Source organism: Streptomyces fradiae (assembly GCF_041270065.1).
Taxonomy (GTDB): domain Bacteria; phylum Actinomycetota; class Actinomycetes; order Streptomycetales; family Streptomycetaceae; genus Streptomyces.
Genome location: NZ_CP065958.1, coordinates 7,779,019 through 7,833,879, shown reverse-complemented (window position 1 = coordinate 7,833,879; position 54,861 = coordinate 7,779,019). Strand labels below are relative to the sequence as shown.

The window sequence follows — 54,861 nt, the reverse complement described above, 5'->3', positions numbered from 1 at the left end:
GACGCCCCAGGCCTCGTCCGCGCCGGCGTGCTTGACGCGGGTGAGGAGGTCGCTGCTCGCGGGGGCCGAGCCGGTCCACACGCGGCCGGTGAACCGCCCGCCGCCGGCGAGGAGCCGCCGGATCTGCGGCGGCGTCAGATACGTGGCCTGCGGGGCGAGTCGGCTCAGCTGGCGGCGGAGGACGGGTACGGAGCGGGCGGGCAGCGCGACCGGTGCGCCGCTCGCGAGGGACGGCAGCAGGACGAAGAAGGTGCCGCCGAGGACGGGCCGCCCGGCTCGGGGCCGTACCAGCCCGGCGACCGTCGTCATGCCGGCGGCGAGCGAGGAGCGGGTGTGGACGACGGCGCGGGGCCGTGCGGTGGTGCCGGAGGTGAAGACGATGACGGCGTCGCCGTCCTCGTCCACCGGGGGCGGCAGCGGTCCGGTTCGCGGGCCGGTCTCCAGGGCGGGGGCGCAGCCGGGCAGCCGGGGACCGAGGGTGGCGACCGGCCCGAGCTCCGCGAGGTCCGGCAGGGCCAGGCGGGCGCGGCGGGCGAGCGGGCGGGCCCAGCCGGCGACGGCCTGGGCGGTGGCGTCGGCGAGGACGAGATCGGGGCGGGCCAGGGCGAGCCGGGCGCGCAGCACGTCGGGTCCGGCGCCGGGGTCGAGCACGGCGGCCCGGGCGCCGAGCCGGTGCACGGCGAGCATCACGGCGAGGGCGCGGGGCCCGGGCCGTACGGCGACGCCGACGGTGCTGCCGCGTCCGATGCCCCGCCCGTGCAGAGCGGCGGTGCAGTGGTCGGCGAGGTCGGCCAGATCGCCGAAGGTGGCTTTGGTGCGTACGGCGCCGGTGCGGGTGGTGCCGAGGACGCCGGGCCGCTCGGGGTGGCGGCGCAGGGTGTGGGCGAGGGTGTCGAGCATCAGCGCGGGTCCTCTCCGTGGTGGCCGGGGCCCTTGTCGAGGTACCAGCGGGCGGTGCCCACGAGGCCGTAGGCGCGCAGTCGGCGGGTGGAGTTCTCCACGACCATGTCGGGGGCGTGGACGATGGCGGTGGTGTGGCGGCGTACCCGGTTGAGGAAGAGCCGGTCGGTGGGGGAAGGGCGGCGCGGCATGCCGCCGACGGCTTCGTACAGGGTGGCCGTGACGGCCATGTTGTTGCCGGCGTGCATCCGGTACGGGGCGAGGTAGCCGTGGCGGCGGTGGTGGGCGGGGCGTATGCGGCCGAAGAACGCGGCGACGCGGACCAGGGCGCGGAAGGCGGCCCGGCCGAGCGGCCCGTGCTCGTCGCGGCGGGCGTCGATGCGGCCGCAGACGAGTCCGGCGCCGTGCCGCAGGGCGGCGCGGGCACCGGCGGTCCAGCCGGGGTGTGGCAGGCAGTCGGCGTCGGTGCGGGCGAGGTGGGTCGCGCCGTGCTCGATCGCGTAGCGGAAGCCGGTGTCGACGGCGCAGCCGACGCCCTTCTCCGGTTCGCGCAGGACGTGGACGGGGAAGGGCGCGCGGCGGGCGAACGCGTGGGCGACGTCGGCGGTGTTGTCGCTGGAGGCGTTGTCCACGACGACGAGGGTGAAGTCACGGTCGTGCTGGTCCGCGAGCGCGTCGAGCGTGGCGCCGATCCGCGCGGCTTCCTGGTGCGCGGGCACCACCACCCACAGGGCGCTCATGCCTTCTCCCAGACCATCGTCATGATGCTCACGCCGCCGCCGAGTCCGACGAACAGGACCCGGTCGCCGGGGCGCAACCGCTCGTGGACGCGGTCGAGTTGGACGCCGAGGGTGGCGCTGGCCATGTTGCCGAGCTCGGGTACCGTGACGACGAGCCGGTCCCGGGGGACGCCGGTGAGCTCCACGAACCGGTCCAGGTACGGCACGGTGACCTGGTGCACGAGCACGTACCGGAAGTCGCCCCAGGCGAGGCCGGTGCGCTGCCGCATCCGGTCGAGCACCGAGGTGCCGACCTTCTCGAACACCTCGCGCAGTTCGCCGCCGTCGCCGTGGAAGTACGTGTGCTCGTCGCCGCGGGGGTGACGGGAGCCGCCGCCGAAGATGCCGCCGACCGACCAGTGCTCGGAGTGCGTCTCGGTGTCCACGTCGAGGATGCCGCCGCGGTCGACCGCCTCCAGGACGACCGCGGCCCCGGCGTCGCCGAAGGTGTAGCCGGCGAACCCGTCGCGGAGCTGGTCGGCGCCGGACGGTGCGTACCGAACGGCGCGGCTCGGGGTCTCCCCCGTGACGACCAGGGCGCGTCGTGCGCGGCCGGCGAGGATCATCGCCCGGGCGGTGTCGATGCCGTTGACGAAGCTGTTGCACGCGTTCGTGACGTCCAACGCGTGGGACCGGGAGCCGAGTTCCGCCTGCACGATGTGCGCGGTCGCCGGCTCGACCACGTCCCGCGTGGCCGAGGCGAACACCAGCAGATCCACGTCGTACGGCACGAGCCCGGCCCGCTCAAGCGCCGCACGCCCGGCCCGCACCGCGAGCGTCGAGGCGTACTCCCCCTCCCCGACCGCCCGGCGCGTCTCGATCCCGGTGACCCGTTCGAGCATCCGCTCCGGCAGCGTGAGGCCGGAGGCGGCGGTGATCCGTTCCTGAAGCCGACGCGACGTCACTTCCCGCCCGGGGAGGGCGGAAGCCACCGCGGTGATCCCCACCCGGCGCGATATCGGGGCGGGAGCAGCATGGTCTGTGTCCATGTTCTGGACGCTACGAGCGGGGCGGGACGGGCCGCCTGAGCGCTGCTACTCAACCGCGCGTAGGTAGGCGGGCAGGTGTTCGGGGCGAGTCGTGCCGGGCGCGCACGGTGGGCAACAGGGCGCAGTCCTCGGCCGCGGCCAGGCCTTCGCCGAGCGCCAGGAGCGACAGCAGCCGCACCGGGCGGGCGGTGGTGGCCGCGGCCTCCATCTTGTGGTGGCCGTCGAGGAGGAAGTGGGTGAGGCCCCAGTGCCGGTAGTGGTCGGCCGCCGGGCCGGAGGCGGGTTCGCACACGTCGAGTGTGGACACCGCGACGGCCGTCGGGACCGCTCCCCCGCCCATGAGCTCGGCGTACTCCTCTACGCGCTGCCGCTCGTTCCACGTCGGCGGCACCATCGGGACGACGAACTCGTAGAGGTGGGCGGACGCGTCGACCCCGGTCTCGAAGGTCCGGTAGTACGGCGTGTGCGGGTATTCCGGCAGGCCCCAGAACTGGTCGAGCCCCCAGGTGTCCACCTGCTCGCCGCTGAAGTAGTCGCCGTCCCGGCCCGGGACGGTGAGCCGGGGTTCGACCTGGAGCAGCATCGGAAGGTAGTCACCCTCTGGCAGCAGGGCGGCGAACGCGTCGATGACACCGCCGGTGACCAGTGCGTCCAGACCGGGCGGTGTGCCGGTGAGCCGATCCCGCATGCTCTCCAGTGAGAGCGTCTGAGCGGCGGTCTCCAGCCTCCGGAACAGGAACGGGCACGTCCCGCACCAGTTGCTCAGCTCGAAGGCCGGGTCCCCGTCGACCACGAGCAACCTGCGCCCCGGCCCGCCGCCGGCCCCCCGCTGCTCTTCCTCGAACCGCAGCCGCGCCTGCGGGGCGGGAACACCGAGCCGGCGGGGAGCACTGCTGTGGATCATCACGCGCCGACGGTACGGGAGCGCGCGGATCGACACCAGCGTGATCTCTCCTGTCGAGCGGATTCCTCGCCCCTACACTGAGCTGCGGGAACACCACGGGGGTACAGGGGTACGGGGGCACAGGTCCATGGGCATGCGGGCGGGCGCGGGTGGTGCGGGGGACGGCGAGTGCGCGCTGATCTGCGCGGTCCGGGGCGGAGATCCGGCTGAAGTGGAGCTTCTGCTTCACCACAACCAGGATCGCGACATGCTGGAGGCCGCGTTCTCCCTGGCCGTCCGCGCGCACGCCGGGTACATCGCCCAACTGCTGGTCCAGCACGGCGCGGATCCCGGCGAGTGCGGCCCCGACGCGTTGGTGCCGCTCGGTGAGGCGGTCGACTGCGGGTCGCCCGGGCTGGTCGAGGCGCTTCTGGACCACCGGCTCCTGGGCCGGTACTCCACGGCCGAGCTCCGCGAGGCGCGGGAGCTCGCGCGTCGCTGGCGCGAGGCGGGGGCCGAGGCCGAGCTCCGGCGGCGTACGGGCTGTGAGGAGGCCCCTGTCCGCGCCCGGGTCCGGGACGACGAGTACTGCACCGTCGGGGAGCTCGCGCTCGGAGGCATGACCGTACGGGACGGGCACGGGGCGATCCTCACACGCCTGGAGGAGCTGCTCGGGATCCGCGCCTCGTTCGAGGAGCTCATGGCACGAGCGTTGGAGCACGACCAGGACCACAGCGCCTGGTGGGCGTCCACCAGCCTCCTGGGGAACCGGCGCGAGGAGGAGACCTGGGCCGCCGCCCTGGCCCTGCGTACGCATCCCGACCCGGCACACCGGCTGTTCGGGGCCGGGGTGCTGAGGCTGGTCCAACTCTTCGACGACAGCGAGGCGGACGCGTTCGCCGCCCCCGCCCTGGAGCTCTTCGTCCCGTGGGCGGCGGAGGAGGCGGACCTCGCCGTCCTCATCGAGGTGCTGATCGCGCTGGGAGAGCACGCCGACGCGCGGGCGGCCACGGCGCTCCTCGCCCATGCCGGCCATCCGGACGCCCGTGTCCGGCATGCGGTGGCCAACGGACTCGGCACCTGGCCGGAACCGTCCGCCCTCGCCGAGAAGGTCCGTGAGGCGTTGCTGGTGCTGATGGATGACGGGGACCCGACGGTCCGGCGGGAGGCCTGCCGTACCGTCGGCTGGGGCCGGGACCGCACCCCCGTCCTCACCGAGGCGATGGCCGCGCTGTTGGACGACGCGGACCGCCGGGTGCAGCTCGTCGCCGTGGAGGGGCTCGCTCTTCACCACGACGACCGGTGTGTGGAAGCGGCACGCCGTCTCGGCCCGCCGCGGCCCGGCTTCTCCGACGAGGAGACCTGCCTCGGCACGGCGTGGCGCTACAAGTGGCGCCGCGACGGCCGCTGACCTGTCGCACCGGTGAGGGGAGGGTGACGAGTCGTTCGGCGAGGTCGCCCCGGTGGGTCCCCTGACCGGGCGGTCCGCGTTCAGGCGCGTCCCCGCAGCCAGCGGCGCGCGGCGGCCAGGGTCACCTCGATGTCGTCGCTCCAGGAACAGACTTCCAGCCACGCCAGGTAGCCGCCCTGCGTGAACACCAGCACCTCACCGGGACACTCGCCGGCCTCGGTGTACAGCAGCGCCTCGGCCGCCACGACCGTGCTCGCGCCGGTGGGCGCGGGCGCGACCCGGCCGGCGTCGAGGTCGAAGTAGGCGGTGCCGCACCCGCAGGTGCAGCGGCCTCGCACGCTGAGGTGCGGGACCTGCCGCCGCAGCGCGGCGTGAACCGGAGTGTCCGGCTTCAGAACCGCCTCCAGCACCTCGGCCACGTCGGCGGGCAGGCTTTCGGACATGCCGTCACCGTACGGGAGCGCGGCGCGGTCACGACAGCGGGCCCAGTGCCCTCGGGGGCGATGGCCGGGACCGAGTAGGCGCCACGCCGCACGGCCTGGCGCCTACTCGCCAACTTCGCTGCGCTCCACGCGACTCGCGCGGCACCCGCCATAGATTGGCGCGGTCATCGTGAGTGCCACTCCCTCATCCGTAGGAGATTCCCTCATGCGTACGCGTCTGCGCATCGCAGCATCCATCGCCACCTTGACCCTCGCGGCCGGCGGCCTCCTCGCCACCGCCCCTGCGGCTTCCGCGTCCGCGGTGGCCCCGTCCGCGCTCAGCTGCTCCGCGCGCCTGATCACCGGCAGCGGCGGTCACCGGGGTGCGGACATCCGGTGCACCGGCTCGACGTTCACCGGCGTCATCGACTGCAAGCGCACCGACAACGGCTATGTGTACCGGCACTTCGGCAATCGCGTGCCGTCGGGTGGCACGTCCACCGTCTGGTGCGACCTGAACGCCACCGTGATCCAGGCGTACGGCACACCCAGCTGACCGGATGCCGTGACCGTGCCGCCGGGAGCCCATGGGGACGGACTCCCGGCGGCACGGTCGTCCTGTCCCACGGAACGTAGAGTCACTGGTCGTACGGACGGCAGTGATCATGGGGCGGAGAGTGGGGGGCTGCGGTGTCGGGTGACTCGGGTACGCGTGCTGAGCGTGTGCACGACGACGAGGTGCACGAGCGTTGGCTGCTGGGGCGGAACAGGCTGACCGGTGCGCCGGGGTATCTGGACGGGTGGTACGACGAGCAGTGCGGCGGGTGCCGGTTCTGGGTCGCGCTGAGTGGTGAAATGGGGCGGGACTGGGGGGTGTGCACCCGTACCGACTCGGGGTACGACGGACGGGTCCGGTTCGAGCACGACGGCTGCGACGCCTTCGTGGTCCGCTCCGACGGTTCCTTCGGGTGAGGCCGCGTCAGGCCCGCTGGGGCAAGTAGGGTCCGCCAGGTCTTGCCAGCGGGCCGCCGAGTACGCGGGGGCGTTCACGGCGACGGCGCAACTGCCCGCGGATGCGCTTGCCGACGGGGCACGGGACGCGATCGTGCCCTACAGCCCAGGTACGGCAATCGCCGCGTTCGACAGGGTCGGAATCTGCTGTCTGCGGTAGTCGCCGGGTGGGGTGCCCGTCACGCGTTTGAAGGCGACGCTGAAGGCGCTCTCGGAGCCGTAGCCCACGGCGTGGGCGATGGTGGCGAGGGTGTCGGGGGTCGCGCGGAGGCGGCGGGCCGCGAGTTCGATGCGCCAGTGGGTGAGGTACTCCAAGGGGCCCTGGCCGACGGTGGACTTGAAGCGGGCGGCGAGGGTGGAGCGGGACACGGCGGCGGTACGGGCGAGGTCGGCGACCGTCCAGGGGTGGGCGGGAGTGCGGTGGAGGGCGGCGAGGGCCGTGGCGACGGCGGGATCGGTGAGCCCGGCGAGCCAGCCGGTGGCGGTGTGGGGCTCGCGCGCGAGGTGGAGCCGGAGGACGTGGACGAGCATGACGACGGCGAGGTGTTCGGCGACGAGGGTGGAGCCCATCTCGTGGCGGGTCAGCTCTTCGTCGATCGCCGCGAGGGCCCAGCGCACCGTTTCGGCGTGGCGGGTCCCGGCCGGGATGTGGACGACCGGGGGGAGGTGGTCGAGCAGCAGTTCCTGGGCGCGGGCGCCGAAGGAGAAGCGGCCGCCGCGGAGAAGGACGTCGTCGCCCTCCCCCGCCCTGGCGAGGCCCTGCTCGGCGCGGGCGAACAGCGGGCCGGCGGGCACCGGCTCGGCCTGTGGGTCGCTGCGGAGGGTGAAGGGGCGCTGCCGGGCGAGGAGGTAGCAGTCGCCCTCCCCGAGGGCGATCGGCTTGTCGAGGCCGTCGACCTCAAGGAGGCAGGAGCCGCGGCGGACGGCGTTGAACTTGACGCCCTCCGGGGCCTCGAACCGTACGGCCCACCGGCCGCCCGCCACCAGCCCGACGGAGAGGTGGCCGCGAGTCTCCAGCAGGGTGAGGACGTCTTCCAAGGGGTCCATCCGCCCTCCTCCCCTCCCCCGTCCACTCGGACGCTCGCTCATGAATTGCGGACTCTTGATTGTAGTGCGTCCAGAGGTGCGGTCGTAGCGTGGATCGTATGACGAACGCCCCCCGCACCCCCGCCCCGCTGCTGACCACCCCCTTCACCTCCCGGACCCCCGCCGGCGAGGTCGTCGACGGCATCGACCTCTCCGGTCGCCGTACCGTCGTGACCGGCGGCGCTTCCGGGATCGGCGCCGAGACCGTCCGGGCCCTGGCCGCCGCCGGGGCCGAGGTCACTGTCGCCGCCCGCCGGCCGGAGGCCGCCGAGCCGCTCGTCCGCGAGCTCGGGGTCCGCGCCGCGGCGCTCGACCTGGCCGATCTCGACTCCGTCGCGTCCTTCGTACGGGGCTGGGAAGGGCCGCTCGACATCCTCGTCGCGAACGCCGGGGTCATGGCCCTGCCCACCCGGGTCCAGACGGCGGACGGCTGGGAGGCGCAGCTGGCGACGAATCATCTGGGGCACTTCGCGCTGGTGACCGGGCTGTACGCGGCGCTGCGGGAGAGCGGCGGGGCGCGGGTCGTGGTGGTCAGCTCCGGGGCGCACCGGAACGTGCCGTTCGACTTCGAGGACCCGCACTTCGAGCGGCGGGCGTACGACCCGTGGACGGCGTACGGGCAGTCGAAGACGGCGAGCGTGCTGTTCACCGCGGGCGCGGCGCGGCGCTGGGCGGGCGACGGGATCACCGTCAACGCGCTCAACCCGGGTTTCATCCTCACCGGGCTGCAGCGCCACCTGGACGACGAGACGATGCGGGCGTTCGGTGTGATGGACGGCGACGGGAAGGTGACGCCGCTGCCGTACTACAAGACGCCGGCCCAGGGGGCAGCGACCTCAGTCCTGTTGGCCGCCTCGCCCCTGGTCGAGGGCGTCACCGGCCGCTACTTCGAGGACAACCAGGAGGCGCGAGTCGTGGCGGGCGACGAGGAGCAGCCGGGCGGTGTGGCCGCGCACGCGCTCGACGCGGCGGCGGCCGACCGGCTCTGGGAGTACGGCACCGCGGCGCTGCGCACCCGCTCCACCCGCTCTCCCCGCTGATCGGGCGGCCGCGTCTCGCCGAGCGGCACCGGGCGGCGTCGGCCTACCGTGAACGCATGTCGACCCGTGTCGCACCGCCCTCGACGGACCTTGCCGCGTGAGCAGCGCGTGGTTCGGGGTCCTGCGCCGGGACGTCGCCCCGCTGGAGCGGAGGGCGGGCCCCCGCCGGAGCCGCTCGCTCCGTGACCCGAACGGCCCCGGCGCGGCGCGTTCCGCCCGTACGGCCCGGAGCATGGAAGGAAGCGACGGCACCGCCTCCGTATCACCACCATCACCGCCGCCCGCCCCCGTCCCCCGTCCCGCCCCCCACGGAAGGGTCCGGCCATGACGTCGCGGAATCCGTTCGACGACCCCGCCTTCCCGCCCCGCGCGCCGGACGGGGGCCGTTACGGCGAGGACGTGTTCCGGCCCGAGCAGCCCGGTGAGGCCGAGCGGATCGACCTCGGTGCGCTCGCGTACGACGACCTCAGCCTGAGCCGGCTGCGCGCCCTCGGCGCCGGGCCGGGGTGGCGCTGTCTGGACATCGGTGCCGGTACGGGCACGGTCTCGCGGCGCCTGTTGCGCGAGGCGGAGGTGGCGGGCGTGCTGGCCGTCGACCGTGATGTGCGGTTCCTCGCCGAGCGGCCCGTCCCCGGGCTCGACGTGCTCCAGGCCGACATCACCGCCCCCGACTTCGCGCCGGGCCGGTTCGATCTGGTCCACGCGCGGTTCGTGCTCATGCATCTGCCGGAGCCCGAGCGGATGGTCTCGACGCTGGCCGGGCTGGTCGCGCCGGGCGGGGTCCTCGTCCTCAGCGACGCGGTCGACCTGACCAGCGACCGTACGAGCACGGCGGCCGACACGCCGTTCGCCGCGGCGATGCGCGCGATGTGGCAGGGGCTGCGCGCCTCCATCGGCACGGACGTCTCCTGGGTGCCGTCGTATCCGCAGTTGCTGCGCGGCGCCGGGCTCCGCGCGGTCGGCGCGGAGCTGTACGTACCGCCACTGCTGCGGGGAAGTCCGATCAGCCGCTTCTGGGCGGACACCTGGGAGCGGAGCCGGGCGTCGATGGTGGCCACCGGGCTGATCGACGGCGCCGGCATCGACGCGGCGATCCGCTACCTGGACTCGGACGCGTGCGCCGCGCTGTCCGCCGGGATGCTCACCGTCTGGGGCCGCAAACCGGGGGCTGCGGGGGCGGCGCCCGCGAGGCCGTGACCGGCCACATTCCACACATGCTTGCAGTCGCGCTCTATGTGCTCTCGCTGATTTTTGCCCTGGTGACGTATCCTGGGTTCCACGAGCCACCCCAAGAACCACCGGAAGGAGACCGGACCCCATGACCGCCACGGACCCCGCACTCACCGCACTCGCCAGCGGCTGGGGTGCGCTCTCCCTGCTGCACGGCCGGATCGAGTCGCACATCGAGCGCGCCCTGCAGTCCGGGCACGACCTGAGCGCGCGGGAGTACTCGCTGCTCGACGTGCTCAGCCGACAGCACGACGGCGAGGGCGGGCATCTGCAGATGAAGCAGGTCGCCGACGCGGTCGTGCTGAGCCAGAGCGCGACGACGCGCCTGGTCACCCGCATGGAGGACCGCGGGCTGCTTTCGCGGTATCTGTGCCCGACCGACCGGCGCGGCATCTACACCGACGTCACCCCGGCCGGCCGGAAGCTGCTCGACGAGGCCCGGCCGACCAGTGACGCCGCCCTGCGGCAGGCGCTGGACGAGGCCGCCGGGAACCCCGAGCTGGCCTCGCTGGTCGCTGCGGTCGAGGCCGTCGACGTACCGGCACAGCGCGCGTAACCACCCCCGCGCCACAGACCGCGAGTCGCACACCCGCCCCCGTTCGAGCCCACGCCCGGACGGGGGTTCTTCGTGGTGCCGCTCGCACCGGTGGTGGCGGCTCCGCCTTCCCGGTCAAGACCCCCGCAGCGCTTCCCGCACGGCGAGATCAGCCGCGCGCGCCGCGGTGTCGTGCAGGCCAAGGCGCAGATGCTCGACGTGGTAGAGGGCCTGGTCGAGCAGTTCGGCAACGTGGTTGTCGTAGAGCGAGTAGACGATGGAGCGGCCCTGCCGCTCGCCGGTGACCAGGCCGAGGTTGCGCAGGAGGCGGAGCTGGTGGGAGCAGGCGGAGGCTTCCATACCGACGGCCTCGGCAAGCTCGCCCACCGAACAGGGACCCTCCTGGAGGTGGGCCAGGATGTAGAGCCGGGAGGGTGTGGCCAGGGCCTGGAGGGTGGCGGCGACGTCGGTGCTGCCGACCGTGTCGAGACGTTCGCGGGCGCTGGCGCTGCTGGTGGTGGTGTCGCGTCCGTGGCCCATGGCCCCATCATACCGATGACACCTGAAGAGCTGTTCATATATTCCTGTACGGTGGAGATGTGCCCCCGACCCGCCCGTGAAGGGTTGTTCTGTCATGCCTTCAGTCCTGGACCAGCAGCGGTCCGCGCCGCCCGCCGACGCCCCGCGTCCGGCCCCGCAGCCGCGCCGCACCCGCCTGCTCGCACTGCCGGAAGCCCGCTGGGCGCTCGCGGCGCTTGTGCTGTTCCTGCTCGCCCTGCCGGTCCACCTGCTGGACGGCCCGGCGTGGCTGTGGGGCACCCTGTTCGCCGCCACGTATGTCACCGGCGGCTGGGAGCCGGGCTGGGAGGGCCTCAAAGCCCTGAAGGACAAGACGCTGGACGTGGACCTGCTGATGGTCGTCGCCGCCCTGGGGGCCGCCGCGATCGGGCAGGTCCTCGACGGCGCGCTGCTGATCGTCATCTTCGCCACCTCCGGCGCCCTGGAAGCAGTCGCCACCGCCCGCACGGCCGACTCCGTGCGCGGGCTGCTCGACCTCGCCCCCACCACCGCCATCCGACTCCTGCCCGACGGCACCGAGGAGACGGTCGACACCGGGCAGCTCGTGGTCGGGGACACGATCCTGGTCCGGCCCGGCGAGCGGGTCGGCGCGGACGGTCAGGTTCTGGACGGGGCCGGTGACGTCGACCAGTCCACCATCACCGGCGAGCCGCTCCCCGTCGCCAAGCAGGCCGGGGACGAGGTGTTCGCGGGCGCCGTCAACGGCACCGGCGCTCTGCGCGTGCGGGTCGAGCGCGACCCGTCGGACTCGGTGCTCGCCCGGATCGTGAAGATGGTCGAGGAAGCCTCCGAGACCAAGGCCCCCACCCAGCTGTTCGTCGAGAAGATCGAGCAGCGGTACTCCATCGGCATGGTGATCGCGACCCTCGCGGTCCTCGCGGTCCCGCTCGCCTTCGGTGGGACCTTCTCCTCGGCGCTGCTCCGGGCGATGACGTTCATGATCGTCGCCTCGCCGTGCGCGGTGGTGCTCTCCACCATGCCTCCGCTGCTGTCAGCCATCGCGAATGCCGGCCGGCGCGGTGTGCTCGCCAAGTCGGCCGTCGTCATGGAACGGATCGGCCAGGTCGACACCGTCGCCCTGGACAAGACCGGCACCCTCACCGAAGGCACTCCCCGCGTCACCGACCTGCGTCCGCTGCCCGGCAGCGGCCTGGACGAGGACACGCTTCTCATCCTGGCGGCGTCGGCCGAGCACCCCAGCGAGCACCCGCTCGCCCGCGCCGTCGTCGCCGCGGCCGGCGAACGCGGCCTGCCCCTGAGCGACACCGAAGACTTCACCTCCACCCCCGGCCGGGGCGTCACCGCCACCGTCGACGGCCGCACCCTCACGGTCGGCGCCCCCGCCCGACTCCTGGACGCCGCCGGCCACCAGCGGCACCGGGCGGTGGTGGCCGAACTGGAAGAGGCCGGACGCACCGCGGTCGTCGTCCTGCGCGACCAGGAGCCGGTGGGCGTGCTCGGGATCGCGGACCGGTTGCGGCCGGACGCGGCGGCCACGGTCGCCGCGCTCGCCCGCTTGACCGGCCGCACGCCCGTCCTGCTGACCGGCGACAACGAACGCGCCGCCCGGCGCCTGGCCGCCGAGGTCGGCATCACCGACGTCCGCGCCCACCTGCTGCCCCAGGACAAGGTGACGGCCGTCAAGGAGTGGGAGGCCCAGGGACGCAAGGTCCTGGTCGTCGGCGACGGCGTCAACGACGCCCCCGCCCTGGCCGCCGCGCACTCCGGCATCGCGATGGGCAAGGCCGGCTCCGCGCTCGCCCTGGAGACCGCCGACGCCGTCGTCGTCCGCGACGAACTCGCCACCATCCCGTCGATCGTGCAGCTCTCCCGCACCGCACGCCGCCTCGTCATCCAGAACCTGGCCATCGCCGGCACGTTCATCACGGTCCTGGTCGCCTGGGACCTGATCGGCACGCTGCCCCTGCCCCTCGGCGTCGCCGGTCACGAAGGCTCCACCGTCATCGTCGGCCTCAACGGCCTGCGCCTGCTGCGCGAAGCCGCCTGGCCCCACCCCGCCACGGACACCGCGTGAGCAGACGCACCCGCCGTCACCGACTGTCTCGTGCCCGGAGGACCACCCTCGCCGCCGGCCTCGCCGCCGGCTTCGCCCTGACCAGGGTCGACCGCTCCCCCGGGAGCCGGACGTCTGCGGCACGCTCACGGCCCGGGCCTGTGCGTACGGGGCCGCAGAACCGACCGAGCCGCCTCGTAGGCGGCCTTCACCTGGGTGCGTCGGCGTCGTTCTTCTCCGACACCAGGTCGGCGAGAGCGCGGAGCGTCGCCTCCGCCTCGGTGATCAGCCGGTGGACGAGTTCGGCGGCCGGGGCGATGTCGCGGACGAGGCCGGCGGTCTGGCCCGTCAGCGGGATGAGTTCGTGCGCGGTGCCGTCGCGCATCGAGGTCATCACCCGGGTGCGCAACGCCTCGGCCCGCGCGGCGGCCGCTTCGGGGCGGGCGTTCCCCTCCTCGACGAACCGGGTGCGCAGTGACCGCGGGACGGTCGTGAAACCGCGCTCGGTCGGCGGGGGCAGAATCTGGTCGACGAACACCACTTTGACGGCGTCCTGGCTTGCGGCGGAGACGATGGCCGCCTTCCAGTCGTCGCTGACCTCGCATTCGGTCGAGGCCAGGAACCGGGTGCCGATGTTCACGCCCTGTGCCCCCAGGGCCAGTGCCGCGGCGATGCCCCGGCCGTCGGCTATGCCGCCGGAGGCGAGCACCGGCAACGGCCGGACCGCGTCGACGACCTGCGGCACCAGCGCCATCGTGCTGACATCGCCGCAGAACCCGCCGGATTCGGTGCCCTGCGCGCTGATCACGTCCACGCCGGCCTCGGCCGCGCGCTCCGCCTGCTCGACCGTCGTCACCTGCTGCAGGAAGATCGCGCCGACGTCGTGGACACGGGCCACCAGGTCGTCCGGCTCGCCGAGCGCGAAGGAGAACACCGGTGGGGCCTCGGCGATCACCGCGTCGAAGACCTCGGGGTCGTACGGGCGCCTGGTCATATTCAGCGCGAACGGCCGGTCGGTGAGGTCGCGCAGCCGGCGCGCGTCGTCACGGACCTGCGACGGAGTGCGCAGGGTGGTGGGAATGCTGCCCAGCGCACCGGCGTCGCTGACGGCCGCGGCGAGCCGCATGCCCTGTTGCCAGGGCCCGCCGAGCGGCCCCTGCACGATCGGCACCTCGATGCCCAGTACTCCGCACACCGGTGTCCGTAGCATCGCGCCCTCCATCCCGAGGGGCCCCGAGACAGGGATGTTCCCGCTGTCCAGCCTAGGTGTGGGGGTTCCCGGCTGCCCGCCGAACCGTTCGGGCGGACGCCGACTCGCGCTTCCGTGTGCGGGTGCGCGTCCTGGGCCGTCCTCCTACGCTGCGGATATGCCGGACATGGCACTGACATCGCGGCGGCTCGGCAGCGGGCCGCCCCTGCTGGTCGTCCTCCAGCTCGACCGGGACGGCTGGGGGCCTGTCCTGGAGCGCCTCGCCCGCGAGCACGAGGTGGTGGCCGTCGACCTCCCAGGCTTCGGCGACAGCCCCGCGCTGCCCGAAGGGACCACGCCGACCGTCGAGGCGCTGGCCGCCGCCGTCGCGGAGTGGCTCCCCGGCGCCGGCCTCACCCGCCCGCCCGTCGTGGGGAACTCCCTGGGTGGGGCCGTCGCCCTCGAACTGGCCCGCGGCGGCACGGTCGGGAGCGCCGTCGCGCTGTCCCCGATCGGTCTGTGGACGCGCCCCGAGGCCGCCTACGCGCTGGGTTCGCTCCGCGTCGCCCATGCCATGGCCCGAGCCTGCGCCGAACGCCCCCATTGGATCGCCGGCCACCCGATCGGGCGCACCGTGGCCTTCTGGCAGCTCGTCGCCCGGCCTTGGCGGATCCCCGAGGCGGCAGCCGCGGGCGCGCTGCGCAACCTGGCCCGCTCGCCCGGCTTCGAGCCGACGCGGCGCGCGGCGCACGCCTACCGGCTCCGGGCCTTCACCCCCGAGGTCCCGGTCCCGGTCACGGTCGGCTGGGGCACACGGGACCTGATGACCCCGCCCCACCAGGCGCTCAGGGCGGCACGACTGCTGCCGGGCGCCCGGCACGTCTCGCTCCAGGGCTGCGGGCATTCACCGATGTCCGACGATCCCGAGCAGGTCACCCGGGTGGTGCTCGATGCCATCGACGGCTGAGTTCCCGTGAGGCGGTGGAACGGCCCGGCTGCGGCCGTCCGTGCGTCATCGCGCCGTGGCTCCCCTGTCTCCCTCCGAGCCTGCGCTTAGCTGCTGAGCACTGCGCTCGCTGTGCCCACCCTGCCGGGCATAAGGGTGCTCAGGAAGGAACCCCGTCAAGACCTGCCCCGCCTGCCTCTCGGAAGACCTGCCCGCGGCGGCGAGCAAGTGTCTGCACTGCGCCACCGAGCAGCCCCCGACCACCAGCACCGCAACAACTGCCTAGACCGGGCGGCCGGATGAGCACCGTGCCGGCGGCCGTGCAGCGCGGCTCCGGCCGGTTGACGGCTGTCGTTGCGGGTCCTCGGCCAGTGAACCGCCGGGCCGGCGCCGTATCGGCCACGGCGTACTCGCCCGACTCGCCCGGCCGCCGCACGGCGTCGATGTTGATGTTGTGGGCGTTGTCGCGGCCCGTGTACGCGGTGGGGGCCCCTCACCCGGAAGACCGACCCGTCCGGTGCCGGTCGCGGCGGACGTCGAGGGTGGCGCAGTGGAAGGAACCGCCGAGGGCCTGGACATGGCGGAAGGGACACGGCAGCGGGGTGAACCCCAGGGCGGCCAGCAGCTCTTGGACCTTCACGTCCTCGGCCTCGACGACCACGTGCCGGTCGTCGACCACGAGCAGGTTCATGTTCAGCCAGGCGCTGGTCATGTACAGCGGCGGACCGGGCGTGGGATCCGGCCAGGGAGCGGGGACCAGCTCCCAATCAGCCAGCGGGGTCCGCGCAAGATCGCCCGGATCGATCCGCTCCGGGTTGTACAGGGCGAGGCGCTCACTCAGCGGGCACAGCGTCGCGTCGATGTGCATCGCGTGCCGGTCTCTCGGGCGCAGGAGATGGACCGCGACATCGGGCCCGAGGCGCTGGCGCAGGTGCTCGACGCCGGACCGGTTGGTGACGTGGCTGAGCTGCCCGACGACGGTCCGCGGCCCCAGGCGCAGGAAATCGGCGGCATCCCAGGCCGGTCGCGCCTCCCCGATCACCCAGCTGTCCTCGATCACCGGGCCCTCCCGTACGGGATTCACGTCGAGGTCCACCCCGGACGGCATCCAGCGCGCACCGGTGCGACGCCACTCCTGAACGAGAGGCCAGTAGGCGAGCAGCTCGTGGCGGCGGCTGCGCCACGCCATCGGCGCCTCGATGACGCGGTCACCCATCACCAGCAGCGCGTCCCTGGGCATCGCCGCGCAGTATCCGGCCAGCCCCGCCCACGGCACGCGCCGCGGCCGCCGCACGAGGCACCCCATCCGCTCCAGCAGCTCGGCGAGCCCCTGAAGCTCCCGATCCGCCTCCAGGACCACATCGGGTGGATAGGCGTGCCCCGGTCGGAAGGCGTCCCAGTGCTCGGCGGGCATCGTCGCCTCCACCATGCGCCGGTCCTCTGCCGGGAACACCGCCCCGTATGCCGTACCGACCACGACCTCACGGAGGGGACTCCACTCGTCGCACGCTTCCACCACGGACCATCGCCTCCTCGACCGAGCGGCGGGTCCCCTGCGGTACCCGCCCGCCCAAGGATGCGGGCCGCCCCGGCCTGCCGCTCCTGCGACGCGAGCGGGCCACCCGTGTGGGGTACGCGTCGGGCCCCGCGCCCGGTCAGTAGGCGAAGGCGGATCTGCCGGCGGTCGTGGTCGCGACGCGGGTGATGCCGCTGTTGGCGGGCAGCGCGGTGACCGGTGTGTGGTCCCGAGAGGTGGTGGCGGTGTTGGTGCCGTCACCGAGTTGGTAGTAGTCGTTGTTGCCGAGAGTCAGCACGGAGCTGTCGGGCTGGGCGGCGAGGGTGAAGTCGTAACCGCCGGCGATGCTCTTGGTGCCTTTGAGCTTGTCGATGGGGACGGGCGTGGTGCGGTCCTCGCCCTGGCCACCGCCGTCGCCGCCGCGCACCCGTCCACCGCCGCGCCGCCCCCGGTTCCGCTCCCCGACGGTGATGCCATGCCGGTCGCGACGGCGACTCGCAATGGCGCCCCCGTCCCGGTGAAGGACGTGCTGAAGTCCTGCAAAGGGGCCGCCCATTGCGACTTCCGGATCGCGCAGGGGCCCACCGAGTACCTCAGCGCCGTCACCAACGTCGGCAGCGCGATCGTCAACTGCTCGAATGCCGACATGGTGGTCGAGCGCGAGGTGACTCTCGCCTCGTCCACCACCGACAACATCGAGGGAGAGATCTCCGGTTCCTGGACTCACGAGGGAACCGTCGACAAGACGGTCTGGGGTGAAAACCTCGCGGAGCACACCGAGTCGGCCAAGCTGCAGAACACGGGCACCACGACCGTGACGGGAACACAGCGGGATCAGTCCACTTCCAAGAACGGCACGATCGACCACACCGCGCCCAAGGACAAGGGCCCGAACACCGAGACGCACAAGTTCACGGAAACGACCAACGAGACCACGAGCCAGACGCAGAACCAGGCCCAGACCCAGACGGAAGTGGCCTCGTCCGCCAGGGGATCGGTCACCGGCCACGACGAACTGCACGTCGGCGTCAAGGACGCGTTCGCCGCCGCGTTCCGTCAACTGGCCGGCCGGGAGCTCACCCAGACGGTGCAGGAGCGGATGATGTACACCATCACCCTCAAGCCCAAGGACGTCCTCACCCTCGGGGCCCAGAACGCCATGGTCCGCACCCAGGGCACGCTCCGCGTCAACGACACCGCGGGCGCCGCCACGGTCCAGAACGTCACCGTGAACAGCCCCTCCACCACGAACGCCAGCTCCTTGACAGCCCAGACCTTCACGGACTACGGCAAGTGCATCGGGCTGCGGCCCTCCAAGAACGCCGCCGACCCGCAGCCCGGTCCCCGGACGCGGCGCGCCGCGGAGCCGGGCGCCGGACAGGCTCCCCGGCAGATCGCGGCCGCCCCGGGCCTCTACGAGATCCCGGATCCGCCCTCGGGGGCGAACCCCGACGCCGTTCACGTACTCCCGCTACCGCCGGGTACCACCGCCGGGCCGTGACCGCACGGAACCCGCGGAAAACAGTTCTTCATTTCATTGGGGAAAATGCTTGTCGGGGGTATCTGCCGTAAGACGGACGATTCTTGACAGGGGGAAAGCATCTCCAAATGATGAAGTCGGAGCATAAATTCGTGCTCCTGGTCGGTTACTCACCAAGAAGGAGGAATTTCATGTCATCGGACGTGCAGGAGCGAAAGCTCCAGCGTCATTTCGAACTGCTCGACATGGACCACAACGGGTTCATCGAGCAGCAGGACCTCGTCGCTTTCGCCGAAAGGATCACCGAGTCGGCGGGCGCCATGGGAACCCCGCAGGCCCAGGCCTTCCACTCGGAGGCCGAGCGGGTCTGGCAGGCGCTGCGCAAGGCCCTCGACACGGACGGGGACCAGCGGATCAGCCGGGACGAGTTCATCAGCGCGGCCGACATCAACCAGGTGATGAACGAGGCCGTCAAGCTCGGCCGGCTGTCCTTCGACGTCGTCGACCGCGACGGTGACGGCCGGATCAGCCAGGCCGAGTGGACGCGGATGGACCAGAGCATCGGCATCCCGCAGAAGGACAGCATGGCCGGGTTCGAGCACCTCGACCGCGACGGTGACGGCTACATCAGCCGCGACGAGTACCAGCGCGGCGTCGAGGAGTTCTACCGCAGCGACAACCCGTCGGCCGGCGGGAACTGGGCGCTCGGCAAGTTCTGACCCGTCCGCGGCCACCGGGTGACCACGCCCGGAGGGCGTTTCGGGGAGAGCCGGGCGGACGGCCGCCGTTCGGCTCTCTCCGGGTCCAGGAACAGCTCCCCTGAACAGGACGCCCCCGGCCGGGAACCAGAAGAGAGAATCACCCTTTGTGCGCTGACATCCGTGATCTCGTGCGGCCCGTCGTCCGGGCCCTGCCGCCCGCCGGCCCCTTCTCGCCCCGCCCGGAGCATCGCGGCGAGGTGAACCTCCGCTTCAACGAGAACACCTTCGGCGGCGACTGCTTCCGCTATCCCGACACCGGCCTCGACCCGCTGGCCGCCGCCTACCTCGCCGCCCTCGACCAGCTCGACCCCTCCCCCGACGGCCGGGCCGGCGCGCAGGAGCCCGGGCACGTCGTCCTCACCCGGGGCGCGGTCGACGCCCTGGAACTGGTCCTGCGCACCTTCTTCGAACCGGGCGTCGACGCCGTCGCGACCACCCCGCCGGTCTTCGGCTTCTTCGACCGCCTCGCTGCCCTGCACGGTCTCCCCCGCCACCACGTGCCGCTGCGCGGCACCCGCCATGACCGGCTCGACGTGGCGGGCCTGCTGGGTCTGCCCGTCAAGGGCATCCTCCTCTGCGACCCGGGCAACCCGACCGGTACCCGGCTGCGCGGGAGCGACGTCGCCGCGCTCCTCGACGGCTTCCCCGGTCTGGTCGTCATCGACGAGACGTACGCGGAGGTGGCACCCGGGCCCTCCCACCGGCACCGTATCCCCGCCCACCCCCGGCTCCTCGTGCTGCGCTCCCTGTCCAAGGGACTCGGCATGGCCGGCCTGCGGCTCGGCGCGATCCTCGCCGACCCGGCCCCCGTCACCGCCCTGCGCAGCGCGCAGGCGCCCTTCCCCGTGCCCTGCGAGGTGGTCGACCGCGCCCTCGCCGAACTGTCCCGCCCCGCCGAACTGGGCCGCAGGATCTCGCTCTTCGTCGCCGAACGCGATCGGCTGGCGGCGGCTCTGGCACGCTCCCCGTTCGTCACGCACGTCGCGGCCGACGCCGGATTCGTCACCGCCCACGTCACGGACACCGCCCGGGTGGCCGCCGCACTGGCCCGCGCCCGGCTCGCTGCCGTCGTCGAACCGGACGGCCTGCGCGAGCACGTGCGGATCTCGGTCGGCCGCCCGGACGAGAACCGCCACCTGGTCGCCGCGCTCGCGTCCCCGCACCCCGCCCCGTAAGAGACGAAGGACACCATGACCGACCAGCTCTCCCTGCCCCGTACCGACGCGCTGCCGCACCCGGCTCAGGAGTGCCCTGCGCCCTTCACCGTCGCCCGCTGCGACATCCGGGCCATCACGTCCGTCGACATCGCCGGAGAGCGCCATCTCCTCGGTGAGCAGCGGGACTTCCGGCGACACGAGGACCTGGCCCGGTTCCTTCCCGAGCACGGCCGTTTCTCGCTCGCCTGGGTACGTCTGCACGACGGGGAGCGGCTCGACGTCCACGAACACCCCGTCACGTCGATGATCCTGGTCTGCCGTGGCAGCGTCCGCCTGATCGGTGACCAGGAGCAGCTGCTGCGGGAGGGCGACACGGTGTGTGTGCCGGCCGGTGCCCGGCACGGGTTCGAGACCGGACCGGGCGAGGTCTTCCACGGGCTTTCGGTGCAGTTCGAGGGAGCGGGTCTTTACGAGGACGAGGGGCGCGCCCGGGTCCGCTTCGCGGGGACGGGGCAGGCGTCGTCGTCGGGTTATGAGGAGCTGGAGCGGCTCAACTCCGAGCGGCTGCGCCGCTACTCCTCCCACCGGCTCTTCACACCCTTCGACGACGGGACCGTGGCACGCGACCCGGCCGCCCGCGCCCGCTTCCTGTCCGCCCTCTATGTCTGGTCCCGCGCCTTCCAGCGGATGCTCTACGCCCGCCAGGCGTTCTGCGCCGACCCCCGTCTCAGCGAGCTCTACGCCGGCCACCTGCGCGAGGAGTTCGGACACGACGTCCTGCTGCGGGAGCGCCACGGTGTCACGGAGGAGGTCTACGACCCGATCCTGGAGGCGGCGGGAAACTGGTTCGTCGGCCAGATGCTCCGCGCGGGCGAAGCGGCCAGGATCGTCATCGTGCACATGGTGGTGGAGTCCAGCTGCGAGGTCTTCGGCGACCGCACGCGCGTCGCCTTCCCGCATGCCGGAAGGCCCGAGGACTCCTACTTCGACCTGCACGCCGCCGTCGACGAGGACCACAGCGCCCTCGGCCGCGACCATCTGCGCACGCTGTCGGCCGACGAGTTCCCGGAGTTGCTGCGGATCTGCGAACGCGCCTGGGACCAGCTGGAGTTGGCCCACGACCGCATCGCCGCCCACATCCTGCGGTGACGGAGCGGATCGCGGCCGAACTGGTCCGCGACTACCTGCGCTGGCACCGGTCCGTCGGCGGTGCTCCGGTCCGCGCCGACGAGGGCGTACGGGCCCTGTTGCGGGACCTCTCCCGCCGCATGGCCGAGCGGTCGACGCCCTGGCCCGCGCCCGGCTACCTCGCCCACATGACCGGGGACACCCCGGTCGCCGTCACGCTGGCCTATCTGTGCGCCCTGCTCTACAACCCCAACAACATCGCGCCCGAGACCTCGCCCGTGACCACGGAGCTGGAGTACGAGGTCGCGGACGACCTGTGCCGGCTGGTCGGGCACGCGCCCGGCAGCGGCTGGGCCCATCTGTGCTCGGGGGCGCACGCCGCCGGGTACGAGGCGCTGTGGATCGCCCGCAACCTGACCGCGCTCGCGCCCGCCGCCGCACGCCACCCGGCCGGCCGCGACCTCCTCGCGGACGTGTCCCCCGCACGTCTGGCCAACCTCCCGGTGCCGTCCGTCCTGGACCTCGTCGAGCGGCTGGCGGCGCGAGGCGCACTGCACGAGGTACGACGGCTCCGGGCGCCGGCCGGGAACGCGGCGCTGCTCGTCGGCCGCACCGCGCACTACGCGTGGGCCAAGGCCGCCGACCTCCTGGGCTTCGCCGAGGACCGGGTCGAGCAGGTGGGCGTCGACCGGCACCACCGCATGGATCTCACGGACCTCCGGGCCCGTGTCGAGCGGCTGATCGCGGCCGGACGGCCCATCGCCGCGGTGGTCGTCACGGTCGGCACGACGGCGGAGGGAGCCGTCGACGACCTGGCGGGCGTCCTCCGGATCCGCACCGCGTGCGAGCGCCGGTTCGGGGCCGGGTTCCCCGTCCACGTCGATGCCGCGTACGGGGGCTACTTCCGTACGGTCCTCGACGTCGAGGACACGGACGCCCGCCCGCTGAAGCCCGAGGTGGCCGCCGCCCTCCAGGCGCTGCCCCATGCCGACTCGGTGACCGTGGACCCGCACAAGTGCGGGCAGGCGCCGTACCCGGCCGGTGCGCTGGTCGTCCGGGACCGACGGGCCCTCGCCGTCGTGGCCACCCGTGACGGCTGCTTCGGCGAGCCGCGGCCGGACGGTGGACTCCCCTTCGCCCCGTACACCCTCGAAGGCGCCCGCCCCGGCGCCGCCGCGGCGGCCGTGTGGGCCGCCCACCGGCTCGGCGGACTGCACACGGGCGGGTACGGACGGCTGCTCGCCGGCTGCCTCGGCACCGCCCGCCACCTCCACCAGGCCTTCACCGCACCGCTCGGGTCGGTCGCGCCGGGACCGACCAGCGCGTACGCGCCCGACCTCGCGATCCTGAACCTCAACCCCGGCGCACCCGGCACCGGCGACCCGCGGGCCTGGTCCGCGCGCCTCCGGGAATCCGGGCTCTGGGTCTCGGCCGCACGGGCCGACACCATCCGCCTCTGCGTGATGAAGCCCCTCGACGCCCGGGGCCGCGACCGCGTCGAGCAATCGTTGCGGCAGGCGTTCGAGAGACCGTGACGATCCGGACCGGTCTCGGACCATGATCCGGCCGACTGCACGGACGCCGATGTGTGCCGCGTCCGACTGCGCCCGACGGCAGTCCACACCGCCCGCGGAAGCAATCAACCCGCGCTTGCAATCATGACGCGTATGCAATTATTGTTTCAGCACGTAAGGAGCTCCATCAAGCAAGTACGGAAGGACGGAGCCATGCCGCTCGCGCTCCTCGCCCTGGCACTCGGGGCATTCGCGGTGGGAACGACCGAGTTCGTGGTCATGGGGCTGCTGCCCGAGATAGCCGGCGACTACGGCGTCACCATCCCCACCGCGGGACTGCTGGTCACCGGTTACGCGCTCGGTGTCGTCCTCGGCGCGCCGCTGCTCACCGTGCTCGGCAACAAGGTGAGCCGGAAGCGGATGCTCATGCTGCTGATGGGCCTGTTCGTGCTGGGCAACACGCTCTCCGCCCTCGCGCCGACCTTCGGTCTGATGCTGACCGGCCGCGTGGTCGCCTCGCTCGCCCACGGTTCGTTCTTCGGCATCGGCTCCGTCGTCGCGGCCGGCCTCGTCGCCCCCGAGAAGAAGGCCGGCGCCATCGCCACCATGTTCACCGGCCTGACCGTCGCCAACATCGTCGGCGTGCCGCTGGGCACGTTCATCGGGCAGGCGGTGGGCTGGCGCACCACCTTCGCCGTCGTCGCCGCGCTCGGCGTGCTCGGGCTGCTCGGCATCGCCCGCCTCGTGCCCGCCATGCCGCGTCCCGAGGGCGCGCGCCTCGGCCGAGAGCTGACCGCCTTCCGCAACCCGCAGGTGCTGCTCGCGATGGCGATGACCGTGCTCGGCTTCGGCGGTGTCTTCACCGCGATCACCTACATCGCGCCGATGATGACGCACGCCGCCGGCTACTCGGACGGCGCCGTGACCTGGCTGCTCGTGCTGTTCGGCATCGGCATGTTCCTGGGCAACCTGCTCGGCGGACGCTTCGCCGACCGGGCGCTGATGCCGCTGCTGTACGTCACGCTCGGCGGCCTCGCGGTCGTGCTGACCCTGTTCACCGTGACCGCGCACCACAAGGTCCTGGCCGCGCTCACCATCCTGCTCGTCGGGGCACTCGGCTTCGCGACCGTGCCGCCGCTACAGAAGCGGGTCCTGGACCAGGCGCACGGCGCGCCGACGCTGGCCTCGGCCGTGAACATCGGCGCCTTCAACCTCGGCAACGCGCTCGCCGCGTGGCTCGGCGGGCTCGTCATCTCCGCCGGTCTCGGCTACACGGCCCCGAACTGGGTCGGCGCCGCCCTGGCCGCCGCCGCGCTGCTCCTCGCCTTCTGGTCGGCGGCCCTCGAGCGCCGGGCCCCGGCGAAGGACACCGGCGCGGACCGGGCCGACGCCACCGCGGCCCCCGCGCCCGTCCCCGTACACCACTGATCCCCCCGACACCCACGGCAGGAGCCGCGCCATGAGCACCCTCCCCACCCGCACCCCGCAAGAGGTCTTCGCCGACCACGGCCGGCGCCTCGGCACCGGTGACCTGGACCGCATCAGCGAGAACTACACGGAGGACGCCGTCTTCCTCACCCCCGAGGGCGTCCTCACCGGACGCGCGGGAGTCCGCGAGGGCATCGGCCGGCTGCTCGCCGACCTGCCCGACGCCGACTGGCGGCTGACCCCGCGGTTCGCCGGGGACGTGCTGTTCCTGCAGTGGATCGCCGCCGGCAGCGCCCACGAGGTCACCGACGGCGTCGACACCTTCGTCTTCCGCGACGGGCTCATCAGCGCCCAGACCGTCCGCTACACCCTGACCGACCGCACCGCGTAAGGAAACACACCACCATGAGCACCCCCACCGTGAAGCTGAACAACGGCGTCGAGATCCCGCAGCTCGGCTTCGGCGTCTTCCAGGTCGCCGACGACGCGACCACCGCCGCCGTCTCCGCCGCCCTCGAGGCCGGCTACCGCAGCATCGACACCGCCGCCATCTACGGCAACGAGGCCGGTGTCGGCCGTGCCCTCGGCGCCTCCGGGCTGGCCCGCGAGGAGCTGTTCGTCACCACCAAACTGTGGAACGCCGACCAGGGCTACGACGCCACCCTGCGCGCCTTCGACGCCAGCCTGGCCAAGCTCGGCCTGGACTACGTCGACCTGTACCTGATCCACTGGCCGGCCCCGGCCCGTGACCTGTACCGCGACTCCTGGCGTGCCCTGGAGCGGCTCGCCGAGGAGGGCCGGATCCGTGCCGCCGGCGTCTCCAACTTCCAGCCCGCGCACCTGCGCCGGCTGACGGAGGGCTCCGCGCTGACCCCGGCCGTCAACCAGATCGAGCTGCACCCCGCGCTGCAGCAGTCCGAGCTGCGCGCCTTCCACGGCGAGCACGGGATCGTCACCGAGGCGTGGAGCCCGCTGGCGCAGGGCGCGGTCCTGGACGACCCGGCGATCACCGCGATCGCCGCCGCCCACGGCAAGTCGCCGGCGCAGGTCGTCATCCGCTGGCACCTGCAGCTCGGCAACGTGGTCATCCCCAAGTCGGTGACCCCGGCCCGGATCCGCGCCAACTTCGACGTGTTCGACTTCGTCCTGTCGGACGAGGAGATGGCGTCGATAGCCGGTCTCGACCGCGGCCTGCGCACCGGCCCGCACCCCGACGAGCTGAACTGACCCCGTGCGCCCCACCGGGCGCATCCCTCACCCCCACGCCCTCCCCCGTTCCCTCCCCTGCCGGCTCGCGCTCGCGTGCCGCGGCCCCCGTTCCGGGCCGCCCGTCCGGAACGGGGCCGGGGCCCGGGCGCGAGCGCGGACGTCCGGAAGGCCCCCCGTGCCCACCCCGCACCCCTCCCTCGCCCGGCTGGCTCCCGCCGCCGGGCGCCTCACTCTCGGTCTCGAACTGCCCCTCGACAACGACTGGGGCGTCGAGCGCGGCCGCGCCGACCGCGCGGCCGGCCGGCCCTTCGGCGTCCCCGACCTGACCGCGCAGACCCGGCTCGCCCGGCTCGCCGACCGGCTCGGCTTCGCCGCGCTGTGGCTGCGCGACGTCCCCCTCTACGACCCCGTCGCCTTCGGCGACGCGGGCAGCGTCTTCGAGACCTTCACCCACCTCGGGCACCTCGCCGCCGTGACCGAGAACGTGGTTCTCGCGACCGGCGCGATCGTGCTGCCGCTGCGCGAGCCCCTCCTCATCGCCAAGGCCGCGGCCACGGTCGACGTGCTGTCCGGCGGGCGGATGCTGCTCGGTCTCGCGAGCGGCGACCGGCCGGTGGAGTACCCGCTGTTCGGGCGGGACTTCGACGGGCGCGGCACCGCGTTCCGCGAGGGCGTCGAGACGCTGCGGGCGGCCTGGCGCCCCGGCCCGCTGCAACTGCCCGGCCTCGGCCTCGACGCGCACCGGCAGCTGGAGGTGCTGCCCCGGCCCGTCGCCCCGGCGGGGATCCCGATCGCCGTCGCCGGCGGCGCGCAGCAGACTCCCGCCTGGATCGCGGAGCACGCCGACGCCTCGCTCAACTATCCGCGCGACCTGGGCGCGCTGCGGCTGCGCCTGCGCGAGTGGCGCGAGCTGACCGGCGGAGCGGCCGGCGGGACCGGTGTCGGCACCAATGGCGGGAAGCCGTATCTGACGCCGATGGTCCTCGGTCTCCAGGGGGACCCGGCCGCGCCGGCGCGGCCGATCCGCCTCGGTCTGAGCACCGGCCGGGAGGCCCTGATCGAGCACCTGGGGCGGATGGCCGAGCTCGGCGTCTCGCACGTCTCCTTCAATCTGCGGCCCAATGACCGGCCGGTGGAAGAGCTGCTGCACGAGCTCGCCGAGTACGTGCTGCCGCATTTTCCGGCGCCGACGGCACCCGTTCCTCCCACCCCTCACCCCTAGACAACTGAGAAGGTCATCACCATGTCGCTCACCGAAATCCTCCCCGGCCGACTCGGCTTCGGCACCGCCCCGCTCGGCAACATGTTCCGCGCCATCCCCGACGCCGAGGCCCTCGCCACCGTCGAGGCGGCCTGGGACCAGGGAATCCGCTTCTACGACACCGCCCCGTTCTACGGCGCGGGCCTGGCCGAGGAGCGGCTCGGCCAGGTGCTCTCCGGCAAGCCGCGCGACTCCTACGTCCTGTCCACCAAGGTCGGCCGGGTCATCCTCGACGAGCACGAGACCGCCGCCCGCGAGCTCGGCGAGAAGGGCGGCCTGTTCGAGCACGGCAACCCGAACAAGATCGTCCACGAGTGGACCGCCGAGGCCACCGAGCGCTCCATCGAGGACAGCCTCAAGCGCCTCGGCACCGACCGCCTGGACATCGTCTGGGTCCACGACATCGCCCAGGACTTCCACGGCGATCTGTGGCTGAGCAAGTTCGAGGAGGCCCGCACCGGTGCCTTCCGCGTGCTGTCCCGGCTGCGCGACGAGGGCGTCATCAAGGCCTGGGGCCTCGGCGTCAACAAGACCGAGCCCATCGAGCTGACCCTCGCCCTCGACGAGCCGCAGCCCGACGGCTTCCTGCTCGCCGGCCGCTACACCCTCCTCGACCACGAGCACGCCCTGGAGCGCCTGCTGCCCATGGCCCAGGAGCAGGGCGTCGACATGGTCGTCGGCGGCCCCTACAGCTCCGGCATCCTCGCCGGCGGCACCCACTTCGAGTACCAGCAGGCCCCGGCGGAGATCGTCGAGCGGGTCGGGAAGCTGAAGGCGCTCACCGAGCGCCACGGCGTCTCCATCAAGGCCGCCGCCCTGCAGTTCTCCCTCGCCCACCCGGTCGCGGCCGCCGTCATCCCCGGCGCCACCCGCCCCAGCCGGATCGCCGAGGACACCGCCGCCCTGAACGAGACCGTCCCGGCCGCGTTCTGGACCGACCTCCGCGCCGCCGGCCTGGTCAGCCCCGCCGCGCCGCTCCCCCACGGCGCCTGACCGTTGGGCCGTGCCCCGGTCCGCCCCTTTCGCAGGGCGGACCGGGGCGCCGGTGGGTCAGGAGACGAGCGGTGCGTCCACCTCGGTGAGCTTCACCGTGCACAGTCCGCCGCGTTCGGTGGTCACGTCCGTGACCTCCAGCTGGGTGCCCGGGGCGAGGATGTACTCCTCCTCGCCGGTGAACGCGGAGAAGCTGCGGATGCCGACCGCACGCGCGGGGGTCACCTCGAACAGGGTGCGCTTGCCGCGGCTGCCCAGGAAGGCCCGCGCGACGCTCAACTTCGAGGTGCACGAGGAGACGCCCCACCAGGTGACCGTGGAGCCGAGGGGGTACTGGCGGCGCAGGTCGAGACCGACACCGCGCCACAGCGGCTCGGTGCGGGCGGGGAGTCCGGAGACCGCCGAGAACAACAGCCGCAGGTAGGGCAGATACGGTTCGAGGCGGCTGCGGTCCGGGGAGCGCAGCACGGCGTTGATGGTGCGGTAGAAGCCCGACTCGCAGGTGTAGAGAAAGAGCGCGGCGATGGCGTCGGCGGACAGTCCGCCGCCGGCCGGCTCGTCGGCCCGCCGCTTGCCGAACTCGCGCGAGCGGTCGATGTGCCGGGCGAGCCCGGCGAGCACGCCGGTGACCGGGGCGACGGCGTCCTCGAAGGACATCAGCGGAGTGTCGAACACTCCGGTGACCGGCGGCAGGACCTGGCCCTCGTCCCGGACGCTGGTGAGCCGCTCCAGATACAGCTGGTGCAGTTCCATCGTGGAGGCGATGAAGGCGCCCATGCGCGCGGCGACATCGGCGTCCGGGGCCGCCGAGCCCGTACTCGTACCCGTACCGGCGCTGTCGCCATCGCCGGCGGTCGGCTTGTTCCAGCCCTTGCTGGGCAGCCAGTCGACGGGGTCCGCGCCGAGCGACAGCAGGGCGTCGTTGACGGTGGCGAGATGATCGCCCTCGCAGAAGATGTCGCCCTGCGCGGCCGGGTTGGCGTGGTCGATGTGCCGGACCTCCACGCCCGGGTACTTCTTCTCCAGGCGGAGCACGGTGCGCTTCAGGCTGCGGGCGTGGGCGCCCCACCAGGCGAAGACGACGCCGCGGTCCTCCGGGTCCTCGGCCTCCTGCTTGGCCCGGAGGATCTCCTCGACGATCCGCTCGGCGACCGGCCGCCAGAAGGTGGTGTGCTGGTCGGTGCCCATGGCGCCGTCGGCGCTGGCGGTCAGCGAGGCGTTGAGCAGCAGCACGCCCTGGGTGAGCATGGCCTGGAACCACTCGGGCGGCTGGACCGTGTCGCGTTCCTTGAGGAGGGCGCGGACGTCGGCGATGGGGGTCTTCTTGACGATGCCGTACTTCCACATCGCGGCCGCCTTGATGAGGCAGCGGATGCTGACGACCCGCCCGAACTGGCTGTCCTTCCAGTCGTTGAAGGTGTTGTCGAACATCGCGATGCCGGTGGCGCTCTCCGGCCGCGGATAGGGGTTCTGGCCGAAGACGACGACCTTCCACTTGTGCGGCGGGTTGGGCTTGAGCGCCTGGAAGGTCAGTTCGCGGACGGGTACGACCTGGGGGCTGCGGCCGGGTCCGATGAAGTGGGCGGCATCGTGGCGGGCCTCGATGACGGGCTTGAGGACCGGCAGCCAGGACTCGCCGCCGCCGGTGAAGAGCTCGGCGAGGGCCAGCGGGTCGTTCGGGTCGGGCTGGGGCGCGGGCGTGGCGGTGACGTCGCTCAAGGAGGAACTCCCGGTCGTGGTGCCTGAGGGGTGGGGGTGGCAGCCGGCCGTCGTGGCGGTGCCGGAGGCGGTCGAGGTGGTGTTCGAGGTGGTGGTCGAAGTGGCCTCAGCGGCGAAAGGAATGCCCTTTCGGCGGCATGATCCGCACCCTCGTGGTCTCCGGGGCCTGGTCGATGCCGGCGAGCTGGGTGGTGATGATGGCGCGCAGCTCGTCGTCGTCCTCGAACCAGTGGTCGTGGAAGAGGGTGTAGCCGGTCCACATCAGGTTGGCGCAGATCCGGGCCGGCACCCGGCCGGTCGCGGCGCCCATCCCGACCAGGGCGACCGAGCGGATGCTGCCGGGCGCCTTCCGGTTGTGCCGGTGCACGGCCTGGAAGGCCGCCGCGCAGGCCATGGCGACGTTGAGGGTCTCGCTCACGTTCTGCGAGGAGCCCACCATGGTCGGCGTGGAGATCACGAAGCGCGGGACGGTCGCTCCGGACGGCACGCACACCGCGCTGCCGACCGGCATGCGGCCGACGAACCGGTCGCGGATCGCCCGCTGCACCCGCAGCTGGATGCCCGCCCCGAGATGCCGCTTGATCACGGCGTCGACGCCGCCGTCCATCCGTCCCGCCGCGTTCGTCGGCGTGACCCACGCGTCCACGTCCTCGTCGAGGATCGAGCCCCGCCGGATCTCGATCCCGGGTGTGTCGGCGAACGCCGCCCGCCAGGCCTCCACCACACCCGCGTTGACGTCCGTCAGAACCACTCGCAGCGTGGTGTCCGCACAGCCCATGGTCATCGATGCCCCCCAGTCAGGAACGGTCTCTTCCAACACCCCCGACGCTATCCCCCACCACTGACAACGCCCTGGGGCCGCAGGGGCGCTGACCTGCCGTCACCCGGTGCCGGGTCCCGGTCCGAGTCGGCGGACGAGCGGGCGGGCGCGCCGTCCGCTACAAATGATCTTCGACTGGACGAGGGTCCGGAGAGACGGGGGCGTCGGTGGACGCGATGTCAGGGACGGGGAACGCGTTCCGTACGTCGAAGGGCCGGGTGCGCGGCCGGCGGGCGGACGACGGGGTCGTGGCCGTGCTCGGCGTCCCGTACGGGGCGCCGCCCTTCGGCGCGGACCGGTTCCGGCCGCCGCGTCCGGCGGGCGGGTGGAGCGGGACGCGGGACTGCACGGCCTTCGGGCCGATCGCCCCGCAGTCGGCGCGGCTGCCGGGTGCGCCGGTGTGGGAGCCGGGCGACGAGGACGTCCTCACCGTCAACGTATGGACGCGGCCGCGTCCGGACACCGACGCGCCGCTGCCGGTGCTCGTGTGGATCCACGGCGGCGCGTACACCTTCGGTTCGCCCGCCCAGCCCGACTTCGACGGTGCCGCACTGGCCCGTGCCGGGGCGGTCGTGGTGAGCGTGGGTCACCGGATCGGTTTCGAGGGTTTCGGCCATGTGCCCGGATTTCCGGACAACCGCGGGCTGCTCGACGTGGTGGCGGCGCTGCGCTGGATACGGGACGAGATCGCCGCGTTCGGCGGCGACCCGGGGCGGGTCACGGTCGCCGGACAGTCCTCCGGTGCCGGGTCGGCGGCGTGCCTGATGGCGATGGAGGAGGCGCGCGGGCTGTTCCACCGGGTGATCGCCCACAGCGTGCCCAGCGCCTTCTTCACGCCCGGGGTGGCCGCCGCCGTGACCGCCGCCGTCGCGGCGGAGGCCGAGGTCGCCGCGACAGCCGACGGGCTGCGGTCCGCCGCGCCGGAGCGGCTCGTGGCGGCCGCCGACCGGGTCGCCGCGCGCTGCCGGGACGGCGACCCGGTGGCGGCGGTTCAGGCGTACAACCCGGTGGTGTTCCAGCCCGTGATCGACGGCACGGTGCTGCGGGCGAACCCGCTGGACGCAGCGGCGACCGGGGCGGCGCGGGACGTGGACCTGCTGGTGTGCCACGCCGTGGAGGAGTGCTGGTTCCTGCACCGGGTCGGGGCGATCAGGGACGTCACGACCGAGGACGAACTCGACGCCTTCGTACGGGCCTTCCCGCTGCCCGCCGCGCCGGCCGCCGGGTACCGGGAGCTGATGCCGCAGGCGCCGGTACGGGACCGCTATCTGGCGCTGTTCGGCGACGCGCAGTTCGGCGAGTACAGCAGCCGGCTCGCCGAGCGGCACGCCCGGGCCGGCGGCCGGGCCCACCTGTCCCGCTTCGCCCGCACGCGCCCCGTCCCGGGCGGCCGGGCCCGGCCCTGGCACACCGCTGACGTGCCCTTCGCCTTCGGCAACCTCGACGCGGAGGGCGCCGACTTCCTCCTCGGCGGCGCCCCGGACGCGGACGACCGCGCCCTGTCCGCGCGCATGGTGCGCGCCTGGGTGGATTTCGCCGCCACCGGCGACCCCGGTTGGCCGGCGCTCACTCCGGACGCCACGCCGGTCCGTCACTGGGCTGTGCCCGGGGACCGCATGACGGACGACGTCACGGCCCCGGGCCGCCGGGCGCTCTGGAGGGGGGTCGGCTTCGGCCCGATCCGACTCCCGGAGGGGGATGACGGGTGACGGAGGAGAACTCTCACCCTTGACCCGAGGGTGAGGGTTCACTCGATGAGAGGTGACGAGCTGTCACCGGCGCCTGTACGTACCTCGCCGTGTTCTGGCCGTATTCCCGGTGTCCGGCACCTCCCCCCGGGGGCCGGGCCGGCAGTACCGTGGGAGGCGTACGAGACGAGGAGGCACGTTCATGAGTCCTCTGCCCCGCCACACCGTTTACGCCAGCCCGTACCGGCTCGAGGACCACGAGGGTCCGCAGACGCTCGCCGAGCTGCGTGCCGCGCTCGCCGACATCGATCCCGCCGAACTGACCGCCTTCGACGCACGCCTCGAGGCCGCCCGGTTCGGGGACGGGTATCGCGCGGTCATCACGCAGGCCCGGCAGCTGGTGGCGATCCGGACCCGCCCGGAGGTCCGGGAGGCGATACGCGCGTCGCTCGCCGGTGAGACGGAACTGATGACGGTGGAGGATCTGTTCGCCGAGCTCGACAAGGGCGGCGCCGCCTCGTGACCCACTGGATGGTCGAGATCCCCCGCCGGCTCTACAACGAGATCGCCCACCTCTCCCCCGGCGGCCGCCGCGCCCTCCACGACGCACTGGCCGCGCTGGCCGAGGACCCCCGCCCGCCCGAGTCCCGGCCCCAGCCGGTGCGGGGCGCGGAGCTGCGCCGGGTCGCCACCCTGCCGGCCGGCGACAACGGTCTGACCATCACACTCCTTTACCGGGTCCACGACCCCGTCGGCGACGAGCCGGGCCGGGTCGAGATCATCTTCCTCGTCGCCGGGCCGTAGCCTCCGGGCCCATCAGAACTTGCCCATGTGCCGGACCGTGCGGTGGCCGAGGCGGGCGGTGAGGTCGGCGACGAAGGCGTCCGAGAGCGGGGGCCAGCCCCAGAACTCGAAGCAGACCGTGCCCAGCGCGTAGGGGTCGCCCCACTGCCAGTCGGTGACCGGGGAGGGGGTGGCGCAGGCGGGGCAGGTGGCCTCGCCCGTACCGCCGGCCTCCCAGGCTTCGACGGCGGACCGGAAGGGGGCCCAGGTCCGCTCGTCCGGCTCGAAGGAGTTCGGGTAGTCGATGAAGGTGGTACGGGCGGCGCAGCGCGGGCAGACGGCGTATTCGGCGTCGTCCTCTCCCTGGCCGCCGACGAAGTGGTGGCGGCCGGTGATGACGGCGACCGGGCCCGGGCCCCAGCCGGGTTCGGTCTGGAGGGCGCGGGCCCACTCGGGGCCGGCGGCGAAGCCCTCGTCCGCGTACAGGCTGTACATCCCTTCGCGGTCCGGTTCGCGGGTCAGGATGCCCTCGGCGACGAGCCGGTCCAGGACGCGGGCCGCGAGCGGGCCGGCCTCCTCCGCCGTGGCTTCGATGTCGACGACCCGCTCGAAGTAGTCCCCCACAGCCGCTGTTCCCTCCCGTGTCCGGCCGTGGTCCGGCCTGGTACGTCCACTCTGGCACCCGGCACCGACAGTGCCGCCGGCCGCCGGTCGGTCAGTCCACCGGCCAGGTGTGCGCGGGGGCGTTGAGGTGCATGTAGTCGATGTACTGGCGGGTCATCCGGCGCAGTGCCTCGGGGCGGGGCAGGTGGGTGACGTCGTGGAGGTGGTGGAAGGTCTCGGACTGCCACACGGCACCGTTGCGGGCGCTGACGCAGCGCTGTTCGACGATCCCGAGGAGGGGTTCGCGCCACGCGGTGTCGAGGCCGAGGCGTTCCAGGCCGCGGTGGGCGAGCGGGAGCAGGCGGCGCAGGACCAGTTCGGTGACGGGGATCTGGCCCATGCCGGGCCAGAAGAGTTCGGCGTCGATGCCGCGGCGGGCGGCGGTGTGCAGGTTGTCCTCGGCGGCGGAAAAGGACATCCGGGTCCAGACGGGGCGGTCCTCGTCGACGAGGGCGCGCAGGAGCCCGTAGTAGAAAGCACCGTTGGCCATCACGTCGGCGACGGTGGGGCCGGCGGGCAGGACGCGGTTCTCGACGCGGAGGTGCGGGACGCCGTCGACGACGGCGTACACGGGCCGGTTCCAGCGGTAGACGGTGCCGTTGTGGAGGGTGAGTTCGGCGAGGTGCGGTATCTCGCCGCGGTCGAGGGTGGCTTCCGGGTCCTCGTCGTCGACCAGCGGGAGCAGGGCGGGGAAGTAGCGGGTGTTCTCCTCGAAGAGGTCGAAGACGCTGGTGATCCAGCGTTCGCCGAACCAGACGCGGGGGCGCACGCCCTGGATCCTGATCTCGTCGGGGCGGGTGTCGGTGGCCTGTTCGAAGAGCGGGATGCGGGTCTCGCTCCACAGTTCGCGGCCGAAGAGGAAGGGCGAGTTGGCGGCGAGGGCGATCTGGACGCCGGCGATGGCCTGGGCGGCGTTCCAGTGGTCGGCGAACTCCTCGGGGGCGACCTGGAGATGGAACTGGGTGCTGGTGCAGGCGGCCTCGGGGGTGATGGTGTCGGCGTAGGTGACGAGCCGTTCGACGCCGTCGATCTCGATGAGGAGGTCTTCGCCCCGCGCGGCGAAGATCTGCTCGTTGAGGAGGTGGTAGCGGGGGTTCTCGGAGAGGGCGTGGTGGTCGACGTCGGCGCGTTCCAGCGTGGGCAGGACGCCGATCATGACGAGGTGGGCGCCGACCGCGGAGGCGCGTTCCTCGGCGTGGTCGAGGGCCGCGCGGATCTCGCTCTCCCAGGCCTCGGGGCCGCCGCCGGCGGCGAAGCGGCGGGGCGCGAGGTTGATCTCCAGGTTGAAGCGGCCGAGCTCGCTGGACCAGGCGGGGTCCGCGATGGCTTCGAGGGCCTCGGAGCTCCGCATGGCGGGGCGGGCGTTCTCGTCGACGAGGTTGAGTTCGATCTCCAGGCCGACCTGTGGCCGCTCGACGTCGAAGCGTGACTCGCGCAGCAGACGGGCGAGCACGTCGAGGCAGGTGTGCGTCCGGTCGCGGAACCGGCGGCGGTCGTCACGGGTGAACGTCTGCGCCGGGACGTCTCGTCCCATCGGGTCCTCCCGCGTGTCGTCCGGTGCGGAGCCCTTCTGTCCTCCTCTCAGCGTGCCACCGGGAGGCGTACGGCTGCCAGCGCGGGCCCGCGGGCTGGAAGAATGGCACCGACCACGCAAGATCCCGGAGCGCCGGGAGAACCGGGCAACCGGGAAACAAGGGGGGAACGCGCATGATCCTGCTCGTCCTGAGCGGTGTCCTCGTACTGGCCGTCGCGGGCTGCGGCTGTGTCGTCTGGGCGGCACGCGGCGGACCGCGCTGGGTGCGGGGTGTGGCGGCCGTGACGCTCGCCGCCGGTGAGCTGGTCCGTGGCGCGCAGCGGTCGGGCCGCCGGCGGCAGTCGCAGGAGCAGCAGTTCCTCGGGAACGGCGGGGGCGAGGGTGGCGGCAGCGACTGAGGCGGCCGAGGACGCGCCGACGACGGACCGCGACCACCGCCATCGCTTCCTCGGCATCCCCGGGCTGACCGGCAGTCCGCCCCGTACCGCCGTCGTCGTCGACGTCATGCGCGCCTTCACCGTCGACGGGCGGGCGGCGGAGGACCTGGCCTGCGCCGAGTACATCGCGCGGCTGCTCGGCGACGGCGACGGCGACGCCGGGGCCGGGCCCGATGTGGCTCCGTACGTTCGGCGGGCGCGGGACTCGCGCGCCGCGGGCGAACTCGCGGAGGGGGTGCGCCGGGGCTATCGCGGGGTGCACGCGGAGGATGTCGCGCTCTGTCTGGAGGCGGACCGGTTCGGGTTCGCGATGGTGGCGCGCCGCGAGGGTGCTCTGACGGTGCTGCGTCCGGTCGAGGTGTGCGCCCCGGCCTCCCGTCACTCCGGCAGGGTGGGCGGCCAGGGGTAGCCGAGTCGATCCGCGTCCCACGAGCCGCCCCACACCTCGGCGACGGCGCGCGGGTCACCGGCCGTGAGACGGGCCTCCAGGCGCGCGGCCTGCCGGGCGGGGTCGTGGTCGTAGACGGGGAGGGTCAGGCCGAACTGGAGCCAGGGGCGGCCGGGTTCGGGGTCGATGCCGGGGTGCATCAGGACGACGTGGATGCGGTCGGGTTCGTCGCGGGCAGCCCAAACCGCCTCCAGTTCGCACTCCCAGCGGGCGAGCCGGTCCGCGCGCCGCCGCAGCGCGGCCTCCAGGAGCCGGGCGACCGCGCAGGCCGGCCACTCCCAGCCGCGGTCCGCGGTCGCGCGCCGTACCTCCGCCTCGTACTGCTCGGCGTCGAAGAGCAGGTCAGGCAGCCGCAGTCCGGGGTCGGCCGGGTCGCGCCAACCCGCCCAGACCACGTCGTCGCCGTCCTGCTCCACGGTTGCGTAGAGGGCGCCGCAGCAGCTCTCCTCGCCGCATCCGCCGCCTGCCAGCCGGACCTCGTGCGGCATGGCACCGGCGTGCAGCGGCATCTCGTCCGGGTCCAGCAGGTGGCGGGGGCTCGCACCGCGAAAGCGGGAGGTGATGTCCGCCAGCAGGTCATGACCGTCGACGACAGGTCGGACCTCGGCGGCTCCGGGCCGGCCGACGATCCGCAGGTGGAGAAGCCGGCGAAGGGCGCGTTCCGTGGACACCGGTCGATGGTCGCCGAGGCCGGGACCGCCTGTCACGCGGAATTTCCCCCCGTCACCGCCTCGCCTCCGCCCGCACCGGCCTGCGGAGCAGATAGCCGGCCGCGAGGACGATCAGCACCAGCATGCAGGCGATGAAGACGAGGCCCGCGCCTTCGAGGCCGAGGGGGTCGGCGAGCAGCCCGACGCCGATGACGGGGACGGAGATGCCGGCGTAGGCGACGACGAAGAGGGTGGAGATGACGGCCGCGCGGCGGTCGGCGGGGGCGGCCTGGGCGACGGCGGCGATCGCGGCGCGGAAGGCGAGGCCCTGGCCGGTGCCGCCGACCAGGGCGGACAGGACGACGAGGGCGAGGGTGTCGGTGTAGAGGGCGCCGCCGAGGAGGAGCAGGCCGGCGAGGAGGACGGCGCAGCCGAGCGGCAGGGAGCGGGCGACGCCGACGCGGCTGACGGCGAGCTGTCCCGCGGTGGAGGCGAAGAAGGCGAGGGCGACGACGAGGCCGCTGACGGCGTGGTTGTCGACGTGGAGGTAGCGGGCGAGGAAGGCGGGGCTGACCGAGGTGAAGACGCCGAAGAGCGCGAATCCGACGAAGGCGGCGACGGCGGACGGCACGAACACCGCCCGGACCTGTGGCGGCAGCGCGGGCCGCTGGGGGCGTACGGCAGACAGCGGGCGCCGGTCGGTGACGGTCTCGGGCAGGCGGAGCAGGACGAGCACGGAGGCGGCCACCAGGGCGAGGTGGACGACGAAGGGCAGCGTCAGCGGGTCGGAGGCGTACTCGGCGAGGAGGCCCGCGAGCAGGGGTCCGCAGCCGAGGCCGCCCATATTGGCGGCGGTGGCCACGAAGGTGGCACGGGAGGCGCCTCCGGGCGGGGCGAGCTCCAGGACGTAGGCGGTGGCCGCGCCGGTGAAGAGGCCGGCCGACAGGCCCGAGAACAGCCGGCCCGCGTACAGCCAGGGCAGTCCGTCGGCGGCGAGGAAGCAGCCGGCGCTGGCCGCCGCGAAGCCGAGGCCCCACAGCAGGGCGGGGCGCCGGCCGACGGTGTCGGAGGCGTTGCCGGCGAGCAGCAGCACGCCGATGACGCCGAACGCGTACACCGCGTAGACGACGGTCACGGTCAGCTCGGAGAAGCCGAACTCCTGCTGGTAGAGCGGGTAGAGCGGGGTCGGCAGGGTGGTGCCGGCCATGCAGACGACGAACACCGCCCCGGCGAGCAGGCACCGCAGCCAGCCCCGCTGTCCCGCCGGATCCGCACCTCCGTCTTCGCGCATGGCGCCGACCGTAACCCGGGGGTCCCGCCGGGCCCGGCGGGACGCACCGGGGCGCCCCCGGCTCCCCTCTTCCGCCCGCTCCGGGAGACCGTCCCGTGCTGCGCGCCGCGCCGGGACAGGTTCTGCTGGGAAGAGCAGGACACCGGCCGTCGGCCATCGGCCATCGGCCATCGGAACACCGCACCGGAAGGGACCACCCCATGAAGGCACTGCAGTACCGCTCCCCCGGCGCCGCCCCCGAGGTCGTCACCGTTCCCGATCCGGAGCCCGGCCCGGGGCAGGTGCTGCTCAAGGTCACCGCGGCCGGTGTCTGCCACTCCGACATCGCCGTCATGAGCTGGCCGGCGGAACAGATCCCGTTCACGCTGCCGCTCACCCTCGGCCACGAGGGCGTCGGCACGGTCGCCGCCCTGGGCGCGGGCGCCACCGGGTTCGCGATCGGCGACCCGGTGGCGGTCTACGGGCCCTGGGGCTGCGGCAGCTGCGCCAAGTGCGCGGAGGGCAGGGAGAACTACTGCCTGCGCGCCGCCGAGCTGGGCATCCGGCCGCCGGGTCTGGGCGCGCCCGGCGCCATCGCCGAGTACCTCCTGGTCGACAGCGCCCGGCACCTGGTGCCGCTCGGCGACCTCGACGCTGTGAAGACCGTGCCGCTCACGGACGCCGGCCTCACGCCGTACCACGCGATCAAGCGCTCGCTGCCGAAGCTGCTGCCCGGCAGCACGGCGGTCGTCATCGGCACCGGCGGGCTCGGGCACGTGGCCGTCCAGCTGCTGCGGGCGATGACCGCCGCGCGGGTGGTGGCCCTGGACGTCAGCGAGGAGAAGCTGGCGCTTGCGAGGGCCGTCGGCGCGCACGAGACGGTGCTCTCCGACGCCTCGGCGGCCGGGGCCGTGCGGGAGCTGACCGGCGGGCTCGGCGCCGAGGTCGTCCTCGACTTCGTGGGCGCGCCGCCGACGGCCACCGCGGCGGGCGCCATGGTCGCGGTCGAGGGCGACGTCACCATCGTCGGGCTCGGCGGCGGCACGCTGCCGGTGGGCTTCGGCGCGCTGCCGTACGAGGCCACGGTCACCGCGCCTTACTGGGGCACCCGGGCGGAGCTCATCGAGGTGCTCGACCTGGCCCGGGCCGGTGCCGTGGACGTCCACGTCGAGACGTACGGGATGGACGAGGCACCGCTCGCGTACGAGCGGCTGCACGAGGGGCGCGTCGACGGACGGGCCGTGGTCCTGCCCCACGGCTGACCGCGCCGCCCGGAGGCCGGCCCCTAAGGCGCGACGCGCACCGGGCTCGGCGGGCGGTAGTCGTCGTAGGAGGCGTCGTCGCCGCGGGTGACGGTGCCGTTGGTGATCTGGCCCGCGAGGCCGAGGATCAGGAAGACCCAGACCAGGACCTTGGCGGGGGTGCCGAGGACCAGGGGGCGGGTGGCCGACACGGGCTGCTGGGCGGCGGGCGCGGGTTCGTCGCCGAAGACGCCCTTGGGGTACACGGGGGTCAGCATCATCGTGTACGCGCTGAACCGCATGCGGTAGCGGACGACGGCCGCCGTCGCGGCGAACACGGGCTCGGGCAGCCGGCCCAGGATGACGGTGATGATCCAGAACACCCAGCCGATGGCGAACCAGCCGGACTGGGCGAGACCGCTGACGATGGCCGCCGGGATCATCAGGATGATGCGGAAGAGCACGGCGAGCCGGTTGAGCGGGGTCTGGCGCAGTTCGATCTGTACGGGGTAGCCGGAGGCGTCGAAGGCGAACGGCGGGTAGCGGTCGACGAGCAGCGTCGAACTGGCCGTCACCCGGGTCTGGTAGGCGAGGACGTCGCCGAGGAACGAGTGGATCGGGTCGGGCAGCCGGCCGAGTACGAGGGCGGCGAACCAGCCGACGATCGTCACGAAGAACGCGGCGACGGACAGCACCATCACCACGATGAACTGTGGGATGAGCAGCAGCCAGCGCAGGAACACCGTCCAGCGGCGCTGCTGCCCGGGCCCGGGCACGTCGAGTGGCGGGCGGAACTCGCCCGCGTCGGTGTCCTGCGGGGGCCGGGGGTCCCAACCTGCGCTCATCGCCGCCTCCGTGTCCCTGGGTGCCGGGTGTGGGTGCCGGATCCTCTCGATCCTGGCGCGGCGGCGCGGGCCGCGCACGGCCGCATGGGCCACGCGGGGCAAGGCGGGGCAACGCGGGGCAACGCGGGGCAACGCCTAGACGGGCGACGGGACCAGGCCGGGGGCAGGGGCCGGGGCGCGGTGGGCGGCGCGGTAGGCCAGCGGGGAGAGGCCGAGATGGCTGTGGAAGTGCTTGCGCAGGGCGACCGGGTCGCCGAAGCCGCAGGCGGTGGCGATGCCGGCGACGGTGAGGTCGGTGGTCTCCAGGAGGTGCCGGGCGTGGCCCAGGCGGCACTGGATCAGCCATTTCAGCGGGCTGGTGCCGACCTCGGCGCGGAATCGGCGGGTGAAGGTCCGTTCGCTCATGTGCGCGTGGCGGGCCAGGTCCTTGAGGGTGAGCGGTTCGGCGAGGCGGTCGAGGACCCATTGGCGGGTGGCCGAGGTGGAGCGGTCGGCGTCGGCGGGGACGGGGTGCTCGATGAACTGGGCCTGTCCGCCCTCGCGCCACGGGGCGACGACGCAGCGGCGGGCGGCGGCGCCCGCCACGGCGGCCCCGTGGTCGCGGCGGACGAGATGGAGGCACAGGTCGATGCCGGCCGCGCCGCCGGCCGAGGTGAGCACGCGCCCGCTGTCGACGAAGAGCACGTCGGGGTCGACGTCGACCTCGGGGAAGAGGCGGCCGAAGGCGTCGCAGAGGGCCCAGTGCGTGGTGGCGCGGTGGCCGTCGAGGAGGCCGGCGGCGGCGAGCAGGAAGGCGGAGGTGCAGAGGCTGACGACCCGGGTCTCGGGGCGGATCAGGGCGAGGGCCGCGGCGAGTTCGTCGGGCAGCCGGCCGGTGGCGAGCAGTTCCTCGCTGGGTTCCTGGGTGGCGATGACCACGGTGTCGGCGGTGGCGAGGGCCGACTCGTCGTGGTCGAGGACGAGCCGGAAGTCCTCGGCGGTGCGGACCGGGCGGCCGCCGAGGGAGCAGGTGACCAGGGTGTAGAGGCGTTCGCCCTGTTCGTCGCGGGCCTCGTTGAAGACGCGGGCAGGGACGCCGAGGTCGAGGGGCATGACGCCGTCGAGGGCGAGGACGGCGACGCGGTGCGGTTCCGGGGTGGCCATGGCTGGAATGGTACGACAGCTGTCCTTCCGGCCACTCACGCGCACGAGCCGGGCCGGGAAACCCTGGGGTCTGCCGGGGCTTCCACCCCGGTCTGACCATGTGAGACGAAGGATGACCATGAGCGTGAGCGAGACGACCATGCGGGCCGTGACCCTGGCGGAGTTCGGCGGCCCCGAGCGGCTGGCCGTGACGGAGGTGCGGCGGCCGGAGCCGCTGCCCACCGAGATCCTGGTGCGCGTTCACGCGGCCGGGATCAATCCGGTGGACTGGAAGGTGCGGGACGGGAAGGTCGGCCTCGCCGGGCTCTACACGCTGCCGCTGGTGCTCGGCTGGGACGTGTCGGGGGTGGTGGAGGCGGTCGGGCCGGGTGTCACCACGTTCCGGCCGGGCGACGAGGTGTACGGGATGCCGTGGTTCCCGCGGGCGGCCGGGGGTTACGCGGAGTACGTGACGGCCCCGTCCCGGCAGTTCGCCCGCAAGCCCGCCTCGGTCGGGCACGTGGAGGCGGCGGCGCTGCCGCTCGCGGCGCTCACCGCCTGGCAGGGTCTGGTGGACACGGCGCGGGTGACGGCCGGGCAGCGGGTGCTCGTGCACGCGGCAGCCGGCGGTGTCGGGCATCTGGCCGTGCAGTTCGCCCGGCACCTGGGCGCCGAGGTGGTCGCCACCGCCCGGGAGCCGCGGCACGCGTGGCTGAAGGAGCTGGGCGCGGCGCAGACGATCGACTACACGCGCGAGCGTTTCGAGGAGGTCATGGAGCCGGTGGACGTGGTGCTCGATCTGATGGGCCGGGTGGACGACACCGATGTGCGCTCGGTCGCGGTGACCCGGCCGGGCGGTCTGGTCATCTCCTTCCCCGAGGGCGTGTCGGAGGCCCTTGCCGCGGCCGGTGCGGCGGCGGGGGTGCGGACCGCCTCGATGATCGTCGAGCCTGACGCCCCCGCTCTGGCGGCGATCGCGGAGCTGGTCGACGCGGGCGCCGTACGGGTCGAGGTGGAGCGGACCTTCCCGCTCGGCGAGGCGGCGGAGGCGCACCGGCTCGGCGCGGCCAACCGGACGCGCGGCAAGCTGGTGCTCGACGCCACGCGCTAGGCGCCGCACGGGTTCGACGGGGCGCGGGGCGGGACTCCGTGGGGCCGGTCGTGGCCCGGGGGCCGGGCACCATATCAGCGCAGAGGCCGCGCCAGGCGCGTTTTCGACTACTCTCCACACCTGTGCGCATGCGTACGGTAGTCATGGGGCCAGGGAGGGAACACCTTGGTCTTCAGTCTGAGTCGCCGCCGCAAGTCCGCCCCCGTCGCGCCCGTCACCCCCGTCGCGCCCGTCGCGCCCGCTTGTCCGTACCCGCACGGCACCGCCGTACCCGGGGCCGTACGGCAGCCGCCGCCGACGGCCTCGCCGCTCCGGCAGGAGGCCGAGCGGTTCGTCCGCCAGTTCCACGAGGAGCAGCCGCACGCCGGTGACGCGGAGGCGCGGGTACGGGAGGTGCTCGCCGAGGTCGACCGGACCGGGACCTACGTCCACTCCCCCGCCGAGCTGGCCTTCGGCGCGAAGGTCGCGTGGCGGAACGCGGCGCGCTGCATCGGGCGTCTGTACTGGCGCAGCCTGGTGGTGCGCGACCTGCGGCGGGTGACGGCTCCCGACGAGATCGCCGAGGAGTGCTTCGAGCATCTGCGGGTGGCCGCGAACGGCGGCCGGATCCGCCCGGTGATCTCCGTCTTCGCGCCGGACCGGCCGGGGCGGCCGGCCCCGCGGATCGTCAACGACCAGCTGGTCCGCTACGCGGGGCACCGCACGGCGGGCGGGTCCTGGGTGGGCGATCCGCGCGGCGCCGGGCTCACGGCGGAGGCGCGGGCCCTCGGCTGGAAGCGGGATCAGGAGGAGTTCCAGGTGCTGCCGCTGATGGTGCGGGAGCGGCCCGGCTCGCGGCCGGAGTGGTTCGAGCTGCCGGACGGCACGGTGACGGAGGTGCCGCTGCGCCATCCGGACCATCCGTTCTTCGCCGACCTGGGGCTGCGCTGGTACACGGTGCCGGCGATCAGCGACATGGTCCTGGAGATCGGCGGGATCCGGTATCCGGCGGCGCCGTTCAACGGCTGGTACATGGGCACGGAGATAGGCGCCCGGAACCTGGCGGACGGCGAGCGGTACGACCTGCTGCCGCGGGTGGCGGACGGGCTCGGCCTCGACCGGTCGAGCGAGCGCACGCTGTGGCGGGACCGGGCGCTGGTCGAGCTGAACGTGGCGGTGCTGCACTCCTTCCAGGAGGCGGGCGTGACGATGGCGGACCACCACACCGAGTCCGAGCGGTTCCTGCGGCACATCGCGCAGGAGACCCGGCACGGCCGGCCGACCCCGGCCGACTGGAGCTGGATCGTTCCTCCTGTCTCCGGCTCGGCCACCCCGGTCTTCCACCGCTACTACGACCCGGTGGACCCGTCACTACGCCCGGCCTTCCTCCCCCGGGCTGATCATCCGCCCACCGCCTAGGCTCGGAAACATGACTGTGGCTCTCTTCGCCGGAATCGCCGTCAGCGACTACGCGGCGGCGCTCGCCTGGTACGAGCGGCTGCTCGGCGCGCCGCCCACGTTCCTGCCGAACGACATCGAGGCGGTGTGGGAGCTGGCGCAGCACCGTTCGCTCTACATCGAGCACCGTCCGGGGCACGCCGGTCACGCGATGCACACCCTGTTCGTCGACGACTTCGACACGGTGATCGGCGACATCGCCGAGCGCGGGCTGCTGCCCGTCCAGCGCGAGACATACGGGAACGGGGTGCGCAAGGCCACGTTCCGTGACCCGGACGGGAACGAGATCGGGTTCGGCGGCGCTCCGGTGGCGGGGCACGAGGGCTGACGGTGGGGCCGGGGGCCCGAGCCGGGGCCCGGCGCGGAGGTGCGCCGGGCCCCGGCCTTCGTTCGCTCCGCCCGCTCAGCCCGCTCAGCCCGCCGGGGCGTAACCCGCCGGGCGGGTGGTGAAGCCGGCCCGGCCCTGGGTACGGCTGCGCAGATGGGTCGCGTAGCCGAAGAGCGCGGCGAGCGGGACGGTCGCGGTGAGGACCGCCGTGTCCGCGTGGGTCGTGGAGTCGGTGATCCGGCCGCGCCGGGCGGTCAGGTCGCCGAGCACCGTGCCGACGGCGCTGTCGGGTGCGGTGACGGTGACCTCGACGACCGGTTCGAGCAGGGTCGTGCCGCCCGTGCGCAGGGCCTCGCGGAGCGCGAGCCGTCCGGCGGTGCGGAAGGCGAGCTCGGAGGAGTCCTTCACATGGGTGGCCCCGTCGGTGAGGGTGACCCGGACGCCGGTGACCGGATGGCCGCCGAGCGGTCCGTCGGCCAGCGCGTCCCGGCAGCCGGCCTCGACCGCGCGGACGAACTCCTGCGGCACGCGCCCGCCCGTCACCGCGGACCGGAACACCAGCTCCTGCCCGGAGGGGTCCTCGCCCTCGCCCAGCGGGGCGACGTCGAGGACCACGACGGCGAACTGGCCCGCCCCGCCGTCCTGTTTGACGTGCCGGTAGGTGAGACCGGTGACGGCGCCGGCCGGGGTCTCGCGGTACGCCACCTTGGGGCGGCCCACCGTGACGTCGAGACCGTGGGCGCGGCGCAGCTTCTCCACGGCGACCTCCAGATGCAGTTCGCCGAGGCCGGAAACCACCGTCTGGCCGGACTCGGGGTCGGTCCGCACGGCCAGCGAGGGGTCCTCCTCGGCGAGCCGGGCGAGAGCGACCGCGAGCCGTTCGGTGTCGCGGCTCTGCCGGGCCTCGACGGCGACGGACACCACTGGGTCGGCGGAGACCGGCGGTTCGAGCCGGACGGCGGGCGCGTCGGTGGCGCACAGGGTGGCGCCGGTGCGGGCCGCTTTGGGTCCGACGACGGCGACGATGTCGCCGGCCGTGGCCCGGTCGGTCTCGGTGGTGCGGTCGGCCTGGACGCGCAGGATGCGGGCGATGCGTTCGGTGCGGCCGGTGGTGCTGTCGAGCACGGTGTCCCCCTTTCGCAGTGTGCCCGCGTAGACGCGGAGGTAGGTCATGCGGCCGATGGGTGTGGTGGTGACCTTGAAGACGAGCCCGGTGAGCGGCGCCGTGGGGTCGGCGGGCTGCTCGCCCCGTACCGGCGGGAGGTCGGCGGGGGCGGGCAGATAGGCGACGACGGCGTCGAGCAGCGGTTCGACTCCCCGGTTGCGGTAGGCGGAGCCGCACAGCACCACCACGGCCTCGCCGGTGAGGGTGAGGTCGCGCAGTGCGGCGGTCAGGGTCTCCGGGCTGAGCGTGCCGTGGGCGCAGTACTCCTCCAGGGCGCCGGGGTGCAGTTCGGCGACGGTCTCGGCGAGCCGTTGCCGGCGCCGTACCGCTTCGTCCGCGAGCGCTTCGGGCACGGGTCCGGTCTCGTACGTGTCGGTGCCCGCCCGCCACAGGTGGGCGCGCAGGTGTACGAGGTCGACGACGCCGGTGAAGGCGTCCTCGCGGCCGATGGGCAGCTGGACCGCGAGCGGTACGGTGCCGAGCCGGTCGCGGATGGAGGCGACGGCCGTGTCGAGGTCGGCGCCCGCACGGTCGAGCTTGTTGACGAAGGCGAGGCGCGGGACGCCGTGCCGGTCGGCCTGGCGCCACACGGACTCGCTCTGCGGCTCGACGCCCGCGACGGCGTCGAAGACGGCGACGGCGCCGTCCAGGACGCGCAGCGCGCGCTCGACCTCGTCGGCGAAGTCGACGTGGCCGGGGGTGTCGATCAGATTGAGGCGGTGGCCGGCCCAGTCGCAGCTGACGGCCGCGGCGAAGATGGTGATGCCGCGGTCGCGTTCCTGCGGGTCGAAGTCGGTGACGGTGGTGCCGTCGTGGACCTCGCCGCGCTTGTGGGTGGCGCCGGTGAGGTAGAGGAACCGCTCGGTGAGGGTGGTCTTGCCGGCGTCGACGTGGGCCAGGATGCCGAGGTTGCGGATGCGGGTACGCATGGTGATGTGGTCCTTCGCGTGCGATGCGGTGGAGATGCAGGGCAGCGCGATTCCCGTGACGGGGTGTGCGGGAGCACGGGGGCAGGAGGCGGCCGGGTGCTGAGGAACTGAAGGGGCCTGTGGTCCTGCCGTGTTGCGTCGCGGGTCAGCGGTGGCGGCCGCGCAGCCGGCACCGGGGCGACGAAGAGGCCAGGATCACGTCGTACCGGCTACGAGAGACACCATGCACGCGGGCGGCGGCGGTGACGGTGATGGCCGTGGCGCGCATGGGTGTCTCCCTTCGTTCCGTGACAGATGTGGTGTGTCGGTACGCGGTGGAGTCTAGGCAGCCGAAGTCCGGTCGCGACAGCGGTTTTTCGCGGCGACGGGGACGCGGGACGACGAACGGGACCAGGCCGGAAGGGGGCTCAGTTCCTGGGGGCGCGGCGCTGCAGGCGGGCCCTGCTCACCCAGTACGTGATGATCGCGCCCCAGAACAGCGGGAAGGCCAGCGAGCCGAACGCGGAGACCCGCCACAGCACCAGGCTGAGGGCCGAGTGCAGGGCCATCAGGCCCACCGCCACCGCCATGGCGATCACGGGCTTGCAGCCGCGCGAGACCAGAAGCAGCGGGCGGCGCAGCCGGGGCGGCACCCGACGGGTCAGCCACAGGAACCAGCCGCCCCAGCCGCCGATCATCACGGCGGCGGCGAGCAGCACACCGGTGAGCGCCGCGCCGCCCTCGGCGCCGGAGCGCAGGTGGACGGAGGCCATGGAGGCGGCGACGAAGCCGGCGAGGGCCACCCAGCGGGAGCCGGCGACGGTGCCCCAGGCCATGGTCTCCAGGTTGTGGCGGGCCTGCCGGTCGTTGAGGTCGAGGGCGGCGGACTGGACGAAGCCCTCGGCGGCCTTCGTCCAGGAGCCGGGCCGCCACCAGCGGCGGCGCAGATGGAGCAGCGAGAGGTTGTTGTGGGCCTCGCTGCTCTCCGGGTCGAGGCGCAGCGCCGTCTCGTACGCCCGCTCGGCGACCTCGTGGTTGCCGAGGCGCTGCGCGGTGAGGCCGACGAGGAAGTGGGCGTCGCTCTCCTCGGGGGCGAGGGAGACGGCGGTGCGGGCGCACTCGTAGGCGGCCCGCTTGCGTTCGGGCCGTACCGAGCGGTCGAGGACGGTGCCGAGGGTGTAGTGGGTGGCCCAGTGGTGCGGGGCGAGGGCCACGGCGCGGCGGGCGGACTCCTCGGCCTGCTCGTACCGCTCGGTGGTGAGCAGGACATGGGTGCGCATCAGCCAGCCGCCGATGGAGTCGGGTTCGGCGCGCAGGGCCCGCTCGACGAGGTCGAGTGCCTGCGCCTCGTCGCCGAGGCGGTGCCGGCAGCGGGCGAGCAGGACGAGCGCGGTCGCGTCGTCGGGGTGCGCGGCGAGGTGCCGGGCGGCGGCCTCGGCGGCCTGCTCGTAGCGTCCGAGGTCGTAGAGCGCGTCGGCCTGGAGCAGGTCCCGGCCGGTCGGGTCAGGGGCCGTCACAGCTTGCGCTTCTTCTTCAGGTGGGTGAGCAGGTCGTCGTACATGCCGCCGTCGTTGGCGAACATCGCCACGTTGCGGGCGGAGGCGAACCAGGACTCGCTGGACGGCTTGATCTGCCGGGCCGCCTGCAGCAGGTCCTTGGTGGTGATCATGCGGATGGTGCCGGTACGGGCGGAGTCGAGGAGCGCGCCCTCGGCGGCGGACTCGCAGACATGGGCGAGGTCGGCGCCGGAGAAGTCCTCGGTCGCCTTGGCGATCTTTCCGAGGTCGACGGACTCGATGGGCCGCTCGCGCAGGTGGTAGCGGAGGATCGCCTCGCGGGCCGGGGCGTCCGGTGGCAGGACGAGCAGGGTGCGGTCGAGGCGGCCGGGCCGGCGGAGGGCGAGGTCCACGTCCCAGGGGACGTTGGTGGCGGCGAGCACGAACACGCCCTCGTTGCGGTCGCCGTCGACACCGTCGAGCTCGGTGAGGAGCTGGTTGACGACATTGCGCAGTCCGCTGTGGTGCATGCGGGAGCGCTTGGCGCCGAGGGCGTCCAGCTCGTCGAGGAAGACGACGCAGGGGGCCTGGCGGCGGGCGGTCTCGAAGATGTCGTGGACGTTGCGCTCGGAGGTCCCGATGTACATGTCGAGGATGTCCGCGAGCGACACCGACAGGAAGGACGCGCCGAGTTCGCCCGCGACGGCCCGTGCGATGAACGTCTTGCCGCAGCCGGGCGGGCCATACAGGAGCAGTCCGCCGCGCAGCGACTTGCCGTAGAGGCGGCGCAGTTCGGGGTTGCGCATGGGCGCGAGGAAGGCGGCCTCCAGGCGCTCCTTGACCTCCCGCATGCCGCCGACGTCGGCGAGTCGTACGGCTCCGGGCGCGTCGACGTCCCAGGCGGCGGCGTCGCCGGGGTCGCCGAAGCCCTCGGAGGCCAGCGGCACCTCCAGGCCGGTGCCGGTGCCGGTGCCCGTGTCCTCGCCGTCGTCGTCGTGACCGCCGTCGGTGAAGCGGGGGCCGACGAGGTCCGCGACCTCCTGCTCGGCGGCGGCCCAGTCGAAGGCGGGCGGGTCGGCAGGGGAGTCGGCGGGCGCGGGCGGCGGGGGCTGGGCCGGGAGGCCCATCGCGCGGACCATCAGGTCGCGGGCGGCCGGGTCGCCGGGGGCGTGCTGGAGGGCGGCCGCCGCCTGGCCGACGGCCTCGTCGTGGTGTCCCTCCGCGAGGAGCAGCTCGGCGAAGTGCAGCCGCAGCGGGACGTCTTCGGGGGCGGCGGCCACGGCGGCGCGCAGGCTGCGGAGCAGCGGGGACTCGTCGGACATGCGCCCCAGCCTAGAAAGCGGCGGTGGCCGTCCGTGCACCGGGTGTCGGCACCCGGTGTCAGGAGGAGGTGCGGTCCGCGCGGCCGGCGCGCGCGTCGAGCACGGTCCGCAGCAGACCGGCGACGGCCGTCGCGCCGCCGAGGACCATCAGCACCACGCCGACCTTGGTGAGGGTGAACACGGGTATCTCGACATCGGCCGTGAACAGCTTGAGGCCCAGGCCGACCAGGAAGGTGATGCCTCCTTCGAGGAGGTTCTTGGTTCCGCGGTGCATCGTGATCGTGACAGCCTCTCGTGGGACGGGGGTGGCGGTGTCCTCAGCGTAGGCAGCCGACAGCCCCGGTCTCCTCGCCCTCGTGGACGAGACCGGCCTCCGTCGTTCGACGGAGGCCGGGTGGTGCGAGAGGCGGTACAAAAGGCGGTACGAGGGCGTCAGGAGCGGCCTCGGGTGCGGCGGTTCCCGCCCGAGCCGCCCTGGCCGCCGCGTCCGCCCTGGCCACCGCCACCGCCACCGCGTCCGCCGCCACCACCGCCGCCGCGGGAGCGCCTGCGGTGCGGGGAGGGTACGGGGGCACCGGCACCGCCGGCGGCCTCCGGGGAGGAGAACATCATCGGCACGGCGGGCGGGACCGGGGCACCGGGCGCGGCCGGAGCGGGCGAGACCGCCGGTGCGGAGCCCGCGGAGGCCGCCGCCGAAGCCGCCGCCGCGGCGGCGCGGGCGGCGAGCGAGTCACGGCCGGTGGAGGCGCCGCCGGCGCCGGCCAGGACGGACGCGTGGGAGATCAGCGGCGCGCAGGCCTGGCAGATCTCGGCAAGGGTCCAGACCTCGGCGATCACCGGGTTGTGGATGAGGACGAGCAGCGTCCGGCCCGTGCAGGTGGTGCGGGCGCTGTGGTGCCGGCAGTCGCTCGCCCCGCAGGCGCAGGCGGCGTTCGGGCGGACGGTGGCCAGGCGGGCGTGGGCGCGGACGTGCTCGGCGGCGAAGGTCCGCAGGGACGCGAGGTCCTTCGATCGGGCCGGCATGCGGCAGCCCGGCGTGGTGCAGGTGACCGTCGCCGAGTGGTCGGGGTGACCCGTGAGGCGGATCGTCCAGGTCCGGCCTGGCACACGTGATCCAGGGAGCATGCTCAACGCGCACGTTTCCGTTCAGGTGAGAGGGGTGTTGGCCATGGTTTTACCCCGTGCGCGCCACAGGTTCACATCCGGACCCCCTCGGACCGCGCGTGGCGGCCGGATCCGGCCCCCGGACGGGCGCATTTCCGCCGCCCGGGCGGTGTGCGGTGGCGGGCCGGGGACGGGACACGGAGCATGGAAATCAACTCGTGGAGATCGACGAGTGGCGGGAGTGTCCGCATGAGTGAGAACGCGGCCGAGAACGAGGCCGGGAACGAGGCCTGGGGCGATCAGGTGTATCAGCCCGACGGCAGCGAGGTGCAGGACGACGCGGGGCTGCTCGACGCCTCCGACACGCTGGACGGCCCCCTCGACAGCCCCCTCGACGAGGGGTACGCGCCGCCGGACCGCCCGTGGGCCGTGGAGCACACGGGGGTCACGGCGGCCGAGCGGCTGCGCGGCGAGTCCCTGGAACAGCGGCTCGCCGAGGAGCAGCCGGACGACGCGCCGGACCTCGACTGGGACGGCGTCGGGGACACCGTGGACACCGACGGCGAGCCGCTGGACGGCGAGGTCGGCAACCGCCGCTCGGGGCGGCTGGTCGCCCTGGACGACGGACGCGCCCTCTCGCCCCTCGAGGGCTACGCCCGTGACGTCGGCATCGACGGCGGCGCGGCCTCCGCCGAGGAGGCGGCGATGCACTTGGTGGTCGACGAGGAGTGACAGAGGGGACGCGGAGGGTGGCGGGCGGGCCGGTACGGCCGCGACTCGGCCCTCCGGCGCGAACGCCGAGCGGGCCACGGCGGCGGGCGGCGGCACCCGGTGCCGCGGGGCCGGTGAACCCGTACTTCTGACCCCTTCGCGCCACTTCAAACGCGAAGCGGGGTAGGTTCTCACGGAAGTCTGAGATCCGCGTCAAGACCCCGTCAGCCGTTACCCAGTCGTGATAATCGGGCATTTCGCCCCTGAATCGCCCCCTTCGCCTGGCACGAAGTGACAGACTTCCCCGGCGGTATCCGCCCGCGCACCTATCGCACTTCCCGCTGCCCCGCAAGGCTGCCGCGCCAGGAAGTTCGCCCTGCCGCTCGGTAGCTTCGGCCCACATGACCGCAGCACACAAGACGTCCCCGAAGACCGCCGTCGACATCGGACCCGCCCGCCCGGCGGACGGTGCGGACCTCTGGCGGATCGCCCGGGGGGCCGAGGGCCTGGACCTCAACTCGCCCTACAGCTATCTGCTGTGGTGCCGCGACTTCGCGGCCACGTCGGCGGTCGCCCGGGACGCCTCGGGACGGCCCGTGGGCTTCGTGACCGGATATCTGCGGCCCGAGGCGCCGGAGACGCTTTTCGTCTGGCAGGTCGCCGTCGACGATTCGCATCGCGGAACCGGGGTAGCCGGAGCACTGCTCGACGCCCTGGCCGAGCGGCTGACGGCCGAGGGGCGCGGGCCGAGCCGGCTGGAGGCCACGGTCACTCCGGGGAACGTGGCCTCGGACCGGCTGTTCCGATCGTTCGCACGCCGCCGCGGGGCGGCCCTGACCCGGGAGGTCCTGTTCCCCGCCGACGCCTTCCCGGACGCCGGCGACCCGACCGACTCCGGCACCCCGCACCACCAGGCCGACCAGGCCACCGCGACCACTGCGGCCACCATGGCCGACCCGGCCGACCCGGCCCATGAGCCGGAGCTGCTGTACCGCATCGGGCCGCTGGCGCACTGACCCCGCGCCCCGCCGGCCCGACCACCCCCGAAACACCGAGAACCGAGATACGGGAGAACCGTGACCCTCACCGACATCGCCCCGTCCGTCTTCGAGACCGTCGAATCCGAAGTGCGCAGCTACTGCCGCGCCTGGCCGGTGGTCTTCGAGCAGGCCCGCGGGAGCCGGCTGTACGACGAGCACGGGCGGTCCTACCTCGACTTCTTCGCCGGCGCCGGCTCTCTCAACTACGGGCACAACAACCCGGTGCTCAAGCGGGCGCTGCTCGACTACCTGGCCGGCGACGGCGTCACCCACGGCCTCGACATGTCGACGACCGCCAAACGCGACTTCCTGGAGACCTTCCGCTCGGTGGTCCTGGAGCCCCGGGCGCTGCCCTACAAGGTGATGTTCCCGGGCCCGACCGGCACCAACGCCGTGGAGGCCGCGCTGAAGCTGGCCCGCAAGGTCACCGGCCGGGAGACGGTGGTCTCCTTCACCAACGCCTTCCACGGCATGTCGCTCGGCTCGCTCGCCGCGACCGGCAACGCCGCCAAGCGGGCCGGCGCGGGCGTCCCGCTCCCCCATGTGACGCGGATGCCGTACGACCACTACCTGGACGGCCGGATGCCGGACTTCCTGTGGTTCGAGCGGCTGCTCGCCGACCCGGGCTCCGGCCTCGACCGCCCGGCGGCCGTCATCGTCGAGACGGTGCAGGGCGAGGGCGGCATCAACGTCGCCCGCGCCGAGTGGCTGCGCGGCCTCGCGGACCTGTGCCGGCGGCACGACATGCTGCTGATCGTCGACGACGTGCAGATGGGCTGCGGCCGGACCGGCGACTTCTTCTCCTTCGAGGAGGCCGGCATCACCCCGGACATCGTGGCGCTGTCCAAGTCCATCAGCGGCTACGGCCTGCCGATGGCGCTGTGCCTGTTCCGGCCGGAGCTCGACCAGTGGCAGCCGGGCGAGCACAACGGCACCTTCCGCGGCAACAACCCCGCCTTCGTCACCGCCACCGCCGCGCTCGACACCTACTGGCGCGACGACACCCTGCGCGACCGGACCCTGGCCCGGGCCGCCCGCGTCGAGGGCGCGCTCGGCGACCTTCTCGGCGAGAACGGACGCTCGGCCGTCTCGTTCCGCGGCCGCGGCCTCGTCTGGGGCCTGGAGTTCGCCGACGGCAAGCAGGCCGCGGCCGTCTGCCGCCGGGCCTTCGAGCTCGGGCTGCTCCTGGAGACCTCCGGGCCGTACGACGAGGTGGTCAAGCTGCTGCCGCCGCTGACCGCGACGGACGACGAGCTCGACGAGGGCCTGGGCATCCTGGCCCGTTCCGTGCGGCACACGGCCTGACCGAGGCGACCAGCGCCGCCTCTCCCGTACCAGCCCCACCACACCCGTATCGCCCGCCCCACCCCCGTACCACCGAAAGGCCCACCGCATGATCGTCCGCAGTTTCGCCGAGATCGAGAACACCGAGCGCCACGTCCGCGCCGCCTCCGGCACCTGGGAGAGCAAGCGGATCGTGCTCGCCCGTGAGCGGGTCGGCTTCTCCCTGCACGAGACCGTGCTCTACGCCGGGACCGAGACGTCGATGTGGTACGCGAACCACATCGAGGCCGTCGTGTGCACCGCCGGCGAGGCCGAGCTGACCGACCACGAGACCGGCCGGACGTACACCATCGTGCCCGGGACGATGTATCTGCTCGACGGGCACGAGCGGCACACCCTCAAGGTCAAGCAGGACTTCCACTGCCTGTGCGTCTTCAACCCGCCGGTCACCGGCCGCGAGGACCACGACGAGAACGGTGTCTACCCGCTCCTCACCGAGCCGGACCCGGACCCGGTCTGATCCCCTCCCCCTCCCCCGCACACACCCTCCGTACGAGATTGGAAGGCGCCACCCGTCATGACCTCCGCACCCACCCGTCCCGTCGACCTCTACCCCACCCGCGGCACCGAGGAGCAGCTGATCGGCCGCAAGGACCCCGTGGTGTGGTCCGAGCCCGGCACGCCCGGCCCGTTCTGGGCCCGTGAACTGGAGGAGTTCGAGCGCGACGGCTTCGTCACGGTCGACGACCTGGTCACCGCGGACGAGGTCGTAGGGCTCCGGGCCGAGCTGGACCGGCTGGTCGCCGATCCGGCCGTGCGCGCGGACGAGCGCTCGATCGTCGAGCCGCGCTCGCAGGAGATCCGCTCGGTGTTCGAGGTGCACCGGATCAGCGAGGTCTTCGCCCGGCTCGCCGCCGACCCGCGGATCGTCGGGCGGGCCCGGCAGATCCTCGGTTCCGAGGTGTACGTCCACCAGTCGCGCGTCAACGTCAAGCCCGGCTTCGGCGCCAGCGGCTTCTACTGGCACTCGGACTTCGAGACCTGGCACGCCGAGGACGGACTGCCGCAGATGCGGACCGTGTCGGTGTCGATCGCGCTCACCGCGAACCACACCACCAACGGCAGCCTGATGATCATGCCCGGTTCGCACCGCACCTTCCTGGGGTGCGCGGGCGAGACGCCGAAGGACAACTACAAGAAGTCGCTGCAGATGCAGGACGCCGGCACGCCGTCCGACGAGGCGCTGACGACCTTCGCGGACGCCTGCGGGATCCGCCACTTCACGGGTGCGCCGGGCTCGGCGACCTGGTTCGACTGCAACGCGATGCACGGCTCGGGCGACAACATCACGCCGTACCCGCGCAGCAATGTCTTCCTGGTGTTCAACAGCGTGGAGAACGCGCCCGAGCTGCCGTTCGCGGCGCCGGTCCGCCGGCCCTCCTTCATCGCCTCGCGCGACATCACGCCGCTCGGCTGACCCTCCTGTCCCTTCCTGCCGCCTCCTGTCCCCTCGCTCATTCCCCCGTCGCCCTACCGGAAGGACCGTCATGTCCCGTCCCGCACACCTCGACCGGCGCGGATTCCTCGCTCTGGCCCCCGCCGTCGGGGTCGCCGGCCTGCTCGCCGGGTGCAGCCGCACGGAGGTGGGCACGGGCGCGCCGAAGGCGGACGCGGAGCTGCTGACGAAGCTGCGCGACCAGGGCTTCGTACGGGTCGGCTTCGCCGGTGAGGCGCCGTACGGCTTCCAGGACGGCGACCGGCTCGCGGGCGAGGCACCGGCGCTCCACCAGGAGGTGTTCTCGGCGCTCGGGGTGCGCGAACTGCGGCCCACGCTCACCGAGTTCGGCTCGCTCATCCCCGGGCTGCTCGCCGGCCGGTTCGACGTGGTGAGCGCCGGGATGTCGATCACGCCCGAGCGCTGCGCCAAGGTGATCTTCTCCGAGCCCGAGTTCATCTCCCCCACCGCGCTGATGGTGCGCAAGGGCAATCCGAAGCGGCTCGGCGATCTCGCGTCCGTGGCGCGGGCCGGTGCGACCGTGGGCGTCCTGTCGGCCGCGGTGGAGGCCTCGTACGCCAAGGCGGCGGGGGTGCCGGACGGTGCGGTGAAGACGCTGGCCAAACAGCAGGACGGGCTCGACGCGCTGCTGGCCGGCCGGATCGACGCGTTTGCGCTGACCGGTATCTCGCTGCGCTGGCTGGCGCGGACGAACGCGGGCGCGGCGGTGGAGGTGACGGCCCCGTTCGTGCCCGAGGTGAACGGGGTCAAGCAGTGGA

At 73.3% G+C, this 54,861-nt stretch carries 56 protein-coding genes (2 of these 56 cut by a window edge); 33 read left to right on the top strand and 23 right to left on the bottom strand.

What is annotated here, in order from left to right:
• The 4 genes in view from JAO84_RS35585 to JAO84_RS35570 are tightly spaced (at most 49 nt apart) and all read right to left on the bottom strand, a layout consistent with a single transcriptional unit that may run on beyond the window.
• Positions 1 to 900 carry the 5' portion of a class I adenylate-forming enzyme family protein gene (locus JAO84_RS35585; RefSeq protein WP_370416576.1) on the bottom strand. It extends 597 nt beyond the left edge of the window, so the window shows 900 of its 1,497 coding nt (coding positions 1–900); its start codon is at positions 898 to 900; its stop codon lies off the left edge, out of view.
• Positions 900 to 1,640, bottom strand: coding sequence for a glycosyltransferase family 2 protein (locus JAO84_RS35580; RefSeq protein ID WP_370416575.1), 741 nt, complete (start codon positions 1,638 to 1,640; stop codon positions 900 to 902). The genes JAO84_RS35585 and JAO84_RS35580 overlap by 1 nt, the downstream gene beginning before the upstream one ends.
• A complete protein-coding gene (locus JAO84_RS35575) occupies positions 1,637 to 2,668 on the bottom strand; it encodes a 3-oxoacyl-ACP synthase III family protein (protein ID WP_370416574.1) in 1,032 nt (343 codons plus the stop codon). The genes JAO84_RS35580 and JAO84_RS35575 overlap by 4 nt, the downstream gene beginning before the upstream one ends.
• A 49-nt stretch (positions 2,669 to 2,717) precedes the next feature.
• The gene (locus tag JAO84_RS35570) at positions 2,718 to 3,572 is read right to left on the bottom strand and encodes a hypothetical protein (RefSeq protein ID WP_370416952.1); all 855 of its coding nucleotides are present in this window, start codon (positions 3,570 to 3,572) and stop codon (positions 2,718 to 2,720) included.
• 211 nt (positions 3,573 to 3,783) lie between these two features.
• Here JAO84_RS35570 and JAO84_RS35565 point away from each other — a divergent pair, with 211 nt between their 5' ends.
• Positions 3,784 to 4,962: a hypothetical protein gene (locus JAO84_RS35565; RefSeq protein WP_370416573.1), complete on the top strand. Its 1,179-nt coding sequence runs from the start codon at positions 3,784 to 3,786 to the stop codon at positions 4,960 to 4,962.
• Between the two features lie 80 nt (positions 4,963 to 5,042).
• Here JAO84_RS35565 and JAO84_RS35560 read toward each other — a convergent pair whose 3' ends face one another.
• On the bottom strand, positions 5,043 to 5,405 hold the full coding sequence (locus tag JAO84_RS35560) for a hypothetical protein (protein WP_370416572.1): 363 nt from the start codon (positions 5,403 to 5,405) through the stop codon (positions 5,043 to 5,045).
• A gap of 205 nt (positions 5,406 to 5,610) precedes the next feature.
• Here JAO84_RS35560 and JAO84_RS35555 point away from each other — a divergent pair, with 205 nt between their 5' ends.
• Complete coding sequence (locus JAO84_RS35555; protein ID WP_370416571.1) at positions 5,611 to 5,940, top strand: hypothetical protein; 330 nt, start codon at positions 5,611 to 5,613, stop codon at positions 5,938 to 5,940.
• 167 nt (positions 5,941 to 6,107) lie between these two features.
• Positions 6,108 to 6,356: a DUF3027 domain-containing protein gene (locus JAO84_RS35550; RefSeq protein ID WP_370416570.1), complete on the top strand. Its 249-nt coding sequence runs from the start codon at positions 6,108 to 6,110 to the stop codon at positions 6,354 to 6,356.
• A gap of 138 nt (positions 6,357 to 6,494) precedes the next feature.
• On the opposite strand, the gene JAO84_RS35545 is transcribed toward JAO84_RS35550, so the two are convergent.
• The gene (locus JAO84_RS35545) at positions 6,495 to 7,442 is read right to left on the bottom strand and encodes an AraC family transcriptional regulator (protein WP_370416569.1); all 948 of its coding nucleotides are present in this window, start codon (positions 7,440 to 7,442) and stop codon (positions 6,495 to 6,497) included.
• A 98-nt stretch (positions 7,443 to 7,540) separates the two neighbouring features.
• Here JAO84_RS35545 and JAO84_RS35540 point away from each other — a divergent pair, with 98 nt between their 5' ends.
• From JAO84_RS35540 to JAO84_RS35530, 3 genes are all read left to right on the top strand, one after another.
• Positions 7,541 to 8,521: an SDR family NAD(P)-dependent oxidoreductase gene (locus tag JAO84_RS35540; RefSeq protein WP_370416568.1), complete on the top strand. Its 981-nt coding sequence runs from the start codon at positions 7,541 to 7,543 to the stop codon at positions 8,519 to 8,521.
• A 324-nt stretch (positions 8,522 to 8,845) separates the two neighbouring features.
• The gene (locus JAO84_RS35535) at positions 8,846 to 9,718 is read left to right on the top strand and encodes a class I SAM-dependent methyltransferase (protein ID WP_370416567.1); all 873 of its coding nucleotides are present in this window, start codon (positions 8,846 to 8,848) and stop codon (positions 9,716 to 9,718) included.
• 121 nt (positions 9,719 to 9,839) lie between these two features.
• Positions 9,840 to 10,307 (top strand): MarR family winged helix-turn-helix transcriptional regulator, encoded by a 468-nt coding sequence (locus tag JAO84_RS35530; protein ID WP_370416566.1) that lies wholly within the window; start codon positions 9,840 to 9,842, stop codon positions 10,305 to 10,307.
• Between the two features lie 114 nt (positions 10,308 to 10,421).
• Here JAO84_RS35530 and JAO84_RS35525 read toward each other — a convergent pair whose 3' ends face one another.
• On the bottom strand, positions 10,422 to 10,826 hold the full coding sequence (locus JAO84_RS35525) for an ArsR/SmtB family transcription factor (RefSeq protein WP_370416565.1): 405 nt from the start codon (positions 10,824 to 10,826) through the stop codon (positions 10,422 to 10,424).
• A 94-nt stretch (positions 10,827 to 10,920) separates the two neighbouring features.
• Here JAO84_RS35525 and JAO84_RS35520 point away from each other — a divergent pair, with 94 nt between their 5' ends.
• A complete protein-coding gene (locus JAO84_RS35520) occupies positions 10,921 to 12,900 on the top strand; it encodes a heavy metal translocating P-type ATPase (RefSeq protein ID WP_370416564.1) in 1,980 nt (659 codons plus the stop codon).
• A 187-nt stretch (positions 12,901 to 13,087) separates the two neighbouring features.
• Here the strand turns inward: JAO84_RS35520 and JAO84_RS35515 are convergent, their stop codons facing one another.
• Entirely contained in the window at positions 13,088 to 14,089 is a 1,002-nt protein-coding gene (locus tag JAO84_RS35515) for an NAD(P)H-dependent flavin oxidoreductase (protein WP_370416563.1), read from the bottom strand.
• A 166-nt stretch (positions 14,090 to 14,255) separates the two neighbouring features.
• Between JAO84_RS35515 and JAO84_RS35510 the strand changes: the two genes are divergently transcribed.
• Complete coding sequence (locus tag JAO84_RS35510) at positions 14,256 to 15,035, top strand: alpha/beta fold hydrolase (protein ID WP_370416562.1); 780 nt, start codon at positions 14,256 to 14,258, stop codon at positions 15,033 to 15,035.
• Between the two features lie 472 nt (positions 15,036 to 15,507).
• Here JAO84_RS35510 and JAO84_RS35505 read toward each other — a convergent pair whose 3' ends face one another.
• The gene (locus tag JAO84_RS35505; RefSeq protein ID WP_370416561.1) at positions 15,508 to 16,443 is read right to left on the bottom strand and encodes an amidinotransferase; all 936 of its coding nucleotides are present in this window, start codon (positions 16,441 to 16,443) and stop codon (positions 15,508 to 15,510) included.
• 226 nt (positions 16,444 to 16,669) lie between these two features.
• Positions 16,670 to 16,957 carry a hypothetical protein gene (locus tag JAO84_RS35500; protein ID WP_370416560.1) on the bottom strand — a complete coding sequence of 96 codons (288 nt, stop codon included), beginning with the start codon at positions 16,955 to 16,957 and terminating at the stop codon, positions 16,670 to 16,672.
• A 48-nt stretch (positions 16,958 to 17,005) separates the two neighbouring features.
• On the opposite strand from JAO84_RS35500, the gene JAO84_RS35495 reads away from it, so the two are divergent.
• From JAO84_RS35495 to JAO84_RS35450, 10 genes are all read left to right on the top strand, one after another.
• Positions 17,006 to 18,031: a hypothetical protein gene (locus JAO84_RS35495; RefSeq protein WP_370416559.1), complete on the top strand. Its 1,026-nt coding sequence runs from the start codon at positions 17,006 to 17,008 to the stop codon at positions 18,029 to 18,031.
• A gap of 170 nt (positions 18,032 to 18,201) precedes the next feature.
• Complete coding sequence (locus JAO84_RS35490; protein WP_370416558.1) at positions 18,202 to 18,729, top strand: EF-hand domain-containing protein; 528 nt, start codon at positions 18,202 to 18,204, stop codon at positions 18,727 to 18,729.
• A gap of 146 nt (positions 18,730 to 18,875) precedes the next feature.
• A complete protein-coding gene (locus JAO84_RS35485; RefSeq protein WP_370416557.1) occupies positions 18,876 to 19,946 on the top strand; it encodes an aminotransferase class I/II-fold pyridoxal phosphate-dependent enzyme in 1,071 nt (356 codons plus the stop codon).
• A gap of 15 nt (positions 19,947 to 19,961) precedes the next feature.
• The gene (locus tag JAO84_RS35480) at positions 19,962 to 21,077 is read left to right on the top strand and encodes a cupin domain-containing protein (protein ID WP_370416556.1); all 1,116 of its coding nucleotides are present in this window, start codon (positions 19,962 to 19,964) and stop codon (positions 21,075 to 21,077) included.
• Positions 21,074 to 22,591, top strand: a complete 1,518-nt coding sequence (locus tag JAO84_RS35475; RefSeq protein ID WP_370416555.1) for an aspartate aminotransferase family protein — start codon at positions 21,074 to 21,076, stop codon at positions 22,589 to 22,591. Before JAO84_RS35480 ends, JAO84_RS35475 begins: the two co-directional genes overlap by 4 nt.
• A 192-nt stretch (positions 22,592 to 22,783) precedes the next feature.
• Positions 22,784 to 23,998 (top strand): MFS transporter, encoded by a 1,215-nt coding sequence (locus JAO84_RS35470; RefSeq protein ID WP_370416554.1) that lies wholly within the window; start codon positions 22,784 to 22,786, stop codon positions 23,996 to 23,998.
• A gap of 31 nt (positions 23,999 to 24,029) precedes the next feature.
• Positions 24,030 to 24,389, top strand: a complete 360-nt coding sequence (locus tag JAO84_RS35465; protein ID WP_370416553.1) for a nuclear transport factor 2 family protein — start codon at positions 24,030 to 24,032, stop codon at positions 24,387 to 24,389.
• Between the two features lie 14 nt (positions 24,390 to 24,403).
• Positions 24,404 to 25,225 carry an aldo/keto reductase gene (locus tag JAO84_RS35460; RefSeq protein WP_370416552.1) on the top strand — a complete coding sequence of 274 codons (822 nt, stop codon included), beginning with the start codon at positions 24,404 to 24,406 and terminating at the stop codon, positions 25,223 to 25,225.
• 157 nt (positions 25,226 to 25,382) lie between these two features.
• Positions 25,383 to 26,429, top strand: coding sequence for a TIGR03571 family LLM class oxidoreductase (locus tag JAO84_RS35455; protein ID WP_370416551.1), 1,047 nt, complete (start codon positions 25,383 to 25,385; stop codon positions 26,427 to 26,429).
• Positions 26,430 to 26,450: 21 nt separating this feature from the next.
• Entirely contained in the window at positions 26,451 to 27,461 is a 1,011-nt protein-coding gene (locus JAO84_RS35450; protein WP_370416550.1) for an aldo/keto reductase, read from the top strand.
• A gap of 57 nt (positions 27,462 to 27,518) precedes the next feature.
• On the opposite strand, the gene JAO84_RS35445 is transcribed toward JAO84_RS35450, so the two are convergent.
• Positions 27,519 to 29,180 carry an ADP-ribosyltransferase domain-containing protein gene (locus JAO84_RS35445; RefSeq protein ID WP_370416549.1) on the bottom strand — a complete coding sequence of 554 codons (1,662 nt, stop codon included), beginning with the start codon at positions 29,178 to 29,180 and terminating at the stop codon, positions 27,519 to 27,521.
• 106 nt (positions 29,181 to 29,286) lie between these two features.
• Positions 29,287 to 29,964, bottom strand: coding sequence for a macro domain-containing protein (locus JAO84_RS35440; protein ID WP_370416548.1), 678 nt, complete (start codon positions 29,962 to 29,964; stop codon positions 29,287 to 29,289).
• 212 nt (positions 29,965 to 30,176) lie between these two features.
• On the opposite strand from JAO84_RS35440, the gene JAO84_RS35435 reads away from it, so the two are divergent.
• The 3 genes from JAO84_RS35435 (at position 30,177) to JAO84_RS35425 (ending at position 32,492) form a co-directional block, all read left to right on the top strand.
• On the top strand, positions 30,177 to 31,709 hold the full coding sequence (locus JAO84_RS35435; protein WP_370416547.1) for a carboxylesterase/lipase family protein: 1,533 nt from the start codon (positions 30,177 to 30,179) through the stop codon (positions 31,707 to 31,709).
• A gap of 181 nt (positions 31,710 to 31,890) precedes the next feature.
• The gene (locus JAO84_RS35430; protein WP_370416546.1) at positions 31,891 to 32,211 is read left to right on the top strand and encodes a hypothetical protein; all 321 of its coding nucleotides are present in this window, start codon (positions 31,891 to 31,893) and stop codon (positions 32,209 to 32,211) included.
• Positions 32,208 to 32,492, top strand: a complete 285-nt coding sequence (locus JAO84_RS35425) for a hypothetical protein (protein WP_365760039.1) — start codon at positions 32,208 to 32,210, stop codon at positions 32,490 to 32,492. Before JAO84_RS35430 ends, JAO84_RS35425 begins: the two co-directional genes overlap by 4 nt.
• A 12-nt stretch (positions 32,493 to 32,504) precedes the next feature.
• Here the strand turns inward: JAO84_RS35425 and JAO84_RS35420 are convergent, their stop codons facing one another.
• Both JAO84_RS35420 and JAO84_RS35415 read right to left on the bottom strand, forming a co-directional pair.
• Complete coding sequence (locus JAO84_RS35420; RefSeq protein ID WP_370416545.1) at positions 32,505 to 33,095, bottom strand: hypothetical protein; 591 nt, start codon at positions 33,093 to 33,095, stop codon at positions 32,505 to 32,507.
• A 91-nt stretch (positions 33,096 to 33,186) separates the two neighbouring features.
• The gene (locus JAO84_RS35415; protein ID WP_370416544.1) at positions 33,187 to 34,668 is read right to left on the bottom strand and encodes a glutamate-cysteine ligase family protein; all 1,482 of its coding nucleotides are present in this window, start codon (positions 34,666 to 34,668) and stop codon (positions 33,187 to 33,189) included.
• Positions 34,669 to 34,841: 173 nt separating this feature from the next.
• Here JAO84_RS35415 and JAO84_RS35410 point away from each other — a divergent pair, with 173 nt between their 5' ends.
• Complete coding sequence (locus tag JAO84_RS35410; protein WP_370416543.1) at positions 34,842 to 35,066, top strand: hypothetical protein; 225 nt, start codon at positions 34,842 to 34,844, stop codon at positions 35,064 to 35,066.
• Entirely contained in the window at positions 35,050 to 35,514 is a 465-nt protein-coding gene (locus JAO84_RS35405; RefSeq protein WP_370416542.1) for a hypothetical protein, read from the top strand. The genes JAO84_RS35410 and JAO84_RS35405 overlap by 17 nt, the downstream gene beginning before the upstream one ends.
• Here the strand turns inward: JAO84_RS35405 and JAO84_RS35400 are convergent.
• Positions 35,484 to 36,224: a hypothetical protein gene (locus tag JAO84_RS35400; RefSeq protein ID WP_370416541.1), complete on the bottom strand. Its 741-nt coding sequence runs from the start codon at positions 36,222 to 36,224 to the stop codon at positions 35,484 to 35,486. The two genes, JAO84_RS35405 and JAO84_RS35400, sit on opposite strands and share 31 nt — an antisense overlap.
• A gap of 52 nt (positions 36,225 to 36,276) precedes the next feature.
• Positions 36,277 to 37,494, bottom strand: coding sequence for an MFS transporter (locus tag JAO84_RS35395; RefSeq protein ID WP_370416540.1), 1,218 nt, complete (start codon positions 37,492 to 37,494; stop codon positions 36,277 to 36,279).
• 200 nt (positions 37,495 to 37,694) lie between these two features.
• Between JAO84_RS35395 and JAO84_RS35390 the strand changes: the two genes are divergently transcribed.
• Positions 37,695 to 38,735, top strand: coding sequence for an NAD(P)-dependent alcohol dehydrogenase (locus JAO84_RS35390; protein WP_370416539.1), 1,041 nt, complete (start codon positions 37,695 to 37,697; stop codon positions 38,733 to 38,735).
• 23 nt (positions 38,736 to 38,758) lie between these two features.
• Here JAO84_RS35390 and JAO84_RS35385 read toward each other — a convergent pair whose 3' ends face one another.
• The gene (locus JAO84_RS35385; protein ID WP_370416538.1) at positions 38,759 to 39,559 is read right to left on the bottom strand and encodes a DUF4389 domain-containing protein; all 801 of its coding nucleotides are present in this window, start codon (positions 39,557 to 39,559) and stop codon (positions 38,759 to 38,761) included.
• A 135-nt stretch (positions 39,560 to 39,694) separates the two neighbouring features.
• On the bottom strand, positions 39,695 to 40,702 hold the full coding sequence (locus tag JAO84_RS35380) for a GlxA family transcriptional regulator (protein WP_370416537.1): 1,008 nt from the start codon (positions 40,700 to 40,702) through the stop codon (positions 39,695 to 39,697).
• 124 nt (positions 40,703 to 40,826) lie between these two features.
• On the opposite strand from JAO84_RS35380, the gene JAO84_RS35375 reads away from it, so the two are divergent.
• From JAO84_RS35375 to JAO84_RS35365, 3 genes are all read left to right on the top strand, one after another.
• Positions 40,827 to 41,792: an NADP-dependent oxidoreductase gene (locus JAO84_RS35375; protein ID WP_370416536.1), complete on the top strand. Its 966-nt coding sequence runs from the start codon at positions 40,827 to 40,829 to the stop codon at positions 41,790 to 41,792.
• A 165-nt stretch (positions 41,793 to 41,957) separates the two neighbouring features.
• On the top strand, positions 41,958 to 43,190 hold the full coding sequence (locus JAO84_RS35370; RefSeq protein WP_370416535.1) for a nitric oxide synthase oxygenase: 1,233 nt from the start codon (positions 41,958 to 41,960) through the stop codon (positions 43,188 to 43,190).
• Between the two features lie 10 nt (positions 43,191 to 43,200).
• Positions 43,201 to 43,557 carry a VOC family protein gene (locus tag JAO84_RS35365; RefSeq protein WP_370416534.1) on the top strand — a complete coding sequence of 119 codons (357 nt, stop codon included), beginning with the start codon at positions 43,201 to 43,203 and terminating at the stop codon, positions 43,555 to 43,557.
• A gap of 84 nt (positions 43,558 to 43,641) precedes the next feature.
• On the opposite strand, the gene fusA is transcribed toward JAO84_RS35365, so the two are convergent.
• The 5 genes from fusA to JAO84_RS35340 form a co-directional block, all read right to left on the bottom strand.
• Positions 43,642 to 45,651: an elongation factor G gene (gene fusA / locus JAO84_RS35360; protein ID WP_370416533.1), complete on the bottom strand. Its 2,010-nt coding sequence runs from the start codon at positions 45,649 to 45,651 to the stop codon at positions 43,642 to 43,644.
• Positions 45,652 to 46,058: 407 nt separating this feature from the next.
• Positions 46,059 to 47,147, bottom strand: coding sequence for a tetratricopeptide repeat protein (locus JAO84_RS35355; protein ID WP_370416532.1), 1,089 nt, complete (start codon positions 47,145 to 47,147; stop codon positions 46,059 to 46,061).
• Complete coding sequence (locus JAO84_RS35350; RefSeq protein ID WP_370416531.1) at positions 47,144 to 48,448, bottom strand: tetratricopeptide repeat protein; 1,305 nt, start codon at positions 48,446 to 48,448, stop codon at positions 47,144 to 47,146. Before JAO84_RS35350 ends, JAO84_RS35355 begins: the two co-directional genes overlap by 4 nt.
• A 58-nt stretch (positions 48,449 to 48,506) precedes the next feature.
• The gene (locus JAO84_RS35345) at positions 48,507 to 48,722 is read right to left on the bottom strand and encodes a DUF5708 family protein (RefSeq protein ID WP_370416530.1); all 216 of its coding nucleotides are present in this window, start codon (positions 48,720 to 48,722) and stop codon (positions 48,507 to 48,509) included.
• A 158-nt stretch (positions 48,723 to 48,880) separates the two neighbouring features.
• Positions 48,881 to 49,555 (bottom strand): hypothetical protein, encoded by a 675-nt coding sequence (locus JAO84_RS35340; protein WP_370416529.1) that lies wholly within the window; start codon positions 49,553 to 49,555, stop codon positions 48,881 to 48,883.
• A gap of 246 nt (positions 49,556 to 49,801) precedes the next feature.
• Between JAO84_RS35340 and JAO84_RS35335 the strand changes: the two genes are divergently transcribed.
• From JAO84_RS35335 to ehuB, 6 genes are all read left to right on the top strand, one after another.
• Entirely contained in the window at positions 49,802 to 50,284 is a 483-nt protein-coding gene (locus tag JAO84_RS35335) for a DUF5709 domain-containing protein (protein WP_370416528.1), read from the top strand.
• 380 nt (positions 50,285 to 50,664) lie between these two features.
• Complete coding sequence (gene ectA, locus JAO84_RS35330) at positions 50,665 to 51,279, top strand: diaminobutyrate acetyltransferase (protein WP_370416527.1); 615 nt, start codon at positions 50,665 to 50,667, stop codon at positions 51,277 to 51,279.
• Positions 51,280 to 51,339: 60 nt separating this feature from the next.
• A complete protein-coding gene (gene ectB, locus JAO84_RS35325; protein WP_370416526.1) occupies positions 51,340 to 52,608 on the top strand; it encodes a diaminobutyrate--2-oxoglutarate transaminase in 1,269 nt (422 codons plus the stop codon).
• A gap of 88 nt (positions 52,609 to 52,696) precedes the next feature.
• Complete coding sequence (locus JAO84_RS35320) at positions 52,697 to 53,107, top strand: ectoine synthase (protein WP_370416525.1); 411 nt, start codon at positions 52,697 to 52,699, stop codon at positions 53,105 to 53,107.
• A gap of 57 nt (positions 53,108 to 53,164) precedes the next feature.
• Positions 53,165 to 54,064: an ectoine hydroxylase gene (gene thpD / locus JAO84_RS35315; RefSeq protein ID WP_370416524.1), complete on the top strand. Its 900-nt coding sequence runs from the start codon at positions 53,165 to 53,167 to the stop codon at positions 54,062 to 54,064.
• Positions 54,065 to 54,134: 70 nt separating this feature from the next.
• A protein-coding gene (gene ehuB / locus JAO84_RS35310) for an ectoine/hydroxyectoine ABC transporter substrate-binding protein EhuB (protein ID WP_370416523.1) crosses the window boundary here: on the top strand, positions 54,135 to 54,861 show its 5' portion. It continues 191 nt past the right edge of the window; 727 of the gene's 918 nt are visible here — the first part of the coding sequence; it begins with the start codon at positions 54,135 to 54,137; its stop codon lies off the right edge, out of view.

What these genes read in the sequence shown, in the direction of transcription:
- JAO84_RS35580 (WP_370416575.1), bottom strand. Translation starts at nt 1,640, where the DNA reads ATGAGCGCCCTGTGGGTGGTGGTGCCCGCGCACCAGGAAGCCGCGCGG.
- JAO84_RS35575 (WP_370416574.1), bottom strand. Translation starts at nt 2,668, where the DNA reads ATGGACACAGACCATGCTGCTCCCGCCCCGATATCGCGCCGGGTGGGG.
- JAO84_RS35570 (WP_370416952.1), bottom strand. Translation starts at nt 3,572, where the DNA reads ATGATCCACAGCAGTGCTCCCCGCCGGCTCGGTGTTCCCGCCCCGCAG.
- JAO84_RS35560 (WP_370416572.1), bottom strand. Translation starts at nt 5,405, where the DNA reads ATGTCCGAAAGCCTGCCCGCCGACGTGGCCGAGGTGCTGGAGGCGGTT.
- JAO84_RS35555 (WP_370416571.1), top strand. Translation starts at nt 5,611, where the DNA reads ATGCGTACGCGTCTGCGCATCGCAGCATCCATCGCCACCTTGACCCTC.
- JAO84_RS35545 (WP_370416569.1), bottom strand. Translation starts at nt 7,442, where the DNA reads ATGGACCCCTTGGAAGACGTCCTCACCCTGCTGGAGACTCGCGGCCAC.
- JAO84_RS35540 (WP_370416568.1), top strand. Translation starts at nt 7,541, where the DNA reads ATGACGAACGCCCCCCGCACCCCCGCCCCGCTGCTGACCACCCCCTTC.
- JAO84_RS35535 (WP_370416567.1), top strand. Translation starts at nt 8,846, where the DNA reads ATGACGTCGCGGAATCCGTTCGACGACCCCGCCTTCCCGCCCCGCGCG.
- JAO84_RS35530 (WP_370416566.1), top strand. Translation starts at nt 9,840, where the DNA reads ATGACCGCCACGGACCCCGCACTCACCGCACTCGCCAGCGGCTGGGGT.
- JAO84_RS35525 (WP_370416565.1), bottom strand. Translation starts at nt 10,826, where the DNA reads ATGGGCCACGGACGCGACACCACCACCAGCAGCGCCAGCGCCCGCGAA.
- JAO84_RS35520 (WP_370416564.1), top strand. Translation starts at nt 10,921, where the DNA reads ATGCCTTCAGTCCTGGACCAGCAGCGGTCCGCGCCGCCCGCCGACGCC.
- JAO84_RS35515 (WP_370416563.1), bottom strand. Translation starts at nt 14,089, where the DNA reads ATGCTACGGACACCGGTGTGCGGAGTACTGGGCATCGAGGTGCCGATC.
- JAO84_RS35510 (WP_370416562.1), top strand. Translation starts at nt 14,256, where the DNA reads ATGGCACTGACATCGCGGCGGCTCGGCAGCGGGCCGCCCCTGCTGGTC.
- JAO84_RS35505 (WP_370416561.1), bottom strand. Translation starts at nt 16,443, where the DNA reads ATGGTGGAGGCGACGATGCCCGCCGAGCACTGGGACGCCTTCCGACCG.
- JAO84_RS35495 (WP_370416559.1), top strand. Translation starts at nt 17,006, where the DNA reads ATGCCGGTCGCGACGGCGACTCGCAATGGCGCCCCCGTCCCGGTGAAG.
- JAO84_RS35490 (WP_370416558.1), top strand. Translation starts at nt 18,202, where the DNA reads ATGTCATCGGACGTGCAGGAGCGAAAGCTCCAGCGTCATTTCGAACTG.
- JAO84_RS35480 (WP_370416556.1), top strand. Translation starts at nt 19,962, where the DNA reads ATGACCGACCAGCTCTCCCTGCCCCGTACCGACGCGCTGCCGCACCCG.
- JAO84_RS35470 (WP_370416554.1), top strand. Translation starts at nt 22,784, where the DNA reads ATGCCGCTCGCGCTCCTCGCCCTGGCACTCGGGGCATTCGCGGTGGGA.
- JAO84_RS35465 (WP_370416553.1), top strand. Translation starts at nt 24,030, where the DNA reads ATGAGCACCCTCCCCACCCGCACCCCGCAAGAGGTCTTCGCCGACCAC.
- JAO84_RS35460 (WP_370416552.1), top strand. Translation starts at nt 24,404, where the DNA reads ATGAGCACCCCCACCGTGAAGCTGAACAACGGCGTCGAGATCCCGCAG.
- JAO84_RS35450 (WP_370416550.1), top strand. Translation starts at nt 26,451, where the DNA reads ATGTCGCTCACCGAAATCCTCCCCGGCCGACTCGGCTTCGGCACCGCC.
- JAO84_RS35440 (WP_370416548.1), bottom strand. Translation starts at nt 29,964, where the DNA reads ATGACCATGGGCTGTGCGGACACCACGCTGCGAGTGGTTCTGACGGAC.
- JAO84_RS35435 (WP_370416547.1), top strand. Translation starts at nt 30,177, where the DNA reads ATGTCAGGGACGGGGAACGCGTTCCGTACGTCGAAGGGCCGGGTGCGC.
- JAO84_RS35430 (WP_370416546.1), top strand. Translation starts at nt 31,891, where the DNA reads ATGAGTCCTCTGCCCCGCCACACCGTTTACGCCAGCCCGTACCGGCTC.
- JAO84_RS35415 (WP_370416544.1), bottom strand. Translation starts at nt 34,668, where the DNA reads ATGGGACGAGACGTCCCGGCGCAGACGTTCACCCGTGACGACCGCCGC.
- JAO84_RS35410 (WP_370416543.1), top strand. Translation starts at nt 34,842, where the DNA reads ATGATCCTGCTCGTCCTGAGCGGTGTCCTCGTACTGGCCGTCGCGGGC.
- JAO84_RS35395 (WP_370416540.1), bottom strand. Translation starts at nt 37,494, where the DNA reads ATGCGCGAAGACGGAGGTGCGGATCCGGCGGGACAGCGGGGCTGGCTG.
- JAO84_RS35390 (WP_370416539.1), top strand. Translation starts at nt 37,695, where the DNA reads ATGAAGGCACTGCAGTACCGCTCCCCCGGCGCCGCCCCCGAGGTCGTC.
- JAO84_RS35385 (WP_370416538.1), bottom strand. Translation starts at nt 39,559, where the DNA reads ATGAGCGCAGGTTGGGACCCCCGGCCCCCGCAGGACACCGACGCGGGC.
- JAO84_RS35380 (WP_370416537.1), bottom strand. Translation starts at nt 40,702, where the DNA reads ATGGCCACCCCGGAACCGCACCGCGTCGCCGTCCTCGCCCTCGACGGC.
- JAO84_RS35365 (WP_370416534.1), top strand. Translation starts at nt 43,201, where the DNA reads ATGACTGTGGCTCTCTTCGCCGGAATCGCCGTCAGCGACTACGCGGCG.
- fusA (WP_370416533.1), bottom strand. Translation starts at nt 45,651, where the DNA reads ATGCGTACCCGCATCCGCAACCTCGGCATCCTGGCCCACGTCGACGCC.
- JAO84_RS35350 (WP_370416531.1), bottom strand. Translation starts at nt 48,448, where the DNA reads ATGTCCGACGAGTCCCCGCTGCTCCGCAGCCTGCGCGCCGCCGTGGCC.
- JAO84_RS35345 (WP_370416530.1), bottom strand. Translation starts at nt 48,722, where the DNA reads ATGCACCGCGGAACCAAGAACCTCCTCGAAGGAGGCATCACCTTCCTG.
- JAO84_RS35335 (WP_370416528.1), top strand. Translation starts at nt 49,802, where the DNA reads ATGAGTGAGAACGCGGCCGAGAACGAGGCCGGGAACGAGGCCTGGGGC.
- ectA (WP_370416527.1), top strand. Translation starts at nt 50,665, where the DNA reads ATGACCGCAGCACACAAGACGTCCCCGAAGACCGCCGTCGACATCGGA.
- JAO84_RS35320 (WP_370416525.1), top strand. Translation starts at nt 52,697, where the DNA reads ATGATCGTCCGCAGTTTCGCCGAGATCGAGAACACCGAGCGCCACGTC.
- thpD (WP_370416524.1), top strand. Translation starts at nt 53,165, where the DNA reads ATGACCTCCGCACCCACCCGTCCCGTCGACCTCTACCCCACCCGCGGC.